Origin of the sequence: Yoonia maricola (genome assembly GCF_002797915.1) — a bacterium.
GTDB lineage: Bacteria > Pseudomonadota > Alphaproteobacteria > Rhodobacterales > Rhodobacteraceae > Yoonia > Yoonia maricola.
In genome coordinates this window covers 1,759,844-1,816,431 of the sequence record NZ_PGTY01000001.1, presented here as the reverse complement: position 1 = coordinate 1,816,431, position 56,588 = coordinate 1,759,844, and the positions used below count along the sequence as shown (strand labels likewise).

Below are 56,588 nucleotides of genomic sequence, written 5' to 3'. Positions count from 1 at the left end.
GGCTTGGTTGAAGAGCTTAGACCTCCTGCCAGTCCGTCTGCGCGTTAGCCTGCCACGTCTTGCGGTGCAGCAGTGGCGTGTCGTCATCTGACGCAGCCTTGCCCAAACACAGATAGCCGGTCAACTGCCAGTTCTTGGGGACATCCAAACTGCGGGCAACCGCCTGCGGATCAAGGATCGACACCCACCCAACCCCAAGGTTCTCTGCACGTGCGGCTAGCCAAAGCGTATGGATCGCTGCAACCGTGGAATAAGCGAGCATTTCTGGCATCGTTTGGCGGCCTAGCCCGTGGCCTGCCTCTGGTGCGATATCCGTGAAGATGGCAAGATGTACAGGCGCTTCGCGCAGGCCCGCAAGTTTCAGGGCGTTATAGGTGGCGCGCTGATCATCTTGATAGAGTTCAGCTGCTTTGGCATTGGCCGCTTCGAAGTTACGGGTGATTTTCGTGCGCAGCCCTTCTGATTTTACATGCAGCACCCGCCATGGCCGGGCATTGCCGACCGAAGGCGCGAAATCCATCGCTTTGCGCAGCCGGTCCAAAACGTCCCGCGGGACAGGATCAGGCAAGAAATGCCGCACGTCGCGGCGCCATAGCAAGATGTCCTGCAACGCATCGCGATGGGCCTGTGAGAGTTCCATTCAGCTCTGTACCCATTTGCCCACTTGGCTGGGCAAAAACGCCTCAACCGCCGCAGTTGCAACAACGGCAGTGTCGCCTGTCTCGGCATTCGGGATATTGAGCCCACCTTTCACAACCTGCACTTGCGCATGCCCGCGCGGCAGACCAGATTTCAGCGCTTCTGGGTCGATCTGGTCCGGTTCCTGTACGCCCACAGTCACCAGCACGCGCATCTCCGTATGAGGGATGTCGATGCTCTGGAAAATCGGTAGGGTCGAATGGCGGATCGCGTCTTCAATCGCGCGGCGCGCTGCCTTTTGATAATCCATCCCGTGCAGATCATTGCCCATGCCCATTTCGATGATGATACGCTGTTCCATTACGCGCGCTCCATTTCGAACGACACGTTGATCGCCACGTTAGCAATTACGGTGGGTTTGCCATCGGGGCGGGGGATATCAAGACCGCCGTGGTGGACGGTGATGGTGGGCTGGCCATAGGGGAAGATATCCATCAGGCTTGCGGTATCAACCTGATCGGGTTCTTGTACCCCTATCTCGACGTCAATCAGCATCGCATCTTTGGGAAAGCCAAAAAGCTCGGCCATATTGATCGAATTATGCCATAGCGCATCTTGCAAACCGCGCCGTGCCGCTTGGGTATAATCCTGTCGGCGCAGGCTGGTGCCCATGCCGAATTCGGTGAGGACGCGGTGTTTGGGCATGGCTGCCTCCATCTGGTTTATTGCTGAAATTGGCGGGTGCGCTGGTCCCACGTCAACCCGGTTTTTTGGGCCAGTCGTTTGCAGCTGTCATCAAGTCCGAACCGGTTGAAATGGCGGCTCCAAGAACGGATGGATATCGCGTGGATATCGCCGAACCCATCAACAAGTACACATTCGCGGGGGCCTTGATGACCTGCAATCTGCCGATGGCCAAAAACAAAGTTGCGTGCGGTCATATCCCCGGCACGAATATCATAGGTGTAAAGGCGACGGATAGTGTCATTGAGCAGCGCGAGATCGGGTGCGGATAATGCGTGCGCGCTTGTTTTTGCCTTCAAGGTTAAACCCAAAAGACCGCCCTCAAGAACGGCGTCACTCACGCATGCCAGACCAAGGTTTGTTTGCACAAACCCGTACATATGCGAGATCGGTGGCTTTATCGGATTGGCCCATGGCCCCAACATAAGACGCAGGTATTCTTGATATTCCTTACGCGCCCAGCGCGTGCGGATGCGGGGGAATAAGCGTTCAGTCGTGGTGGCAAGCCGCGCGCGCCCTTTGGTCAACGGCACGTCGCGCAGCACTTTGAGTACTTTCTCAGGATCAGTGGGGTGGCGGTAGATTTGGCGCTGCGTTCCGCTGGCGATGAGCTGCTCTGGTAAAAGCGTCAGTATAGGGGGCATCGTGGTGATCCTGTAGCGCGGGCTTCAGAACTCTACCCCGATTTGTGCTTTAACCCCGGACCGGAACGGGTGTTTGACCAGCTCCATTTCCGTCACAAGATCCGCCAGTTCGATCAGATCTTCGTGCGCGTTACGCCCGGTCAGGACCACATGGGTCATTTCGGGCTTGTGGTCACGCAGGAAGGTCACGACTTCGGCCGCGCTCACGTAATCATAGCGGATCGCGATGTTGATTTCGTCAAGCAGGACCATGTGGTTGGTTTCATCCAAAATCAGTTCCTTGGCCTTGGCCCAGGCCGCTTGTGCCATTTCGGTGTCACGGGATTTGTCTTGGGTTTCCCATGTGAAGCCTTCGCCCATTGTGTGGAAGGCGCAGGTATCATTGAACTTTGCAAGGATCAGGTCACGTTCGCCCGTCGACATACCACCTTTGATAAACTGCACGACCGCGCATTTCATATCATGTGCGATGCAACGGAAGATCATGCCGAAGGCGGCCGAGGATTTGCCTTTGCCCTTGCCGGTGTGCACGATGATCAGACCTTTTTTGTCTGTTTTTGTTGCCATGATTTTGTCGCGCGCGGCCTTCTTCTTGGCCATCTTCATGGCATGGCGGTCATCGGTATTCTGATCGGTCATGACGGGCTCCTTTCAGTGCAGGGTAGCGGGTTGGTGGGGCAGGGGCAAAGGGTAAGGTGGATCATGATCCACCTTACGTCAGCAACCCTGCGATACGTGCGCGGGCGGAGTTCGACTTGGGTTGCCAGAGGTCGCGGTCAATCGCCTCTTGCAAGCGCTGGGCGATTTCCTTGAGGGCGGGTGCGTTGGCGTCGGCGATGAAGTCGCGGGTCGCGTCGTCTTTGATGAACGCCTCTTCCACCAGATCGAAATGGTGGTTGCGCACGGCCCCTGTGGTGGCGGCGAAGGCGAAGAGGTAGTCAACCGTTGCCGCGATCTCAAAAGCACCTTTGTAGCCGTGGCGTTTGACACCATCAATCCATTTGGGGTTCACGACGCGTGATCGGACGACCCGCCCTATTTCATCGTCCAGCGTTCGGATCACGGGGCGTTCGGGGCGTGAGTGGTCGTTATGATAGATGGGCCTGTTTTGACCTTGTAGGTTACTGATGGCCGCTGCCGCCCCGCCTTCGAATTGATAGTAGTCGTCACTGTCGAGGATATCGTGTTCGCGGTTGTCCTGGTTCTGGACCACAGCCTCGGCTTGCGAGAGCCTTGCTTCAAAGGCTTTTCGAGCCTTACGGCCCTCTGCGCCTTTGCCGTAGGCGTAGCTGCCCCATTCCAGATAGGCCTCGGCAAAGTCGGATTTATCCGCCCAGATCCGTTCATCAATCAACGCTTGCAAGCCTGCCCCATAAGAACCGGGTTTTGAGCCGAAGACGCGGGTTTGGTCTTCGCCTGCTTTATGGCGTGCAGCGGCGGGGTTGATGTCTGCGGGTTCGTCCATGTCCTGGACCGCCCGTGCGGCGCTGTCTACCAGTGCGATCAATTGCGGGAAGGCGTCGCGGAAAAAGCCGGAGATACGCAGGGTGACATCAATCCGTGGTCGACCAAGAACGGATTGGGGGAGGACGTCGAAACCCGTCACCCGCCGGTTGGCACTGTCCCATGTAGGCTTGACCCCCATCAGCGCCAATGCTTGGGCGATATCATCGCCGCCGGTACGCATATTGGCCGTGCCCCAGGCTGTGACCAGCATGCTGCGGGGCCAATCGCCGTGATCTTGAAGGTGTTTTTCGATCAACAAATTCGCGGATTTCCATCCCAGCGCCCATGCAGTTGGGGTGGGCACGGCGCGGCTGTCGACGGAGTAAAAGTTGCGGCCTGTGGGCAAGACATCCATGCGTCCGCGCGTCGGTGCACCTGAGGGGCCAGGAGGGACGAAGCGGCCCGAGAGCGCTGTGAGTAACGCCTTGCCTTCGGCTGCACCGCAGGCTTGGACGGTGGACAGAATGTTAGTTTGAATTTCGGTCAGCACTGCCGCGCTCATCGGCCCCGGCGGTCGCTTTTCGCTATCGAGAAGCTGTTGGGATATTCGTTCGAGTTTTTCGATTGTATCGCCGTTTGTGCGCCACGTTGTGCCATCGGCTAACATGTCGGGCTTTTCAGGTGGTGTGCCTGTCATGTCGCAATCAAGCGGGTCGATGGTGAGGTGAAGGTCAGATGCCAATGCGCGCAAGAGTGATGCGTCGCCAGCTTTGCCATCGCTGCGGGGCACGCGCGCCAAAGCGATGGCAAGGTCGCGTTCTTGTTGGCCGGTGGGGGATTGGCCGAAGACATGCAACCCATCACGGATTTGCGCCTCTTTGAGTTCGCATAGGTAGGCGTCAAGTTTGCCCAGATCGCCATCTTGGTCGCCGGTAAAGCCCGCATCTTTGGCAAGGCCTGTGACTTCTGACAATGACAGGATTTCGCGGCGCAGATGGTCGATCCGGCGGGGATCGACCCCTGCGGCTTCATAGTATTCGTCGACCAGCGCTTCGAGATCACGCAGCGGCCCGTAGCTTTCAGCGCGGGTGAGCGGTGGCGTCAGGTGATCGATAATCACTGCCGATGTGCGTCTTTTGGCTTGGGTGCCTTCACCGGGATCGTTGACGATGAAAGGATAGATGTGGGGGGTGGGACCGAAGACGGCTTCGGGCCAACACGTCTCGGATAGGGCCACCGCTTTGCCCGGCAGCCACTCAAGATTGCCATGTTTGCCCATATGCACAATCGCGTCGGCGCCCCAGTGGTGCCGTAGCCAGAAATAGAAGGCCAGATAGTTGTGCGGCGGCACTAGGTCGGGGGAGTGGTAGGTGTCGGTCGGGTCGATGTTATAGCCGCGCGCGGGTTGTAGCCCAACGACAGCGTTTCCGAAGCGGTGTATGCTGAGGGCGAAACCTGTGATTGTTGTGTCTGTCGGAGCCTCCGGCGGAAGTTTGATTGGACGAAGAAAGGGGTCTTTCTCGGGTGTACCCCAGCGGGTCGTGATTTGTTCCTTGATGTCCCACGGGAGAGCTTCGAAGTATTGCGTGTAGAGGTCGAGAGGGAGGAATTCACCCCCTTCTTTGTCCGCCCGGTCGGTGAGCCAATTGGTTGGCCCGGCCATTATCTGTGCCATGAGAGCGGCGCTGTCGGTGGGTGGCGTGACGTCGTGTCCTTCTGCTTTGAGAAGGTTCAGGACGTGGACAGTTGCTGCGGGTGTGTCGAGCCCGACGCCGTTAGCGAGGCGGCCGTCTTTGTTGGGGTAGTTGGCGAGGATGAGGGCGGTTTTCTTGGCCTCTGCCAGGGTGCGTCGCAGGGTGGCCCAGTTTTTCGTGAGCTGCGTGACGAAGTCGATCCGGTCGCCGCGGGCCTGATAGGTGGCGATGGGGCATTCGGTCGCGTCGTCAAAGAAGGCCTCGCCTTTGAAGCTGACCGCGCGGGAGAGAATGCGTCCGTCGACTTCCGGTAAAGCCACATTCATCGCGATGTCGCGGGCGGTGAGGCCATGCAGGCCTTCGGCCCATGCCGCCTCTACCGCACCAGAGAGGATCACCTGAAAGATCGGTGCGTCGTTGTTCAAAAGGGGGTTTTGCGGGCTGTCATCGCCATCATGTGGGCTGCCGACGGCAAAGGCTGTGCAGTTCAGGATGACGTCGGGTGGCGCTTCGGCGAAGAGTTGCTGCAGGGTCGCGGTGCTGACGGGGTCTTTCAGGCTGGCCACAAAGATTGGCAGCGGGTTGAGGCCCGCGCGTGACAGGCTGCGGGTCAGCCGGTTGATGGGGTTCAGACCGCCGCCTTGGACAAGGGCGCGGTAGAAGATGATGGGAACGATGGGGGCGCCTTTGGTCCAGCCGGACTGGGCTGCCGTGAGGTCTGCGATCCCGGCACCCGGCCAATAGACACCTGCGCGCAGAAGGGGAGCGGGTGCGCTGGGTTTTTCGCCGCCACCCAGCATGGTTTTTGCGTACGCCAGCAAGTTGGTGCTGTTCTCTGGCCCGCCCTCGACGAGGTAGGACCAAAGAGTGTCGTAATCTTCGCCGCTGACGGTCGAGAGTTCGCGCAGTTCGGGGTCTGGTTTGTCGTCGCCGGGGAGTGCTGCGAAGGGAATGTTAGCCTCTCGGAGGCGTGCGGCATATTGGGTGAGACCGTATTTCCAATAGCCAGCACCGCCCAAGATCCGGGCGATGACCAGCCGGGACTTGGTCGCGCAATCGTCCAGATGCAGATCGACTGACATAGGGTGGGTCAGGTGCATCATGTTTGCGAGGCGGAGCGTGGGTGGGTCGCTCATTTCGGCGCGGGCGTCTGATAGGGCGGCCAGCTCGGTGTCCGCGGCCGAGATAATCACCACATCGGCAGGTGTTTGGCCTAGATCGACGGGTTCGGTGCCGTCGGAGATTGCTCCGGGTGTTGCGGCCAGTAGGTGCATCAGGTGAGAGGCTTTTCCATGAAGAGTGAGCTTTTGGCGGTCACATAGTCGCCAAATACACCGCAGTTTGTGAAGCCATGCCGTGCATAGAGCCGATGGGCGGCGTGCAGCAGGTTTCCGGTTTCAAGCTTAAGGATTGAGACGCCTTCTTCCCGTGCTGTATCTTCGATTTGGCGCAGGATCGCAGCGGCCACGCCTTTGCCGCGTGCCGCTTCGGAGACGAACATCGACTTTACTTCGCCATAGTCGGGTTTGATCATCAGCGCTCCGGTGCCCAGAATATCACCGCCTTCGCGGGCTGCGTAGAAGTGAATGCTGGGCGCGACCAGATCATCAATATCAAGGTAGAAGTTATCCTCGGGCGGGAACAGACTTTTCATTAAGGCATGGCTTTGCTTCAGCAATGCCGTCGCTTGCGGGTGATGCGGGTCTGTCCGTTCAACGATGATCATGCTTGCAGGGCGGTCGTGATGGCTGCGTGATCAAGCCCCGCTTCGCCGATGACGACCAGCCGGGTTTCGCGGGGGGCGTCACCAAAGGGCTGATCAAAATACGTGTCGACGCGGGGACCGACCGCTTGCAAGGTCAGGCGCATCGGCTTGCCTTCGATTGCTACGAAACCTTTCAGGCGTAGGATGCTGTTGGCACGGATGACGTCTGCGACCTGTTCGGCGAAGGCATTGACGTTTGCGATTTCGCCGCGCGTGACAATGAAGCTTTCAAATTCGTCATGGCCATGCCCGTGTTCATGATCATGGTGGTGACCGTCTTCGTCATCATCGTGATGGTGATGATGGTGGATTTCATGACGTGCGGCAAGGTCATCTTCGGCACTAATACCTTGGCCGAGAAGCACGTCGACAGGCAGCGCGCCCATGGTGGCTTTGACAACTTGAACACCGTCGCGAGACTCAGACTTCAGCTTGCTTGTCAGCGTTTCGGCTTCGGAAGCCGCCAAGAGGTCCGTTTTGTTTACCACGATCATATCGGCACAGGCCACCTGATCCTCGAAGAGTTCAGATAAGGGTGTTTCGTGATCAAGGTTTTCGTCCTGCGCACGCTGGGCATCTACAGCGGCGACGTTGTGGGCAAACTGGCCGTCGTGGACGGCGCGGCCATCCACAACGGTCACGACCCCGTCCACCGTCACTTTGGTGGAAATGCCCGGCCAGTTGAACGCACGGACAAGGGGTTGCGGCAAGGCAAGACCAGAGGTTTCGATGACGATGTGATCGGGCTTATCCTCGCGCGCCAGCAGCGCTTCCATCGTTGGGATGAAATCATCAGCGACGGTACAGCAGATGCAGCCGTTGGAAAGTTCAACGATATCGTCTTCGGTGCAGACTTCATCGCCGCAGCCTTTGAGGATATCGCCATCAACCCCAAGATCACCAAATTCATTTATGATCAGAGCGATCTTCTTGCCGTCGGCGTTTTGCAGCATGTGGCGGATGAGGGTGGTCTTCCCAGCGCCGAGAAAGCCGGTGACAACTGTAGCAGGGATTTTGGCAGGCATAAGTGAAATCCATTTCTGAATAGGCCGGAAACGACCAAGTTTGTCCGAACCCCTATGCAATGGCTGCTGTCTTTTCAAGCAAGGACCACGCATGGGATATGCGGCAAGGTGCCCTCAACCGACTGATCTGTGGGTGGAAGGCACCGCTCAAGTTAGATTGAATAGAGGCGTGGCGTGACCAATGCGCTGCCTTCCAGGTTGCGCATGCCTTTTGCGGCAGCTAGCACAGCCAGATCGGCAATTGGCTCAATCAAAAGGACCAGCATATAGGCAGCCCCGAAGCTCAGCACGGCAGAGATATTTTCGGCACCAAACCCGCTGCCATAGAACGCCCAGAACGCGACCCAAAGAACGATGCCGCCTTGATAGGTGGCCGACATGGCCAAGCATTGCTTGAAGCTCAGATCGACGTAAGCGGTGCCTTTGGTGATAACGTGTTTGGACAGCATATGCAGCCCAAAGAGCGGAACGAGTAGCGTTGTAACATTCATCGCATATTGCGGCAGGTCTGAGGGGGCAAAGAACGCACCTTGGATCAGCAGCCCCAAAGCAAGGCCAATGGCCGCTGGCGCTGTGCCAAGGATTAACAAGAGCGTTGTGCCAAGTATAAGGTGAACCTCTGACACGCCCACAGCCATATGCGGCAGTAGTTCAAAAAAGACAAAGACAGCGACTGTCGCGATAGCGGCCCTGACCCCAAGTGACGGGATGCCACGATTGCGCAACGCCTCCCAGATCAGTTTGGCTGAATAGACGGCGGCCCCTGCGGCTGTGGCATATGACAGCGCAATTTTAGCCCCGGTAACGATACCTGGTTCGATATGCATTTGATTTTCCTTCCTTCACCGTCATCCCCGACGGCTGGTTTCACGTTGCGCATGGCTGGTCTCCTGGCTTGCGGGTCTTGGTGTTTTGCGGCCTTCCCAGGGCGATCCCCAGTGGCGTTTTCGCAAAGCACTCTCCGCATACAGTCGCGGGGGCGGCTGTGGTTTGAGGCCTCTGGCAGAGATCGGCCCGTCCACATTCCCATTTGATCCCCTGACGCTTAAACGCCGTGCGGGGAACCATGCCCGTTGATGGTGCGTCCAACGGGCCTGTCGGGTCAAGTTGAAAACCGACGTTTACAGATAGTTTGACGTCGCATCGATCAGATCATGAGAGGATTACCCTGAAAAATGGGCTGCGAGCCGCAATATCTTGTGGATAACACGGCGGAACATGGCACATGCGGGGTTCAGGGCGTTGACAGGTGGTGCGACAGAGGGTGATGCTTTGCTACCTTGAGGAATCATACGGGCAAAACTCTTGCGTTTTAGCAAACTGCGACTGAACGGCTTCAAAAGCTTTGTGGACCCCACCGATCTGATCATCGCCGATGGTCTGACCGGCGTTGTGGGCCCCAATGGCTGTGGCAAGTCGAACCTGCTTGAGGCATTGCGCTGGGTCATGGGTGAAAACCGCCCCAAGGCGATGCGCGGCGGTGGCATGGAAGATGTGATCTTTGCGGGGGCTGCAACACGGCCTGCCCGGAATTTTGCTGAAGTGTCCTTGGTGATCGACAATGGCGAGCGGCTCGCGCCTGCCGCGTTTAACGATGACGATAACCTTGAGATTATTCGCCGGATCACACGAGATGCGGGGTCGGCCTATAAGGTCGGGGCTAAGGACGTACGCGCGCGTGATGTCCAGATGCTGTTTGCCGATGCCTCAACCGGGGCGCACTCGCCCGCGTTGGTGCGGCAGGGCCAGATTTCGGAACTGATCAACGCCAAGCCCAAGGCGCGTCGGCGTATCTTGGAAGAGGCCGCCGGTATCTCTGGTCTTTATCAGCGTCGTCATGAGGCGGAGTTGAAACTGAAGGGTGCTGAGACGAACCTGACCCGCGTTGACGACGTGATTGAGCAGTTGGCAGCACAGTTGGGTCAATTGGCCCGGCAAGCCAAGCAGGCTGCGCGGTATCGCGAGATCGGTGATAAGCTGCGCCGTGCCGAGGGCATGCTTTTGTTCCGCCGCTGGAAAGAGGCAGACGAGGCTTTGTTGGCTGCTGCTGATCAGCTGCGCGAACGCACAACAACCGCAGCACAAGCAGAGAAAGCCGCACGCGAGGCCGCCAAAGGGCGCGCCGTGGCTGAGGATGCTTTGCCGCCCTTGCGCGAAGAAGAGGCGATTGCGGCGGCTGTCTTGCAGCGGTTGCAGGTGCAGCGCGATACACTGAAGGATCAGGAACAGCGCGCGCTGGATATGATCGAAACCTTGCGTGGGCGTATCGAACAGCTGACCCACGACATGGAGCGTGAAAGCGGGCTGAACAAGGACGCGGGCGAAACGATTGAGCGGCTTGAATGGGAAGCGCGCGAGATCGGGAAAGCAGGCGAAGGCCACGACGCGCGGCTTGAAGAGGCGCAGGTGGCGGCGCGCGAAGCGGCAGGTGTGCTGCAACAGCGCGAGGCTGATCTGGCGCAGCTAACAGAGGATGTGGCGCGGTTAGCGGCACGGCATCAGTCCGCACGGCGGTTGTTGGATGATAACCGGACGACACTGACCAAAAGCGAAGAAGAGGCAGCGCGGGCCAAGGCTGCGATGGCGGAAGCTGAGACTGCGTTGAAGCAGGCTGAGGCTGATTTTGCTGCCGCCGGTGCGGCCGAGAAAGCGGCGGTCGCCGCTGCCGAGGCGGCCGATAAGGCACTGGTGGAGGCCGAAAGCGTGCGAGCCGATACACAGGCGCGCGAAAGCGATGCGCGCGCGTTGCGGTCAGAGGCCGAAGGTGAGGCGAATGCCTTGCGGGCGGAAGTCGCGGCCTTGGCTAAGCTGGTGGAGCGGGACACGGCCGAAGGCGGGCAGGTGCTTGATCTGCTGCGTGTGCAAGGGGGCTATGAAAAAGCGCTGGGCGCGGCTTTGGCCGACGACCTGCGTGCCCCAGCGGTTGAGGCCGATGCGAAATCTGGCTGGGCGCTGCTGCCAAGCTATGGCTCGGCACAGACCTTGCCCGAAGCTGTCTTGGCGCTGACCAATTATGTGACTGTGCCAGAAGTGCTGGCGCGCCGTATGAGCCAGGTTGGATTGGTTGATGCCGCTGATGGGCCACGTTTGCAGGCCGACTTGAAGCCCGGTCAACGGCTTGTGTCGATTGAGGGTGACCTTTGGCGCTGGGACGGGTTCCGTGCCGGGGCGGAAGATGCGCCATCTGCGGCGGCTTTGCGGTTGCAGCAGTTGAACCGTTTGACTGAGCTCAAGCGCGATCTGGAAGAGGCATCGGCCACGGCGTTGGGCGCCGCACAGGCGCATGAGGCGCTGACAGGGATGCTCAAAGAGCAGACCGAGGCAGATCATGCCGCCCGGCAAGCGCGCCGCGATGCGGATCGTGCGGTGGCGGACGCCAACCGTGCCGCCAGCCGTGCAGAAGCGGATCGCAACCTTTCGCAGGGAAAGATGGAAAGCCTTGGGCTTGCGGTGAAGCGCCATGAGGAAGAGGCGCTGACGGCGCGGCGTGCTTTGGCGGAGGCAGAGAAGGCGGCAAAGGATCTGGGTGATCTGGATACGGCGCGCGCGTCAGTCGAAGATGTAAAGATGACTGTTGAGGCGGCGCGGATCACGATGATGTCCCGCCGGTCCGCGCATGATGAGGTCCGCCGCGAAGGCGAAGCGCGTTTGAAGCGCAACCAGGAGATCACGAAGGAAATCAGTGGCTGGAAACACCGGTTGGAAACGGCCAACAAGCGGACGGCGGAACTGGCCGAGCGCAAGGCGGAGTCAGAGGAGGCTTTGGCTGAGGCGACGGCTGCGCCTGAAGAAATCGCTGCGAAGCGTGCCGAGCTCGCGGATGCGATAGATGAGGCCGAGATGCGTCGCAAAGCTTCAGCAGATAAGCTTGCTGAGGCCGATAACGTGTTGCGCGACGCTGGCCATCAAGAGCGCGAAGCGGAACGCGAAGCATCCGAAGCGCGCGAGGCGCGCGCGCGGTCCGAGGCGCGGTCTGACGCGGCCAAAGAGACTGTGGCTTATGCGGCTGAACGGATCATGGAAGCGCAGGAAGTCACGCCAGAGAAACTGCTTGAGACGCTTGAGACAGACGTAGATCAAATGCCCGCGGCGGAGGTGATCGAGGGGCAGGTGAATGCGTTGAAGCGTCAGCGCGATAGTTTGGGCGCCGTCAACCTGCGCGCTGAAGAAGACGCCAAGGAAGTACAGGTTGAGCATGATGCGCTCGTAAGCGAGAAAGCCGATCTTGAGGCGGCGATTGCGGCGCTGCGGTCCGGCATTGCCAGTCTGAACAAAGAGGGGCGTGAGCGGTTGTTGACAGCCTTTGAGCAGGTGAACGAGAACTTTGGCTTGCTGTTCACGCACCTCTTTGGTGGGGGTGAAGCGAAACTGGTACTGGTCGAATCCGATGACCCGCTTGAGGCTGGCTTGGAGATTATGTGCCAACCGCCCGGCAAGAAGCTCAGCACGTTGTCGCTGCTATCAGGGGGGGAGCAAACGCTGACCGCCCTTGCGCTGATCTTTGCAGTATTCCTTGCGAACCCGGCCCCGATCTGTGTGCTGGACGAGGTCGATGCGCCGCTTGATGATGCCAACGTCACCCGCTTCTGTGATCTGCTGGACGAGATGACCCGCCGGACCGAGACACGTTTTCTGATCATCACCCACCACGCAGTGACCATGAGCCGGATGGACCGGCTCTTTGGTGTGACGATGGGCGAACAGGGTGTGTCTCAACTGGTATCAGTCGACCTCAAAAAGGCGGCAGCGATGGTGGCCTAGCGCGGGAGCCTCCGGCGGGAGTTTTTGGGCCAAGATGAAGACAGGGGTCAGAGCCTGTTGAGCAGATCAACGGTTGGCCATGCATCGGCGGGCAACCCCAAGCGCACCTGCTCTTTCTGCACCGCGGCACGGGTCATTGCACCCAAGATACCGTCGATCCCGCCGACATCATGACCGCGCTGTGTGAGTTTTTGCTGAAGTTGCTGCATCTGCCCGCCGCTGAGCGCAGGCGTGGGATTGCCAGCATCATAGACGGCGGCACCGCTGAGGCGCGTGGCAAAATAGGCGGCGGTGGTCACGTAGACGAAGCTTTTGTTCCACTCGAAGTAGACTTCAAAGTTCGGATAGGCAAGGAAAGCAGGCCCTTCGCGCCCCATGGGCAGCAAGATGGATGCGGGCAGGTTCGATGGCCCCAGACTGCCTTCGCGGGCACGCACCCCACGGGCCGCCCAATCGCGCACGCTTGCCTTGTGGTTCAGCCCTGTCTGTGACCAATCAAGGTCCGCAGGCACGACGATTTCCTGCAACCAAGGTTCATTGGCGCGCCAGCCTAGTGAGGACAGCACATTCGCCCCGGTCATCAGCGCATCGGGTGATGATCCTCTCAGATCAACAACCCCGTCCCCATCGCCGTCCATGCCCTGACGTACAATTTCACGTGGCAGTTTCTGCAATTGCCCGATCTCTCCGGCCCACGCGCCTGTTGTTGTCGCCGGGTTCATGCCGCCGCGCCGGTAGAGTTCAATCGCGGCGATCAGTTGCGGGCGGAACAGTTCTGGTCGTCTACAATCATGTGCCAGCGTCAGCAGCGCATTGCGCGTATTAAAGCTGCCTTGCACCTGGCCAAAGTCGGTCTCAAACGCCCAAAACGCCAGAAGCACACCGCGCGGAATGCCAAAGCGCGCTTCGATCGTATCGAACGTACTGTCGAGCCGTTGCGCGTAGACCCCACCATTTTGAATTCGGTTTTGACTGATCAGCGCGCGTGAAAAGCTGATAAAGTCACGCTGAAAGACGCCTTGCGATCGGTCTGCGTTGATCACCGATTGGTCGATTTGTGCACCTTGAAAGAAGGCGTCAATTGTCTGGGCGGGTATCCCTTCGGCTCGCGCGTCGGCCTTGACCCCGTCAATGAAGGCACCAACCGGGCCGCCGCAGGTTTGCGCGGTGGCTGTGCTGGCGAAAAGCGAAAGGGCAATGGCTATGGCGCGCATGTGTGGTCTCCGGCATTTTTGGTTCGGCGGAGCGTAGCAGGGCTGAAACGCAGCGCAAGTCAGACTCTAGAGGATGCGCACAATGGTGGCCAAGACAAAGGCAAGGCCCAGAGTGAGCCTCCAAGTTTTCCAAAGCACCGCCACCGCCCGGTCAATGTCGTCCGGGCCCAGCGACCTTTCCCCGTCCTCATTCACGAAAGGATAATCCTTGATCTTTCCGTCATAGCTACGCGGCCCGCTCAGCGCGATATCAAGCCCATGTGCCATGGCTGCTTCTGGCCAGCCCGCATTTAGGGAACGATGCAGCGGAGCGTCTGCAATGATGGGTTTTGGATAGGGCCGTCCCGTGACCGTCCAGATCAAAACAGCGGTCAATCGTGCAGGGACGAGGTTAAGAAGATCATCGAGTTTGGCGGCCCCCCAACCGAAATCGGCGTGTTTTGGGGTGCGGTAGCCGATCATACTGTCGGCGGTATTAGTGATTTTATAGATCAGCAGCCCCGGTACACCGGCCAGTGCGAACCAAAATATCGGCGCGATGACCCCGTCTGACAGGTTTTCGGCAGCGCTTTCGATGGCAGAGCGGGCGACGGCTGTACCATCCATATCCTTGGTATCCCGCCCGACGATCATCGCCACACTACGGCGTCCGTCACCGAGTGATAGCCGCAAGGCGTCGCCTACCGCTTGCACATGATCGACCAGTGATTTCTGCGCGAGCAGTACGGCCAGAACGATGACGTCAAGCAGGTATCCCGGCGCAAGCTGGATGATCCATCCCAAGATCGCAGCTGCGATACAAAGCCCCGCAATCGTCAAGATACCCATCAGCCGCTTGCGGTCGCCTGTGTTGAAACTGTCGTCACACCACCCGATCAGACGCCCCATCAAAACTGCGGGATGCGGGATGCGCGACCAGAGCCATTTCGGCTCGCCCAAAAGCGCATCAAGTAGCATGCCGAATACAAGGGTCAAAATACAGCTTCCAACTGTGCCCAACGGTCTGGCGCGGGCAGACCAAGCCGTAACCAGTCCGGCGCATAGGGGAAGATGCGCGACCAGACATGGTGCTTGGCAAGCGTGTCTTGTGCAGCGGCAGCGTCTTCCACCTGATACAGGCGAAACAAGGACGTGCCGCCGATCAGCTTGGCGTTATTGGCGGTCAAGAGCGTATCGAGTCTGGCCGCATCGGCGACAAGCCGTCGGCGTGTCTCGTCGGCCCATGCCGGATCAGCCAGCGCCTCTGCCCCGATCGATAGGGCTGGACCAGAGATTTGCCACGGTCCCAGCAGGTCTGTCAGTTTGGCGATGATCGCCGGATCACCAATGGCAAAGCCAAGGCGCAGGCCAGCGAGACCCCAGAATTTGCCAAAGCTCTTCAGCACAATGGTGCCGGGGCGGGATGCAAGCTGGATCAGGGATTGGTCCGGCATGACATCACAAAAGCTTTCGTCGATGATCGTATAGGTCGCGTCAAAATCGCTGACCTGCCAGATATGGCCATCAGGATTATTGGGGTGCACCGCGACCAGCGCGTGGCTTGGGTCTTGACCCAAGCGCCACCCGGATGCGGCAAAAGCGGCCCCATGTTCATTGTAGGTTGGGCCGGGGATGCAAACCTCGCCTTCGGGAAGCACATGCGGCAGGGCTGCGATAATGGCGGATGCACCGGTGGCACCAATGATGGCCGCCCCATCGGGGACGTTCCAGAACCGGCGTGCCAATGCATAAAGACGTGTGAAGGCGGCTTCGTCAGGCAGCGCCGTCCATGTGTCGGCGGGGAACTGGGGCATCGGGTAAGCAACTGGGTTGATCCCCGTCGACAAATCCAGCCAATCCGCGCGGGTGCCGCCGTAATTCGCAATGGCGGCATCAATCCCGCCACCATGATCGCGCTTTTTGGTCATTCGTCTTGGGGCAGCGGCGGATGGCGGGTCACAAAATGGCCTTTCACGGCTTGCGGCCATTCACGGTAGGGCACCTGACCTGTTGGCGAGGCGGCATGCGCCATGGCATAGGCTACGATACCGCTGGCCGCATCTGTCGTTGGTTCAAAGTCACCCAAGGTATAGTTCAACTTGCCCGCGCCTTGGATCGCAACGTTGCAGGCTCTCGCACAGCCCATCAGGCAAGACACCCGTCGCGTTTTGACCTCTTGCAGCCCGGTTGCAGCAGCCTCGACCAGACTAGCGAATGCTTCGCCATCGGTTTCAGTCATATCACCTGCGTCCCACCCTTCTTGCTTGCAGGTGTCGCAAATCGTGATCCAGGTCGTCATGTCAGTCTGCCTTATTTTTACGCTCGTGTTTCAAGCGGATTCGTGCCGTAAACACAAGCCCATCGGCGATATCATGTCCTTTCGTATAAGCCGCGTCTCGCGTTAACCATTCGTTAACGATTTGGGCGCTCGCTGTTTAGCAGTTGGTCAAGAATCTATTTCGTGGCGCCCTGGCCAGCATCAGATTTACGGGGGTAATATGCGGGCTTTGATTGTACATCGGAATACTGATCTTGGCGGTTTGTGGCAGCGCCACCTTGCCCGTCTAGATGTGGATGTGACACTGGTTCACAGTGCGGCCTGCGCTCTGACGGCGATTGATGATGACCCGTTTGATGTCATCTTGCTTGATCTTGTTATGGCCGAAGGCAGTGCCTTTGCCGTGGCGGACCTTGCGCGTTTTCGCCAGCCGGATGCGAATGTTGTCTTTGTGACCGACACTACCTTCTTTTCTGACGGGTCGATTTTCAACCACGCGGCCAACGCCCGCGCCTTGATCGAAACCGCGACCCCGCCAAAGGACCTTGCGGCCATCGTCCATCACTACGGTATCAGCCGCCCCGCCCGTGCGGTGCGTCATAATCCAGTACCGGGTTGATCGGAATAATCCTGTGCGGGTTAATCGTTTCGTGGCTGTAATGATAATGCCGCACTATATGGTTCATATTTACCGTCTCGGCGATGCCCGGCATCTGATAAAGCTCACGCATGTAGCCTGACAGGTTGGGATAATCCGCAATCCGCTTGCGGTTACATTTGAAGTGCAAGTGATAGACGGGGTCAAACCGCACTAGCGTTGTCCAAAGCCGCCAGTCCGCCTCGGTCAGCCGCTCACCCATCAGATAGCGGTTCTCTGCCAGCAGCGCCTCTAACCAGTCCAGCGTCTCGAAAAGCGGGTGGATCGCTTTGTCATATGCCTCTTGTGATGTAGCGAAACCTGACTTGTAGACACCATTGTTAAGAGTGTCATAAATCCGGTCGTTCACGGGCGCGATGGCGTCGCGTAGCTCTTTAGGCCAGTAATCATCGCTATTCCCGGTGACCTCATCAAAGGCACTATTGAACATGCGTATGATCTCGGAGCTTTCGTTTGATACAATTGTGTCGCGCTTTTTATCCCAAAGGATCGGCACGGTTACCCGGCCCGTCATATCGGGCAGCGCTTTAAGATAGATGTCACGCGCGAAGTGCAGATCAAAGAGCGTATCCCCGGTGGCGCCGTGATCATCGGTTGCAAAGGTCCAGCCATCTGACAACATGTCGGGATGCACAGCCGAGATACTGATATGGTCCGTCAGGTCCTTCAACTGCCGAAAGATCAGTGCGCGATGTGCCCATGGGCAGGCATAGGAAATATAAAGGTGATAGCGTCCGCTCTGGGCCTTGAAACCGCCATCGCCGGACGGCCCGGCGGACCCATCCGCCGTAATCCAATTGCGAAACTGCGCGTCCTTGCGCACGAATGCGCCGCCTGTCTTTTTGGTGTCATACCAAAAGTCATGCCATATGCCGTCAACCAACTGGCCCATCTGAACTGTCCTTCAATTGCTTTAACAATGACCTAGCCGCTTTGCGTATGCGAACCAACCGTCGTCAGGGCGCACCCTGAGTGCGTTCATGCACAGATGACCTTAAAGTTCCGTTGCCGCCCCTTGGCATATTTGGGTCGTTTAAGCGTTTGCTCAGGCTGCTTGGGCCGACTATAAGTTGTCGTGACGAAGCCAAAGCAATGGCCAGAGAGGTTGGAGACGGCGCGGTTGACCCAATACGGGAACGGTGCATCTCGTCGTCACGCCCCGCGGGATCGGGTTCTCTGGCTGTGCAACAACAAGGGAGAGAACGCCCATGCGGTGGTTGCTAACAGTTATGCTTATCTGCGCCGGATCATCGGCGCTGGCGCACCCTGGCCACTGGGCTGATGTTGCAGGCCATGATCATTGGGCGGCCGGCATTGCCATCGGACTGGCTGGGCTTGCGGCGATCTGGGGTGCCCTGAAAGGCAAGAAAAACAAAGACGCCGAAGAAGCTGAGCCGGAAGAAGAGCTGGAAGAGGAAACTGCATGAAAACCGGGGTCATGATCTGCGGTCACGGATCGCGCAGCCAGTCAGCCGTTGATGAATTTGCAACTCTGGCAGACAAACTACCCGCCTATCTGCCGGACGATTGGATGACCGATTATGGTTATCTGGAGTTTGCGAATCCGGTTATCCGCGATGGCCTCGACAAATTGCGTGACGCCGGATGCGAGCGGATTTTGGCCGTGCCGGGGATGCTATTTGCGGCAATGCATGCCAAGAATGATATCCCGACAGTGCTCAATACCTATGCTGCCAAACATGGGATCGCCGTGCAATACGGGCGCGAATTGGGGGTAGACCCCAAGATGATCGCCGCCGCCGCTGGCCGCATTCAGGATGCCGTTGATAAGGCGAATGCCGCGCACGGCGAGATGCCTTTGACCGAAACCTGCCTTGTCGTGATCGGCCGCGGCGCCTCTGACCCTGATGCCAACGGGAATGTCTCCAAGATCGCGCGGATGCTGCAAGAGGGCATGGGATTTGGCTGGTGCGAAGTAGGGTATTCCGGTGTCACATTCCCACTGGTCGAACCTTGCCTGCAACATGTCGCACGGCTGCCATATAAGCGGGTCATCGTGTTCCCTTATTTCCTATTCTCAGGCATCCTGATCGACCGGATTTATGGCTTCACCGATCAGGTCGCAGCCGAACATCCTGATATCCAATTCGTCAAAGCCGGTTATCTGGGCGACCATCCCAAAGTGCTTGAAACCTTCGCTGAACGGATCATGGAACAGGTCAGCGATACGCCCCCCCCGAATTGCGGCATCTGCGGTTATCGCAGTCAGGTCTTGGCGCTGGAAGAAGGCAAACATCACCACATCAGCGCCGATAATCGGGCGCACCCCGCCTTTGGCGCTGTGCCGCCGCCGACCTGCGTGCTGTGCAAATACCGCACCGCCGTGCTGGGCTTTGAAGGCGAAGTGGGTGCTGTGCAGGAAAGCCATCACCACCATGTCGAAGGGCAGGGGGCCAATGCGCCGGGGTCCAACGTGGCTGACTGCACGCTTTGTGATACCTTCTGCACCGGCATGTGCCGGTTGGAAGCGATGGATCACCACCACCATCATCACCACCACCATGGTCACGATCATCATCATGACCACGTTCACGCACCTTACCCCCATGCCAAACATCCGCATGGCCCTGAAAGCGCGCGTAAGGTCAAATCGGGTTAGTCTTCATCTTGGCCCAAAAACTCCCGCCGGAGGCTCCGGCGCTTGCAACACCAAGCAAAGGCTTGCCCGTGCGTCCATACGAAACTGACCCTTCCACGATCTACGCCCAAAGCTTTGCGACCGTACGGTCCGAGGCGCGGTTAGAACGGTTTGCGCCTGCCATGCAGCCATTGATCACACGGTTGATCCATGCCTGCGGTATGGTCGAGGTCGCGGACCGTTTGGCCTTTTCAACCGCTGCCGCAGAGGCAGGTCATCACGCGCTTCAGGCTGGCGCGCCGATCCTGTGTGATTGCGAAATGGTAGGTGCGGGGATCATTCGGCGCTACCTTCCCGCACGAAACGACGTGGTTGTGACGTTGAATGATCCGTCAGTGCCTGCGCTGGCGCAAGAGATCGGCAATACCCGCTCTGCTGCTGCCGTTGAACTTTGGCGCAACCAGATCGCGGGTGCTGTCGTGGCTATCGGCAATGCGCCCACAGCCCTGTTTCATTTGCTGGAGTTGCTGGACGCCGGATGGCCGAAACCCGCTATCATTCTTGGCTTCCCGGTGGGGTTTGTCGGGGCAGCTGAAAGCAAGGCCGAGTTGGCCGCAAACCCCCGCGGTTGCGACTATGTTGCCTTGCGCGGGCGCCGTGGCGGGTCTGCGATGGCGTCGGCGGCTGTGAACGCGCTGGCAGCGGGGTTGCCGGAAGATGTTTGAGTGTGCGCTTGTCATGCCCTGCGGGCATTCCGCGCGAAGCCTCCGCAAGGAGACGACAAGCGATGGCTGATCCTTGGCTTCATATTGTCGGGATTGGCGAAGACGGCATGGCCGGTCTGGCCCCTGCAACGCGTGCCGTTGTCGAAGCCGCCGAGATTATCATCGGTGGTGAACGGCATCACACACTGACGGGCGATCTGCCCGCTGCCCGTATGGCGTGGCCAAGCCCCTTTGACGCGCTGATCTCCACGATTGAGGGGTTGCGCGGCAAGCGCGTGGTTATTCTGGCAACCGGTGATCCACTTTGGTTCTCTGTCGGTGCGCGGATTGGTCGTGCAATGGACCCCACGGAAATTGTTTATCACCCGCAGCTATCTGCCTTCCAATTGGCCGCGGCCCGCATGGGTTGGTCTTTGCCGGACGTTGAAACCTTGACGGTTCATGGCCGCCCCGTAGAGCAGATGATCGCCTTTATTCAACCGGATGCGCAGTTGCTGGTTCTGACCACCGGGGCAGAGACGCCCGCGCAAATTGCAACCTTCTTGACCGAACGTGGGTTTGGACAGTCCCGGATGACGGTTTTGGCAGCGATGGGTGGCAAGGATGAAACGCGCTTTGATGGGCGGGCTGAAAGTTGGGATCATGCGGTCCCTGCGTTCAATACGCTTGCTGTCCATTGTATCGCAGCACCTGACGCGGCCCTGCTGCCGCGTGTGCCGGGCTTGGCTGATACGCTGTTCCAGTCAGATGGCACCATGACGAAGCAAGAGGTGCGTGCGGCCACGGTGGCCAAGCTGATGCCGATGCGCGGTGCGCTTTTGTGGGATATCGGCTGTGGCTGCGGGTCTGTCGCGATCGAATGGATGCGCGCGGCACGCTATGCCCGTGCGGTAGGGATTGAACCGCGTGCCGACCGGCGGGCGATGGCGGCTGCCAATGCGCTCGCACTCGGTGTGCCGAAACTGGCCTTGGTTGAAGGCACGGTGCCAGAGGCGCTGGATGGGCTTGAAGCGCCGGATGCAATTTTCATTGGTGGGGGGTTGAGCCGCGGAACTTTTGACGCGGCTTGGGAGGCCCTACGTCCTTTGGGTCGTTTGGTCGCGAATGCTGTTACGCTCGAAAGCGAAGCTGAACTGATCGCCCTGCACAAGGACCATGGTGGCGATTTTGTAAAACTGTCGGTCCATCGTGCCGAACCTGTCGGGCGATTGACCGGGTGGCGACCGTTGATGCCCGTCACGCAGTGGAGCCTTGTGAAACGATGACTGGGGTTCTGTATGGTGTAGGTTTGGGACCAGGTGCACCCGATCTGATCACGCTGCGTGCAGCACGGTTGATCGAAGGTGCGTCTGTTGTGGCTTATCCCACCTTGGCGGGTGCAGCGAGTTTTGCGCGCGCAATTGCCGCGGATTTGATTGCGCCTGGTGTGCAGGAGATCGTGATGGATGTGCCGATGTCAGTGGAACGTGCGCCTGCTCAGCACGCCTATGACAAAGGTGCCAGAAAGATCGCTGCCGCCTTGGATACCGGGCAGGATGTGGTTTGCCTGTGTGAGGGTGATCCTTTCTTTTATGGCTCCTTTATGTATCTCTTTGCGCGGCTATCATCTGATTATCGGGTCGAGGTCGTGCCGGGTGTGACATCTGTGACCGCTTGTGCGGCGCGTGCAGGTATGCCCTTGGCGGCCCGCAATGAGCGTCTGACGGTATTGCCGGGGCCACTGCCGGAGGGTGAGTTACGCGCGCGCATTGAAGGTGCGGAAAGTGTTGTGATCATGAAGGTGGGCCGCCATTTGGCCAAGATACGTGGTGTGATTGACGCGCTTGGTTTGACGGCGGGTGCTGTCTATGTCGAACGGGCGACCTTGACTGAGGAAGTGGTTTTGCCGCTTGCGGATGCGCCTGAAAAAGCGCCGTATTTTTCGATGATCTTATTGACGAAAGGGGCCGATCCTTGGCTTTGAAACCCGTCGTGCCAGAGGCGCGCAAGCCCGTTGTGCCAGAGGCGCGCAAGCCCGTCGTGCCAGAGGGGCGCAAACCCGTTGTTCTGGCGCTGTCGCGCTCTGGTGAGGCGACGGCGCATCGCGTGGCCGCCGCCCTTGGTGTGCAGGTGCACGGCCGCAAGGGCCGTGTTAATCGGGCGGATGCGTTCTTTTCCAATGCTTTGGATCATGCGCGTGATTTGTTTGCGGCTGGTGTGCCGATTGTTGGGGTTTGTGCGTCAGGTATCTTGATCCGCGCCGTGGCTCCGCTGTTGGCCGATAAGACGACAGAGCCACCTGTGATTTCTGTGTCTGACGATGGTGCTGTCGTGGTTCCGCTTTTGGGTGGGCATCGTGGGGCGAACAAATTGTCTGCGCAGATCGCAGAGGCTTTGAATGCGGTATCGGCCGTCACGACGGCGGGTGACGTTGCGCTGGGTATTGCACTGGATGAACCACCTGCTGGCTGGCGCTTGGTCAATCGCGGTGATGCGAAATCGGCGATGGCGGGTTTGTTGGCCGGCGGTGGCGCTGAGGTGATTGGTGATGCGCCGTGGCTCGCAGATTTGCCGAAGGGCGATGCGCTGCGGCTGTCTTGTACGATGATGCAGCAGGACGATCTTGGTGCGGCTCATCTTCAGTTTGCGCCGCAGCGGCTGACTTTAGGTGTTGGATGCGCGCGGAATTGCCCGGTGGATGAATTGGCCGCATTGGTTGCAGAGGTCCTGCAAGAGGCAGGTGTTGCGCCAGAGGCTTTACATTCGGTCAACACGATTTCGTTGAAGGCGGACGAACCTGCTATCATTGCTTTGGCGGCTGATTTGGGCGTTCCTTTGCGGCTGTTTGAAGCAGATGTTTTGGAGACACAAACGCCGCGTTTGCAGAACCCGTCCGATGTGGTTTTTGCAGAGGTGGGTGCGCATGGGGTGTCCGAGGCGGCGGCGCTGGCGCAAGCAGGTGATGCCGGTGAATTTTTGGTGGCCAAACGTAAGACAGCGAATGCGACCTGTGCGCTGGTCGTGACGCCCGGGCCTTTGACAGAGTTTGAAGGCCGCGCGCGCGGGCGGTTGTCGATTGTTGGCATTGGGCCTGGTCAGGCCGCATGGCGCACACCTGAGGTTTCGCGTCTGGTGTCCGAGGCTGAGGAACTGGTCGGCTATGAGCTTTATATTGATTTGCTCGGGCCTTTGGCTGTTGGCAAGGAACGCTCGGATTTTCCGCTGGGTGGTGAGGAAGAGCGCTGTCGTTATGCGTTAGAGCAGGCAGGGCATGGCAAAAATGTTGCTTTGATCTGTTCGGGCGATGCAGGTATTTATGCGATGGCCGCGTTGGTGTTCGAGTTGCTGGATCGTGGACCGGACCAGATGGGTGTGACAGATGCCGCGCGCCGGGTTGATGTTGTCTGTTCGCCCGGTGTGAGTGCGCTGCAAGGGGCAGCGGCCCGTGCGGGTGCGCCTTTGGGGCACGATTTTTGTGCGATTTCGCTATCGGATTTGCTGACACCGCGTGAGGATATCGTAAAGCGGTTGCAGGCGGCGGCGGCGGGTGACTTTGTGATTGCCTTTTACAATCCGGTGTCGATGCGACGACGGACATTGCTGGCTGAAGCGCGGGATATTCTCTTGCAGCATCGTCCGGCGGATACGCCCGTGATGCTGGCGTCATCGCTGGGCAGACCAGAAGAGTACGTGCGGTATCGTCGCTTGGATGAACTTGAGGTTGATGAGGTGGATATGCTGACTGTCGTATTGGTGGGGTCGTCCCATTCGCGATTGGCTACTTTGGGTGAAGGCCCGCGGATGTATACGCCGCGGGGATATGCCCGCAAGATTGATGGTGATTTGGCGGGATGACGCTGTTTGGCTGGCGCCAAAACCGCCCCACCCGCCATCCCACAGCCTTCGGCGAAAGTTTGATTGGACGAAGAAAGAGCAGGGTTTGTGCATGACCGTTTACTTTATTGGTGCTGGTCCGGGTGATCCGGAGTTGCTGACGCTGAAGGCCGCGCGGCTTATTGGCGAATGCCCGGTGTGTCTTTATGCAGGGTCTTTGGTTCCCGCAGAGGTCGTTGCTTGCGCGCCGAAGGGGGCCTTGGTGATGGATACGGCGCCTATGACGCTGGATGATACGCATGGCGAGATTTTGAAGGCCCATGCAAAAGGTCAACATGTCGCCCGTGTGCATTCGGGTGATCCATCGCTTTATGGTGCAATTGCTGAACAAATCCGCCGTTTGAAAACGGATGGTATTGATTACCAGATCGTACCGGGCGTGCCTGCCTATGCCGCCGCTGCTGCGGCTTTGGGTACTGAACTGACGGTGCCGGAAGTGGCGCAATCTATCATATTGACCCGTATGTCGATGAAATCGACAGGAATGCCAGCGGGGGAAACCTTGGAGAATTTTGCGCGTACTGGTGCAACCTTGGCCATTCATCTGGGCATTCGCGCCCTGCGTGAGATTGAGCGGCAGTTGGCACCACATTATGGTGAGGACTGCCCAGTGGCGGTGATCTACCGCGTCGGATGGCCGGATCAGATGATCATTCGTGGTACGCTGATGGATGTGCGCGAAAAGGTGCGTGAGGCCAAGATCACGCGCACAGCGTTGATCCTTGTGGGGCCAGCGCTAGCCGATTCGCATGGATTTCCTGACTCGGCACTCTATGATGCGGCGAAACCGCATGTGCTGCGACCGCGCGTGAAGGCATAAAAACAAGGGTTTCTGCGCTGCGGCGGATTTTGTCATTTGAATTTTACCTTTATCGGGTCATGTTCTGCACAATCTGGAGGGGCTTGTTATGTATACGTTTTTGCCTGATGCCGTACGTCAGGGTCTCGAAGAAGCGCGCAAAGCTGCATTGAAGCGCAAGGATCGTCTGTCGGTCCATGATGGTGATGACACTTACCGCATTCGTCGGTTCTGGGATGGGGGCTTTGCCCTTGATCTGGAAGGGTCAGAGCGCTTGCGCGGCCATGTCGATATTTATGACGGGCCCAAGCATCTTTATACCTGCCTTGTCGTCTCTTCGATTGATGAAGATGACGAACGGGTTTTTGAGTTCAAATGGGCCACGCCTGTTGCCACAGCGCCTGCTGCGGATTTTGTGCGGCCCGATTTTGTGCCGGCCGGATTGATCAGCCGTTAGGCCCTTCTGACTACTGCAAGTCACCGAATGCGCTTTGCAGCCGTGCAACAGCGTCTTCGATCTGTGCCTTTGGTGCGCCAAGGTTGAACCGCAGGAAACTGTCACCGCCTTTGCCGAATGTCGGCCCGTGATTGGCTGCGATCTTGGCCTTGTCCTGCACTCGGTTCGTGAATTCGTTCCGCGTCATGCCAGTGCCGGCGAAATCGACCCACGCCAGATATGTGGCTTCGAGGTTCATTGAGGCCAATCCGGGGATGGCGTTAATACCGGCGTCAAAGATTTTGCGGTTTTCATTGAGATAGCCCCGCAGGTCATCCACCCAAGCGGCCCCTTCGGGCGAATAGGCGGCCGTTGCCATGAACAGCCCGAAACTATTGGCTGATAGTCCAAGCGCTGCCATGCGTTTGCCAAAGCGCGCGCGCAAGTCGGGATCTTCGACAATGACATTGCCCGAATGGCTGCCTGCGATGTTGAAGGTCTTGGTTGTCGCTGTCATCATCACCAACCTGTCGATGATGCCATCAATATGAGCCATGGGGATATGGGTTTGGCCGGGCATTGTCAGATCATGGTGGATTTCGTCAGAGACCAGGATGAGTTCGTGCCGCTTGGCAAAGGCTGCCACCGCTTGAAGTTCGGCTTTGGTCCAGACACGCCCGCCGGGGTTGTGGGGGGAGCAGAGAATAACCATCCGCTCGTTCCCGGTCATCTGAGCGTCATAGGCGGTGAAATCCATCTCGTAGCGGCCATTGTTATTGACCAACTCGCATTCCACGACCTGACGGTCAGCGGCGTCAATGACGCGGGCAAAGGCATGATAGACTGGGGTGAACAATACCACACCATCGCCGGGGTTGGTGAAGGCATCCACGCACATGGCGGTGCCGTTGACCAATCCGTGTGTTGTAAAAATCCATGACGGGTCAATCGCCCAGTTATGTCGCGTTTGCATCCACCACCCGATTGCAGCCTTATATTTGCTGTCATCGCCAAAATAACCATAGACGCCGTGATCGATCATATCCTGTACGGATTTTTGGATGCAGGGGGCTGCTGCGAATTCCATATCGGCGACCCACATCGAAATCCCCTCGTCCGGGTTCACGCCATAGAGCGTCTCCATGCTGTCCCATTTGACGCAGTGGGTGTTCCGGCGGTCGGGGGCGTGGTCGAATGTCATGGCGTACTCCTGTCTTAGCTGCGTCAGGCTAAGCGGCATGGCGGTGAGTGCAAGCGCTATTCTGGCAATGCGAAGAGATCGTGCACGCTGCAATTCAGCGCTTTGGCCAATGTCAGGGCAAGCGTTGTTGATGGTGTAAAGACGCCGTTTTCGATCGTATTGATGGTTTTGCGGGATACCCCAATCAGATTGGCCAATTCGGCCTGTGTCAGTTTGGCCTGTGCGCGATACACGCGCAGGTGGACAATCAGCTTGGTTGTCATTCCGCGCGGCCACGTAATACCGAAACGACGTAATGCGCGGGTGGTACTGCCCCCAGTACCGGGCCCAGCCAGTAAAACGCCATCGCCGGGTCCATCCGGCCTGTCAAGCTGAGTGCCAAAAATACCAGAAAGACCCAAAGCACGGCCCAAAATCCAAAGATCAGACTATCGCGATGTGCAACAGTGTTTTGTTCGTCCCACGCAGCCTCAGCAGCGTCGGGGTAACTTAGGTGAAGAACGAAAGAGAGTGCAGCATATCCAAGTGCTACAGCGCCGATGATGCCAGCCCAGACCAGCCCTGATGGTCCGATAGAGAGGACTGCCGCAATCAAAGCGGCAAGTGTTGTGATGACAATAGCTGCACTTCCAAAAAGGCGGGCGCGGCTGACGGGGTTAGCAGACATGACTTCTCCTTTTCTGCATGAGTAACCTAAGGGTTACATAACGAGGTCAGTTTGTAACGTCAAGGTTACATTCTCATGCCGTTTGCATTTCATTGGGTTGCGGCCTAAATCACCGGTATGGCTTTACGAAATATACTCATCCATCCTGATCCGCGTCTTAAGAAAGTTGCCGCACCTGTGGCAGCTGTCACCGATGATCTGCGCCGTTTGGCTGACGATATGTTGGAGACGATGTATGACGCCCCCGGTATTGGCCTCGCCGCCCCGCAGATTGCCGTGATGAGCCGGATGTTGGTGATGGATTGCTCAAAGGAAGATGATGCGACGCCGGAACCAATGGTTCTGATTAATCCAGAGGTTGTTTGGACGTCTGAAGACCGGAGTGTCTATGAGGAAGGGTGTTTGTCGATCCCTGAGCAATACGCGGAGGTCGAGCGACCGACCGAGGTTGAGGTGACGTGGACCGACCTTGATGGGCAGGCTAAGCGGGAAAGATTTGATGGGCTGTGGGCGACGTGCGTGCAGCATGAGATTGACCATTTGGACGGCAAGCTGTTCATCGACTACCTCAAGCCGCTGAAGCGCCAGATGATCACCCGCAAGATGCAAAAGCTGAAACGTGAAATGGCGCGGGGCTGAGCATTGGCTATCCATCCGCTGCGGTTTGAGGGTGATCCGGTTTTGCTGGCAACGGCGGCAACGGTTGAGTGTTTTGATGAAACATTGGCCAGCCTTGTCCGCGATATGTTTGAGACGATGTATGACGCGCCGGGGCGTGGGTTGGCAGCCCCACAAGTGGGCGTCAGCCGTCGCGTGTTTGTTGTCGATACACAATGGAAAGAAGGCGATCCTGATCCGATGATTTTTGTGAACCCGCAGATCACGGCATGTGCGGGCGAAGAGGTTCTTGGAGCCGAGGCTTGCCTCTCGATACCGGGCAAGAGCTTTGATGTCAGCCGTCCGGTTTGGGTAGACCTGACCTGGCAGGATTTGGATGGCGCGTCGCATCAAGGTCGGTTTGAGGGCATGCAAGCCATCTGCGTTTGTCATGAATACGACCATCTTGAGGGGCTGTTGATCTCGCAGACAGGGGTGCTGCAATGACACATCGTCCCTTTGTGATGTGGCCGCATCCCGCTCTGCGGACCCCGGCGACACCTGTTGCTGAAATTACCGATGAAACCTTAGCGGTCTGGGACGAGATGATCATCGCCATGGACCAGATGCCCGGCGTGGGGCTGGCTGCCCCGCAGTTAGGCATTGATGTGGCGCTGGCTGTCGTTGATGCTTCACAAGAGCGCGGGCAGGCCATTCGGATGGCAAACCCCTCTATCCTGCACAGTAGCGTTGAACCGCGCGATCATGAAGAAGGCTCGCCCAATTTACCGGGGGTTTGGGCGAAAGTAACCCGCCCGCGAGCCGTCACAGTGCGCTTTCTGAACGCGGATGGGCAGTGGGACCGGCAGGACTTTGTCGGGCTTTGGGCGACCTCAGTGCAGCATCAGATTGATCATTTGGCGGGCAAGATGTTCTTTGATCACCTGACGCGGGTGAAGCGGGATATGCTGATTAAGAAGTCGGCGAAGATGCGGCGTGAGTGATGTTGGCTGCGCGCGCTGCGCGGACGTTTGATTGGACAAAGAAAGACGAGGGCCATGCGTGTAATCTTTATGGGAACACCTGACTTTTCGGTGCCGGTTTTGGACGCTTTGATCGAAGCAGGTCATGAGGTAGTGGCTGTTTACTGCCAACCGCCCCGTCCGGCTGGCCGCGGCAAGAAGGATCGCCCATCGCCCGTGCAATTACGCGCAGAAGCGCTGGGGTTGGCAGTGCGCTATCCTGTGTCGCTGAAAGGTGAGGCAGAGCAGGCCGATTTTGCCGCGTTGGAGGCGGATGTTGCCGTTGTCGTGGCCTATGGGTTGATTTTGCCGCAGGCGATTTTGGATGCGCCCCGGCTGGGGTGTCTCAATATTCACGCATCCCTTTTGCCGCGTTGGCGCGGGGCAGCACCTATTCATCGCGCGATCATGGCGGGTGATGCGCAAACAGGTGTTTGCATTATGCAGATGGAGGCGGGTCTGGACACCGGACCTGTTCTGCAGCGTGAGGCGACCCCGATCGGAGCGGAAGAAACGACGGGGCAATTGCATGACAGGTTGTCGGCGATGGGCGCGCGGCTGGTTGTACAAACCTTGGGCGCACTGGCCTCACTGAAGCCTGAGCCGCAGCCGGATGAAGGTGTCACCTATGCTGCCAAGATCGACAAGGCAGAGGCCCGTGTTGATTGGACGAAGCCAGCCGCCGAGGTGAGCCGGTTGATCCGCGGCTTGTCGCCTTTTCCCGGTGCCTGGTGTGATGTGGCCGGTGAGCGGGTGAAACTGCTGGGCGCAAGGGTTGTGAATGGGACTGGTGCGCCGGGGCGAGTGTTGGCAGGTTTCACGATTGTTTGCGGGGATGGTGCTATCGAGGTGACGCAGGCACAGCGCGCTGGCAAGAAAGCGATGCCTGCATATGAGGTCCTCAAAGGGCTTGCGCTGGGCGCGACTGTTGGCTGATCGCCGTGATAGACACAGACAGCAATACGGGCTCAGCCTGACCTGCCCGATTGTTACGTTTTTGAAAATAATTGCGAAAATCCGCCGGATCGTCATTTTATCTATGTCGATCAGGATGCTATCAGGAGATTCGAAAATTCAGAGGTGCGCGATGTCGCCAGTTAATCAGATCTCTCGCCGTGCGTTTGCGGCAATGACTTTGGCCAGCACTGCAGCGGCCTGTGCGCCGCGTGTCCCGGCCACGGACATCAGCCCACCGCCTGCGCCGGTTTCATTCGTCGAAGGCTATGGTCCGCTAGAGGATGCAGGATATGTGCTACCCGGTATTCCGTCGGAGTATCTACAAGGCGTGAACCGCCGTGCGACGGGGATTTACAATGGCGAAGCACGGCCAAATACGCTTGATGTCGATCCTTATGCCAAGTTCCTGTACCATGTGCGCAAAGATGGCACGACCACCCGTTATCCTGTTGGCGTTGGCCGGGCAGGCCGATCGATCCGCGGCACGACAACCATGAAGTTCATGCGCCAATGGCCGGGGTGGACGCCGACGCAAAACATGCTTCGCACCGAGCCAGAGGTTTACGGCCCGTTCCGTGCAGGCATTCCCGGTGGTTTGCGCAGCCCATTGGGTGCCCGCGCGCTGTATCTGTTCCGGGGCAGCCGTGACACGCATTACCGCATTCACGGAACCAACGATCTTGAATCTATCGGAAATTCGGGATCTGCGGGCTGCATCCGCATGTTCAATCAAGACGTCATCCATCTGTATAATCAGATCGAGGCCCCGATGCAGGTGATCATCCGGTCGCCCGAAGAATCCATGCGTGTTGATCCTGAGAACTTTGGCCGGGGGGTTGAACTGCCGCCGAAAATCATTTCGGCAGAGGAGCTTTTGGGCGAAGAAGCCATCGCCAATGACCGTCCGCCGCAGTTCGACGACGTATAAACCCTTTTCTTTATGAGCCGACCCGGTCAAACTTCGGCCTGAGACGGCTTGCTTGCGCATGCCTGGCGTTGAAATTTAGGACAGCAGTACTTACGTACCTGTTACCAAAGAAAAAATGAGGGATGGTATATGGCGAATTTTGAGACACAGATTAAGGAAAGCCAGGCACAGGTGGCCGAGGCGCAAAGCAAAATCTCAGAGCTGACCAGCCGGATTGAAGTGGCGCGTACGAAAATGGCGGAAGGCACTGATATCGCTGTCGATATCGAGAATGCCAGCCTTGAGGATGTGCACGCCCATACCGAGCTGATGAACGCCAATATTGCTGAATTGATCATGGGTCTTGATGACGTCACATCCGCCTTTTCCAAAGATTTTGACGAGATGCGGACGAAGACGGGCATGGAAAGCCTGATCGGGTTTTTCAGCAAAGCCAAAGCCGACAGCATGCGGCAGGAACGCATGCGCACGGCCTCGATCGACGACAAATTGCAGGATTTGATCAGCAAGTCCGATGTGATCATGCAGTTGCTGGAAGGCCAGTTGGCGGTGCTGAATGAACAAAAGGTCAGTGTGGAAAAGAACCTTGGCGGGACGCTGGAAGAGCGTGAGGCGACCGTGGGTGAATTGGAAGCACTGCGCGCCGAGATTCTGGGCATGGACCCAAAGATCATTGAGCTTGAGAACAAGATTTCGGTCGAACAGGATGCCGCGGCCCGCACCAAACTGGAAACCGAATTGGCGGCCTTGAACGGCAAGTACAATGAGATGGTTCAGAATGAGCAGGTGCAGCTCGCCAAATCGCAAACGCTCGAGCGTTATATCGAGAAGGGCAAAACCTGGATCGACAGTTTGCAGAACCAAGCGGCGACGCAGATGGTGCTGATCAACAAACTGCAGACAGATACCAAGCAGCGTGTGGTCCTCTATGATGCTTTGTCGAAGTCTTTGAAGACAGCGCAGCAACAGGATGTGGCGCACCAGATCAACGAGATTGGTGTGAAGACGGACCAAGAGGCGCAGTCTGCCATGGCCGCGATTGGGTCTGCCACCAACGCGCGGATGGCGGATATGCTGGAGGCGCATGAGGACCATATGGTCTTTGCCCGCGAGGTGCTGGAGCAGAAGGCGAAGGCTGATGAACGCTTTGTGCGCCGGTTCCAGGAGATCGTGAAGAAGCACGACAGCAATCAGTATGGGGCTGAGTGATTAAGGTGAGTCTTTGGGGGAGACCTCATTCGTTCAAGGAGTGGGCCGCTCAGTGCGTCGTGGCTTCGCTAATCGTGTTGGTAATTATCGCCGTGAATCCCGACCGGTTTAAATCTTGGTTATTACTGCTAGCCGCGGTTTTGATATCATCGTTGCTTGGAATGCTGATACGCGGTGATAATTCTCGACCGAAAGAGTCTGATGACCGCACCTGACCTCCAAGCAGATCACATGAAACTGGAAGATACCCGTGTCACGCGCCGGTATTTTGACAAGTTTGCTCGCATCACCGGCTATCTGACTAAGGTGGCCGCCACGATGGAGGCAGAGGGCCGCTTTGATCGTAAAGAGATTGAGGTGATGGCACGCTATCTGATTGGTCTCAATTGGACCTTCACGGCGCTGGCGCATAAGTATCATTTCGCGGGGCGCTTTGCGCATTCCGGTAAGCTGACCTTTGATCGCCGGGAAAGCGGGTTTCCGGTCTATCAAGAACTTTTGGAGATGGCGAATGACGCCCAGCAGGCCGAGCGGCATCTGGACACGCAACCGAGTGCGGGTGATCTGAAGGATCAGATGGTGCGGGTAATCCTGAGCGAACAGGAAATCCCGACGAAGCTGCAATATGCGCTGTCGCAACGGCTTTATTATGAAGAGCTGTCGCGGGGCGATCAGTTTTGGGCGCGCAATGATCCGCAGTGCCTGTGGCTGGGCAATGACGCAGATCGCCGTCGGTTTTTGGTGCATTGGGCGGTCTATGACAGTCAGGTGAACCTGCCCACGATCTATCTGATGGAATTGGAAGATACCGCGCGCACCGGGTTGCCGAAGGATGAGCATCGCTGGCCGGAAGCGCAGGCGCATTTGATGGCGCAGTCGTTGGCGCATTTGAAGTTGCTGACCATCGCCAAAGGGTTCGATGAGGATTTCGACGATCTGCACCCGACCCGTCTGCGCCGCTTTCATATCGGGCCGATGTATAGCAACGCGTTCACCCGTCAAGTGGGGCCATTGCGCGATGTCTTGCGCGATGCGAATGCGCCTGTGGGTGAGGATTGGGCCTTGGTCTGGACCGAGGAAGAGCTGGTGTCGGACCGCGTGGAGAACGTGAAATCGGGGTGGTTTGGGTCGGTGGAGCGGCAAATCTTTGCGCTCGACCCTTTTGAGGGCGGTGGCGCTGAGACCGGGGCCACGCGGATGGAGCGGTGTTTGATTATGCCTGAACGCCCCTACCAAGCTTTGGCAGAGCGTAACCCGGTAGGTTTTCGCGATGTGCGCAAGTTTGTGGTGAGCGATACGGGCCGTGTGTTGAGTTATAAATAAGGTGGGTCAAGACCCACCTTACGGGATGGCGCTGTCGGGTGTTTGACAGCCAAATGGTGCATTAAGAGGCAAAATCAGGAGCCTCCGGCGGGAGTTTTCTGGCCAAGATGAAGAGGAAGCAATGAGTCAATCAAGCGATCAAATGGAGCTGCGTGAGGAAGATATTCGCAAGCACTATATTCCTGCCGCCGAGATGTTGATGCATCTGGATCATGCGCCGCGTTTGGCCAAAGCGCGCCTGTCGCTGGAGAGCCCGGAGAAGTCGCCGGATGTTATTGCGACCCGCCGTAGGTTTCGGTCGACCACGCCGGGGCTGTTGTCGCGTACCTCTGCCCCGTCAGGTGGGGTGCGGTTGTTGGACCGGATTGCAGAGACGGATGATGATGATCCGCTGACTTCACCTGCGCAGGCGGCTGTGGCCCATGCCTTGCGTCGCGCGTTGTCGATTGCTTTGACGGTGGCGGATGAATTTTCGGATCAGACAGCTTTGACGGAGTTGAAGCGGATCAATTTGGAAGGGCGATTGCCGCAGGACCGGTCCGTTGAGTTTAGCGAATATCTGACGGCTGAGTCTTTGGTGGCGCTTTATACCTTTGCCAATGCGACGTCGTTTTTGCTGGCGACACAGGCGGGTGAACAAAGTGTGGATGTGGGTTCTGTAGACGAGGTTCTGACGGACAATGCGCCGCTCGCTCTGCATGGTGCGATTTGGGAGTTGGATCAGAAGCTGGGACAGTTTGCCAAGGATGAGCAGACGCTGATTGCGACGATGCTGGCCTACGCAGAGCAGTTGATGGAGAAGGTGGCGCTACGCGCCTCGACCGCTGGGCGATTGGCGTCTTTCAATGCTGCATCCTGGCGTGTTGAGGCGGATGATTTTGTGGTGCAGGGCTTTACCCCGGCGCGCAAAGCCAAGGGCTCTGCCCTGACGATGACCTTTAAGAAACCCAATGAGGTCGTGGGTAACCACATTGCCAAATATCAGGCGATGAAGCTGTCCAAGATGCTGATGGCCTATGATTTTGACCGCAAGTTGAACCCCTTTGCGGAATTGGGTGGGTTTATCTTTACCTTTATGGGGGATGGTGCGCCTGGCACCGGTAAGACCACGCTTATTCAGATGATGGCTGGGCTGGTGAATGAATACTGCCAGACCGCTGGGTATCCGTTTCGCTATCAGAACCTGTCGACCGATAATATTGATAGCTATCAGGGTAAGTCGGGACAGAATGCGAAGGCTTTTATCAATAATGTGCTTGATCCCGGTGTGATCGGCTTTGGCACAATTGATGATATTGATCAGCTGGCAGGCAAGCGCGGGGATCGGCAGTCGTCGGCGGGGCAGTTGGAGATTACTGCTGTGCTGATGGAGAGTTTTGCAGGTGCAAATACCGTTGTTCGCGGGAACTGCACCTTTGGCATGTTTTCGAACTATCCGGAGAACGTAGATGATGCATTACGCCAGCGGGCCGGTGCGCGTTTCTTGGTCGATGGGCCGCAGACGCGCGAGGATTATATCGACATACTTTACCTGTTGATGGGCAAGAACCACGATATCCCTGTGGGTGCGCATGAGGTATTCAGCGCGCAAGAGATCAAAAAGGCAGTTGCGGCCAGCTTCGAGAGTCACGCGCGACCGCATGAAGAAGGGCTGCAAAGGGTCTTTGAGCAGATACATAGCCAAATCGGTGATCTGAATACGATTGCAAAGCTGGGAACCTATCTGAAAGGAATTCAGGAGGCAGATTCGCGCTTTACCGGCCGTGCTATCAAGAACATCACCGATGCGGTGAAAGTGCGGGCCATGGATTTCGAATTGCCTGATGAATGGATGGAAGAGCCGGACCTGTTCCTGTTCAAGGATTATGACACCAAAAAAGGTATGATATCTGAGCTGCGCCAGCCGATCACGGTCGAAATGGTGATCCAGGAAATCAATCGCTATGCCGATAGTGAATTCCGCTATGCGGATAAGTCGGATGAAGTGGCGATTGAGAATATGGTGCGCGATTTTGGCCGTCAGGAGATTGCCAAGAAGCGGTTTTTAGAGGGGAAAGGCGGATAGTGAGCGCGCTGTTTTCAGATGCGCTGTTCTTGCCGGCGCTTATGTTGGCCATCTTAGGCTTTGCTGTGCCGCGCTTTCTGGCACGCGTACTGCCGGAAGGGGTCGGCCCATTGATGTTGAATGCGTTTCTGTCGACCGTCCTCTTGTTTGCCTTATCTGCGTCTTTCTTCTTTGGCCTCTATTTGTGGCAAGGTCTCAGCGTCGCTGAAATCGTTGCGCCGGGTGCTGCCAGCAGCATTGCGTTTTTTGGGCGCTTGGGCCTGATTGCCGCAATCATCTGGGCACCGATCATGCTTTTGTCGGTCGCTGGCCTGCCGCGCAAATGGGTGAAGGAGACGTGGTAGAATGCATCGGTTGATCGAAAAAGGATTGATGTTTGGTAACTTGATCCGGGTGGACTCTCCGATTTTGGTGGAACGGTATAATCGTGCGTTGAAGCATCTTACAGGCAAAGAAACAGCGCAAAAAGTGTTTCATATTGATATTTCTGGATATTCCCCAGAGATTGGAGATGAGTTGGATGACGACCTTTATCTGAACCACAAGGGCGTGAACCGGCAGTTTATCTTGCTAACGACCGAGCAGGCAACGGCCCCGCTTTTGAATGCGAAGTTTTCAACCTCACGCGGTATTCTGCGTCAGTTCATTGAAGAAAACCGGACCGAGCTTTTTGCATTGACGGCCCGTGATGCGGTGGCGGGTGAACTGGTGAATTCGGTTTATGTCGCGGATACGCCCGCGAGGCTTTTTGATATGCGCAAAATCGCCATTGAGGCGGATACGACAAGCGGGACGGTCGCAACGGCCAAGAAGTTGGGCGAGATGATTGATCGCTTCAAGACCGAACCTGATGGGTGGTATGACGATGTGCTGATCGCGGATATGATCGGGATGGCAAAGAAAACAGGTGATGTGGTGCGTAACCCTGTGGCCTTGCGCCAGATGTCATTTGGACAAGAAAATTTTTGGACCGATCATTTTGGCGGCATGTATGTGTTTCGCGGCGTGGACCACCCTGCCGCGATTGTGGCACGTGACAAAAAGGACATTGGTGAACTACCCATTCCGTTTGTTTTCGATCTGAACGATCGTTCAGCCATTGCAAAGTTCCTGGCGCTGAATGATCTGGTTGAGCCGATCCTTGAAGCCCGCGGCGTGGACTCAGCGGCGATCCTGCATCAGAAAATGGATTTTATCGTGGCCTCGGTTGCTGCGGAGATGAAAGAAGACTTAGCCGGTGCGACGCGCCGTGATCTGCGGCGGTTGGGGCGTCAATATGCCGACCAGTTGCCAGAGGCCTGGCAAGGGCTGGCGGCTCTCGTGCGCTGGGCTGAAGAGGATGGCCCTTGGCCGTCGATCACGTCAGAGCATGCGGCCTATTTCTACACACTGCGGGCTAAGGACCATCCGGACGCAGACCTTGTGAATATGTTGTTGGCCGAGCTGACACCGTTGGATATCCGTCAGTTGTTTATCTGCCACAAGGAAGTTTTTTATCGGGCCTATGCCGATTGGCCGGATGAAAAGCGCACTTATGTCGTTGATTTTCTTGACCGTGAATACCAAGTCGATAAGGCAGGAACGCGCGCAACACTGTTCGGGCATGAGGCCCCGATGACTGCGGTGCCGCGGGTCAGGCAGCCTGATCTGATATCGCGTGTGGGGCCGTGGGGTGCAGTGACGAGGGGGAGACGTTGATGGCATTTATCAAACTTGTGATCTTTGGGTTCATCGCGCTGACGGTGATTTATTTCTCAATCGCCATCTATTCCCGGTCTGTGCGCAAGGAGCGGCTTGAGGATGAATTTGATGCCGAACATCCCGAAGGTGGTGCCGCAGGCGCGCGCGATACATTCATCGCGGAAGGCATGCAGGACTATAATAACTCTATCCGGCCCAAGCTGATCGGTTTGGTTTATGTGGTGCCGACCGTTGTGATCGCCGCAATTGTCTATACCATCAACGCGAATTGAGGTTTTCGATATGCAACGCTTAAAAACGATCGTCAGAGTGCTGGTGCTATTATTGGCAGGATCATTCCTGCACTATGTTTTGCCCCAGCATGACATCGTGCAGATCAGTCAGGCAGAGCCGCGCCGCACCGATTTCGGGTCTTTCAACCGCTGGTTCTATGCCCAGGCGGATAGTGGCAGCACCGAGATGGAAAACCGGGATATCTTTTATATTTTTACCGAGAAGAAAGAGACGTTCCTGCTTGGTTTTATCCCGCGCGACAGTACCGAAACAATGGTCTATCGTAATGAGGACACAGGTTGGATTTGGCCACCATATTTCAAGTTTGACAGCTCGAATCTGCATGGCCAGGCCACGGCGCAAGCCCGCAGATTCACCGATAGCGCGGACGGCAACTGGGCTGTGATTACGCATTATGGCTGGCGCATTCCGTTTTTGTCCATCTTCCCGAATGCGGTAAATATCACCCCGGTAGAGAACCCCGATGTGCGGATCATTCCGTGGTTCAACATCTTTTTCTTTGTCTTCCTGATAGTGGCGATTGTCTTTATCCGGGCCGCTTGGCGGCAATTTCGCGAACGCTCGGTTGATCCGCTGCTTGATGCCGCAGGTCATCAGATTGATGAGGTTCAAGCCGATGTCGCCGAGCGCAAAGGCCGGGTCGGCCGTTGGCTGGGGACGTGGCGCGACAAGAACAAGAACCGTCCGATAAAGTAAGCGCTGCCAAGGGGCTTTATCCCCACCGCTTTACCGTCCGAGTTTCGGGATGAGGATAACGGGTCCTATTCGCCGTAAGGGATCCAGATATTTTTGATCTCGGTGCTAGCAGTGAGGTAATCTGCCGTTGATGGCACCATGGCCTTGCCGTTGTTCACCCAGGTCCGTTTGAGGTTGCCGGCGCTTGCCTTTTCGATAACAGCGCTCAGATCGCTGCTGGAAAAGGACCAGACCGCATCGATATCGAGGTGTTTGGCTAGCGTCGGAGCCAGCTCTGTGTGGCTGCCTGTGATGATGTTGACGACACCGGCTGGTACATCAGAGGTTTCCAAGACCTGATAAAAATCTGTTGCTGCCAGTGGGAAGGGTTCGCTTGCGGCGAGTATCACGCGGTTGCCCATCGCGATGGCGGCTGCCATGGTGCCAACCAGTCCGGCGAGAGGGGCAGCATCGTCGCAAAGGATACCGATGTTGCCGACCGGTTCTTTCATCGCCAAGGCGACACCCCGGATCGGCACGCCATGCGCCTGCCCGTCGTATTTGTCGGCCCATGCGGCGTAGGTGAAGAGTGTACGGATTGCGGTTTCCACCTCATCCGCGCCACTGCGTCCACCAGTCATCTGGTTGATGCGTGTGCCAAATTCATCAGCGCGGGCTGAGAGGTTTTCGGCAATATAGTAGAGGATTTGTGCGCGCAGGTGGCCTGTGGTTTTAGACCAGCCTTTGGCGGCATTGCAGGCCTCAACGGCGTTGCGGATGTCTTTGCGATTGGCGATGGACGCATGGCCCAGCAGTTTCCCGCGCGGGCTGTAGACAGGTTGCGAATAGCCACCGTCGGGGCGTGCTTGTTTCCCGCCGATGTAGAGTTTTGCGGTCCGGTCCAACGGATCGGCTGGGTGGCCGTCTTCGGTGGTGAAAGGGTCAATTTTCTTCAGAGACTTGGCCGTGCCTTTGGGTTTGGTGTAGCCTGTCAGCCCCTCCCAACCGCCTTCGCGCCCAAAGCCGCTTTCGCGCACACCGCCGAACCCAGCGGCGGCGTCCATCATATTCGTGCCATTTACCCAGACGATCCCGGCGGCTAGTTTGGGCGCGATATCGAGGGCAAGATTGATGTTTTCCGACCAGACTGAGGCCGCGAGCCCGAAGCGCGTGTTATTGGCGATTTCGACCGCCTCAATTGGTGTGCGAAAGGTGGTTGCGGCAAGGACAGGGCCAAAGATTTCTTCCTGCATCAGTGTTGATGCAGGGGAAAGACCTGTAATCAGTGTGGGCGGATAGAAACAGCCATCGGGCGCGCTGGTTTGATAGGTTTCGCCTTCGGTGTTGGCGCTGACCATCTTTGTGATCTGGTTCAGCTGTATGGGGTCCACTATGGCACCCACATCGATGCATTTGTCGAGCGGATCACCAATGCGCAGCCTGTCCATGCGGGCTTTGAGCTTGGTATAGAACCGATCGGCGATGCCTTCCTGCACCAACAGGCGTGACCCGGCACAGCAGACCTGGCCTTGGTTGAACCAGATCGCATCGACGAGGCCTTCGACAGCGCTATCGATATCAGCGTCTTCAAATACGATGTAAGGTGACTTGCCGCCCAGTTCGAGAGACAGCGCTTTGCCTGATCCGGCCGTCGCTTCACGGATTTTGCGGCCCACTTCTGTGGAGCCAGTGAACGCGATTTTGTCTACATCAGCGTTTACGAGGGCTGCCCCTGTTTCGCCATCGCCCGTGACGATGTTCACGACGCCGGGTGGCACGCCTGCCTCGGTGCAGATTTCGGCGAAGATCATAGCAGTCAGCGATGTGTATTCTGCGGGTTTGAGGATCACTGTGTTGCCCATCGCCAGTGCTGGCGCAATTTTCCATGCCAGCATCAGTAGCGGAAAGTTCCATGGGATGATCTGCCCGCAAACACCCAATGCCTCGCGCTCGGGCAGTTCCGATTTCATCAGTTGGGCAAAGCCAGCGTGATGATAGAAATGACGGATCGCGAGGGGCACGTCGATATCGCGGCTTTCGCGAATAGGTTTCCCGTTGTCGAGCGTTTCCATCACGGCTAGCAGGCGGCTGTGTTTCTGCATCAGGCGTGCGATAGCGTAGAGGACGCGTGCGCGCTTGTGGCCTGACTTGGCCCATCCGGGTTGCGCTTTGCGTGCGGCTGCGACTGCCGCGGCGATTTCTTCGGCAGTACCTTTGGTGACACCTGCCAGTTTTCCGCCCGTTGCCGGGTTGTTGGAGGGGAAATCATCCCGCAACGGCCCCCAAGTGCCATTGATATAGTGGCCTGCGATGCCGCCGCGATCTGCCAGCCATTTCAGTGCTTCGGCGCTGCTTTCCGGGGCGGGGCCGTAGTTCATGGTTTCGAAGATGTCTTTGATGGTCATTGATGGGCCTCTGGTGGCAGTGATACGCCAAGGGCATCCTCAATTTCTGTGATGGGATGAGAGCCGCTGCGGCCGATCCCGATCAGCAGTGCATGGGCTAGAATGGCGCTATGTTCGCCTTTGAGATTGCGGAATGTTTTCGAGTGATCAGCGCCTTTGACCAGGAACGCGCTTAGCGCATCTTCTAGGATGTCCGGCGTTTTGGCATTGTGCCAGTAATCTGGCCACGCCTGCGATGCCCAGTCAGTTAGACACCGTAGGTCGAAACGGACCATTCCAGCATCTCTGGAACGTAGTTTGCTTTCGAATCCATGAGAAAACATTGTGCTATCCAATCGCGTGTCGCCACGAGGCAGAGTAGGCCCCGGTGACATGATGTTCGAGTTGCCGTTCGATGTCGCCTAGCAACGACGATGCGCCAAAACGGAAAAGGTCGGGTTGCAGCCAGCGGTCGCCAAGTTCATCCTTGATCATGCTCAGGTAGACCAGCGCGTCTTTGGCCTTGCTGATCCCGCCCGCAGGTTTGTAGCCGACTTTGACGCCCGTCCGGTCCTCAAAGTCCCGGATCGCGCGGATCATGGTCAACGTGACGGGAAGCGTCGCGTTGACTGGCTCTTTGCCCGTTGATGTCTTGATGAAATCTGCGCCAGCCATCATGCAGACCAGTGATGCGCGGGCGACATTGCGCAGGGTACCAAGTTCGCCGGTGGCCAGGATTGCTTTGACATGGGCATCGCCACAAGCGGCCCGCATTTCGCGCATTTCATCATAGAGCGCCTGCCAATTTCCGGTCAGCACATGGCGGCGACTAATCACGATATCGATCTCCGCCGCACCTGCCGCAACGCTCTCGCCGATTTCGGCGATGCGCAGGTGGAAGGGGGACAGCCCAGCCGGAAAGCCGGTGGAGACTGCCGCAACAGGTATATTCGTCCCTTGCAGCGCATCGACAGCCGTTGCCACCATGTCGTGATAAACGCAGATCGCACCTGTAGTCAGGCCTTCCATGCCTAAAGCCTCTAGGATTGGTTGGGCCACAGGTTGGCGCGCCTTGGCGCATAATCGGCGCACGCGCCCTTCGCTGTCGTCACCTGAAAGCGTGGTTAGATCCATCAGGCTGATCGCTTTGCACAACCATGCCGCTTGATAGTCTTTTTTGACGCTCCGCCTGCCGGGCAGCGTTTTGGCGCGCCGTTCAATGGCGGATGTGTTGGCCTGCACGGCCATTACCCAATCTAGGTCGAGCGGCATGCCGTCGTTGCGCGGAAAATGAACTTGCGGCAGCTGGGTCGCTGTCAAACTGGGGGATTGGGTGGTCTGCAAGGGGGCCTCCTGCGGTGCCGGTGAAGGGTGGCACTTTGGCGCAGTCTTGGCAAGTTTTGACTATTTGGTCAAATAAGATATGCTTTGCCGTTGCGTTGGGCTGACCCTAGGAGGGCTGCACCACCTGCCGCTGGAACTTTTGCCGATATTGAAGGGGGGTGATCCCATACGCTTTGCGAAAGAGCTTGTGGAAATGCGACATGTTCGGAATGCCGCAATCTGCAGCAATATCACTGATGGCTTCGTTGTCGGTGGTCAGGACACGGGCGGCGTGCTGCATGCGGATGTTGTTGACATAGTCTGAGGGTGTCTGCCCCAGATGCTTGCGCATCATCCGGCTGACATGGGGGTGTGCCTTGCCAGTGATCGCGACAAGCCCGGCCGAGCCATCGCGGAAAATGTCAGGCGATCTGGCGGCAGTGCAAGCGTTGGTAAGCCATTGGGGGACATCACGGGCAAAGGTCTCTGCCGTCAGCTCAGCACAGAGCGGCAGCAAAAACGCTTCGGCGGCCAGCGTATCACAGGGGCTGTTTTCCAGTTGAACAGCGGCATGGTTCAGGGCGGCCAGTTGCCGGATGTCCATGTGGATTTGCACAGGCGCGCCTGTTGACCAAAACAAATGCCCTTTGACGCTGGGGTGGCGTTTGGCAAGCGCCTTTACGGTTGCCGGGTGAATACAGAGCGAGACAACAAGCGCATGTTCGCCGCGTCCTTGAAGTGCGTGCTTATGGCCGGGACGCAGGAAAACCACGTTGCCTTCGTTCAAAGTCTTGGTCTTGTCGGGCAGGTGATGAACGACACGGCCGTTTTGCACCCAAAACAATTCGTAAAAGTCGTGATCATGCAGTGATTTTGGCCGTGTTGGTGCCAAGGTTGCGCGCGTCAGGCGCACCTGTGTGCCTTCTGTCAGAATGCCTGCATGGTGAAGTGTCTGCGCCATGGGATCAAAATAGCACAGTCGTTTCTGCGCTGCAGCACCTAAATTTTTGACGCTTCACGATCCTGCGTCTTGTGGCAATTTCCTGCCGTTAAACGCAACGTTGCATTGCTGCGTATGCGGCTTTTGCCAAGCATGACAGATCAACGTGACAATCCACCGCTCACAAGTTATGGCCTGCGCAAGCCAACCAAATGAGGTGTTCCATGGGTTTTGACCGCTCTATCAAGATTGCCCCCTCTATCCTCTCTGCTGATTTTGCCAATTTCGGCGCGGAATGCGAAGCGATTGAAGCGCAGGGTGCCGATTGGGTCCATGTCGATGTTATGGATGGGCATTTCGTGCCGAATATCACCTTTGGTCCTGCGACCTGTGCGGCGATACGACCGCATATCAAGGGTGTCATGGATGTCCATCTGATGATTGCCCCGGTTGATCCCTATATCGAAGGGTTTGCAAAGGCTGGTGCAGATATCATTACCGCCCACGTGGAGGCAGGCCCACATATTCATCGTACTTTACAAGCGATCCGCGGGGCAGGGGCAAAGGCCGGTGTCGCATTGAACCCCGGCACGCCCGCTACTGCAATAGACACACTGCTTGACATGGTTGATTTGGTCTGTGTGATGACGGTGAACCCCGGTTTTGGCGGGCAGAAGTTCATTCACAGTCAGGTAGACAAGGTGCGTGATCTGCGTGCGATGATCGGTGACCGTCCCATTCATATCGAAATCGACGGCGGTGTTGATCCGACGACAGCACCTTTGGTGGCTGCGGCGGGGGCTGATGTTCTTGTGGCGGGTTCTGCCGTGTTTCGCGGCGGTTCGGTGACCGATCCGACGCCATACGGTGAAAACATTCGCGCGATCCGGGCTGCTGCTGGCCGCTAGGCCTGTCTGCACAAAACCTGCACATTTGCCCAAGCGTCTTTGCACGGCACAGACTTAGACCCTTTCTCAACAAGAGTAGAAAGGGACAGATATGGTTGTGCGAGGTGTGCCGCATCGGATTGTGAAAGATGCGTGGTGGTTGGACGATGCTGATCCACCGAAAGGGGTTCGGGCGGGACCTGTATTGATCCTGGCGCTACTACTTGCTGATGTGCTGATCTGGGGGTTTCGTCCCGGCCTTGGCCTTGCTGTGTGGTTGTTTGCGGTAGCCACCGCGATTTTGTTGACCATTGTGCGGACGCTTACATTTGATCGCTTTCTCAAAGCGGTTGCAGTTTTGGTGGTCACAACACTTCCTTTAATAGAAGTCGTCCAGTTCGGCACCATCGTGATCGCTGTTCATGGATTGTTGATATTCGGTGTCATGGTCACTGTTGAGCGCTGGGAGGCGGTAAACCTATGGCGTGCCGCAATACGCATCCCCGGTTATGGGTTGGTTCAGACGATCCGCGATGGTTTGGCGATGCGCGTTTCGGTCCCGTCAAAGGGAAGTTTTCAAGAGGCTCTTTTTGACTGGGCTTTGCCAGTGGGGATCGGTGGTGTCTTCTTGGTTCTTTTTGCCGCCGCGAACCCGCTTGTTGACCAGTGGTTGCTGTCCTTTACCCAGATCGACACAAGTTTTCTGCCTCGTATAGAACGTGTGATGTTCTGGGGCTTCATCGCGTTGGCGATCTGGCCGCTGCTGCGGCTGACGACGATGATGCCTGCGTTGACCAAAGCCAAGTCAAACCGTCTGCGTGGTCTACGCTCAGGATTTTTAACCGAGCGGTCGGTGGGCCGCGCGCTTGTCGTCTTTAACCTGATCTTTCTTGTGCAAACGACCCTTGATCTTGGTTATCTTTGGGGTGGTTTCGCATTGCCCGAAGGCATGACATATGCGGAATATGCCCATCGGGGGGCCTATCCGTTGTTGGTGACGGCCTTGCTTGCCGGGGTATTTGCCTTGTTGGCCCAGCCGTATCTGGGGATAGGGTCCGGCGTGCGTCGGTTGCTCTACTTTTGGATCGCACAAAACGTGATCCTGGTCATCTCGTCCATTCTCCGTCTCGATCTTTATGTCGATGTCTATGGGCTGACGCGTTTGCGGTTTGCAGCCTTTGTCTGGATGGTCGTGGTCGCCCTGGGGCTGGTTTTGATCATCATGCAGTTGATCGGGCGGCACTCGGTTGGCTGGTTTTTGCAAAGGGCCTTTGGTCTTGGGGTGCTTGCGATTTACCTTTGCAATCTGGTCAACATCGACGGTTACATTGCCCGTCATAACCTCGCTGATGATCGCGACAATGACTACTACCTTTGTGGGCTAAGCGAAGGGGCTGCCCCCGCAATTCGCGCCCATCAGCTGACAATAGGCACGGAAATTTGCGACCCATATCGCGTTCAGGTGTCCCAGCGTGACGATTGGCGCGAATGGGGCTACCGTAATGCGCGCCTGCACCGTAGTTTGGCCACGATGGAGATTGAGCAATGATCCTTGTGGCTGAAGATGACGCGCAAATCCGCGATGTGGTGCGGATTGCGCTGACCCAAGCGGGGTTTGGTGTGGCGGAGGCCAGCGAAGGGCGTGAAGCGTTGGAGAAGGCAGAAAGCCTGCGGCCTGATCTGATCGTCCTCGATATCGGCATGCCAGAGATGGACGGGCTGGAGGTGTGCCGCACCCTGCGCAAAACATCCGAAGTCCCTATCCTGTTTCTGACCGCCCGCGCGGATGAGATTGACCGCGTTGTTGGGTTGGAATTGGGGGCGGATGACTATGTGTCCAAACCGTTTTCACCGCGTGAACTGGTGGCCCGCGTACGTGCGATCCTCAAGCGTAGCAATGGCGAAATATCCGAACAGGTGGTGTTGCGGCGCGGGATTGTCAGCGTCGATCCGGCGCGCCATCTATGTCATGTCAACGATGCGGCGGTCACCCTGACCTCGCGCGAGATGGATTTGTTGGAGCGTCTGATTGCCCGTCCGGACCATGTGATGTCACGCCCGCAACTTGTCGATGCGATCTATGGGACGAATGTGAACGTCAGCGACCGGACGATGGACAGCCATTTGCGCAATTTACGCAGCAAACTGTCCAAGGCAGGGTGTGGTGACGCAATTGAGACCGTTCATGGCGTCGGCATCAGGATGGGCGCATGTCGCGGCGCGTGACGGCCAAATGGCGGCCCCCTTTGGCATTGGTACTGGGGGGGACGCTGGCAGCGGTGTTCTGTCTGCCGCTGATCGGGATCGGGTATTTTCGGGTCGCGGGCGGCGTCCTGGGCTGGGCCGAAACGTCCTGGATGATTGGCTGGATGGCTTTCTTTGCAACGGTCATTCTTGGTGCGCTATTGTGGCGGTTGGTCTTGCGACCAGTGCGCGCGTTGACCGCTTATGCTGAGAATGAGGGTGAAACCGCAGAACCCACACATTTTGGTACACCAGAGTTTTCGCAATTGGGGCAGGCCGTATTGGAAATGACGTCGGCCCTGCGTGGGCGCGAGGCGGTTTTGCGGTCCTATGCGGATCATGTGACGCATGAATTGAAATCCCCGCTGACGGTGATCCAAGGGGCGGCGGAGCTGTTGGAAAACCCTGATCTAAGTGACGCGGATCGGTCAAAGCTGTTACAGGGGATCACCGACAATACCCGCCGGATGGAAGCACTTTTGGACAGCCAGCGTGCACTGGCCCAAGCGCAGGAGGTCATTCCGGCGGGAGATTGCCGTTTGTCGGATGTGTTGGCTGGTGTTGAGGGGGCAGTCGTCGTCACAGATGGCGATATTCCCTTGCCGCGCGAGGTGATGGATCTGGTTGTTACTCATCTTGCCGGGAATGCGCTGGCGCATGGTGCGACGGTGGTATCTTTTGATTTTCAGTGCGTGCGGTTGCTGATCTCTGACAATGGTTCGGGCATTAGTGACGGTAACCGAGAGCGGATATTTGATCCTTTCTTTACGACGCGTCGGGCAGAAGGTGGCACGGGCATGGGCCTGCCCATTGTGCGGCGCATGTTGCAAAGCCAAGGCGCTGATATCCAGCTGCTGGATGGCCCGACGGCTGTGTTCGAAATCCGGTTCTGAGCCATGAAAAAGCCCCCAACCCTTTCGGGTGGGGGCATGCGCGTTCGCGTGTGTGGTTTCAGAATTCCACGATTGTCGCGATCCCTTTTTCGACCGCGAGATCGACGATGGATGACGCGACGGCGAGGTCTTGCAAACCGACCCCCGTGCCATCAAAGAGCGTGATCTCATCATCCGATGTTCGGCCCGGATGTGTGCCGTTGATCACTGCGCCCAATTCATTCACATCACTTTGCTGGATCAACCCTGCGGCTATAGCGTGCTGCGCCTCGCCGATGCTGATGGATTGCGCAACTTCATCCGTGAAGACAGTGGTTTGCGCCAGCAGTGCGGCTTCAACCTCTTGCTTGCCTTTGGTGTCGGTGCCCATGCAGGCGATATGGGTGCCGGGTGCGATATGATTAGCCATGATCGTGGGCGCAAAGGTCGAAGTAATCGAAATCACGACATCAGCCTCAACTAGACCGTCCAGTTCCACGGCCTCAAACGGCACGCCAGCTTCATCTGCCACCTTTTCGATGTTGGGTAACATTTCAGGGTGGTAGTTCCATCCGATCACCTTTTCGAATTCACGCTGCTCAAGGGCAGCGCGCAATTGGAACGTCGCCTGATGGCCCGCGCCGACCATGCCCATAACCTTCGCATCCTTCCGAGCCAAATGCTTGATCGAAACCGAGGAGGCCGCCGCTGTGCGCAGTGCTGTCAGCAGGTTACCCCCCACCATCGCCTTGACCTTTCCTGTGTCGGGATCAAACAAAAACACCGTCGACTGATGGTTGATCTCACCATGTTTCTCAAGGTTATTGGGCCAGTATCCCCCCGCCTTGAGGCCGAGCGCCATGCCTGTATTGTCAAACCCTCCTTTGAAGCCATAAAGCGCGTCTTCATATCCAATGGCTTCACGGATCACAGGAAAGTTGTAGGCGCTGCCTTTGGACATTGAGGCAAACACTTTTTCGACGGCGTCAAATGCATCGGCGCGCGTCAAAAGGCCCGCGATTTCTTTTTCGGGTACGACAATCATGGTCTTGGACTTTCTTTTGCGGCCGCTCATCCAGCCCGTGCGGGCTGTCTTCGCGATAAGCGACCGTTAGGGAGGGAAGAACGCGTCAGTAAGCTTTGCCACGGGCAGATACTGGCCACAGTGTTTCCACCTTGCCACCCCGCACACCAACGTACCAGTCATGTACATTGCAAGTCGGGTCGCAGTGACCGGGGACCAATTTCAGCTTGTCATTGACCTTCAGCGCGCCGTGTGGGTCAGCGACAACACCATGCTCATCAGAACACTTCACATATTCTACGTCAGTGCGGCCAAATATGGTTGGCAAGCCACTATCGACTGACTGCGCTTTCAGCCCTGCATCTACGATAGCTTTGTCTGCTTTCGCATGGCTCATCACGGAGGTCAGGATAAACAGCGCATTTTCCCACTCACCGCGGTCGATGCGGTTGCCGTCCTTGTCAAGGATACGGCCATAATCCGCGTCCATGAAGGCATAAGATCCGCACTGCAATTCATTGAATACACCAGAAGCGCTTTCAAAATAGTAGGACCCTGTGCCGCCACCGCCAACGATGTCGCTTTCGATCCCTTCGGCCTTTAGCATCTCAAGCGTTTCAGCGACCTGATCGATGGCCACTTGTGTTTTGCCCTGACGTTCTTCGTATGAATCGAGGTGCTGCATAGCGCCCTGATAGGCCTGAATGCCAGCGTATTTCAGTCCATCTGCTGCGTCGATGGCTTTTGCCAGATCCACAACCGGTTGACCGTATTGCACACCACAACGGCCCGCACCCACGTCGATTTCGACGAGGCATTCGATCTGGGTGCCATGCTTCATCGCAGCCGCCGACAGATCAGCCACATTGTCGATATCATCCACACAGCAGATCGCGCGTGCGCCCAGCTTTGGCAGGCGAGCCAAACGATCAATCTTTTCTGGCTGACGCACTTGGTTGGATACCAACACGTCTTTGATGCCGCCACGGGCGAAAACTTCGGCCTCGGAAACCTTTTGGCAGCAAACGCCGACCGATCCGCCCAGCTTTTCCTGCAACAGGGCTACATCGACAGATTTGTGCATTTTGCCGTGCACACGGTGGCGCATGCCGTGCGACTTCGCGAAATCGCCCATCTTCTTGATGTTGCGTTCCAGTGCATCCAGATCCAGCACAAGGCAGGGTGTCTGGATATCTGCTTCATCCATACCCGGCAGGGCGGGGACGTCATAGCCGACTTCGAGGTTCTTGAGGTTGCTCATATCGTTCATGGTTTTTCTCCCTTAACCTTGCATCCAAGGTAGTTTGTCGAGATCTACGTTGCCGCCAGTGACAATGACACCAACGCGTTTGCCTTTGAAAAAGTCTTTGTTCTTGATGATGACAGCCAGCGGCACAGCGCAGCTGGGTTCCATCACGATCTTCATGCGTTGCCATGTCAGCTTCATCGCATCGATGATTTCTTGCTCGGTCGCAGTGAAAATCTCGGACACATGGTTGCTGACAAAATGCCATGTCAGGTCTTTGAGCGGCACTTTCAGACCATCGGCCACAGTGACAGGCGCATCATCCGCTATGATATGACCCGCTTTGAAGCTGCGATAGGCATCATCGGCCTGCTCGGGTTCTGCTGCAATGATCTGCACGTCTGGGGCGATGTTGGACAAAGTCAGGCAAGTGCCTGAAATCATCCCGCCGCCACCGATAGGTGCGACCACCATATCAAGGTCGCCCCCGTGGTCTTCTTTCATCTGTTCCATCAGTTCTTTGCTGCAAGTTCCCTGACCCGCGACAACCCGTGGGTCATTATAAGGGTGTACGAAGTCCCCCCCTGTTTCAGCCTGCACACCAGCAAAGACTGTTTCGCGGGACGTTGTTGAGGGTTCGCATTCTGTGATGATCCCGCCATAGCCTTTCACCGCATCTTTCTTCGCTTGCGGCGCAGTGCGCGGCATAACGACATTGCAGGGGATGCCCCTGCGGCCTGCTGCATAAGACAGCGATAGAGCGTGGTTTCCTGACGAATGTGTGCAGACACCGTTCTTTGCGGCGTCGTCTGACAATCCAAATACGGCATTTGAGGCGCCGCGAACCTTGAAAGCACCGGCCTTTTGAAAGTTCTCACACTTAAAGAAAAGTTTGGCTCCGGTGAGGTTGTCCAAATACTCAGATGTTAAAACCGGTGTGCGGTGGATGTGGGGCTTGATGCGCTCATGCGCGTCCAACATATCTTGGTAGGTTGGAATGTAAAAATCGCTGTGGTCTTTCATTACGCTGCATCCTTGAGGCTTAGGCCAGTTGTCCCACGATAGTATTCCTGTGCTGCGGCAACGCCTGAACCGAGTTTGATATCAAGGCCAAGGTCCACCATGCACATTTCGGCGGTGGCGATCCCGGACAGGGCCATAACATCTGTCATGCTGCCCAGATGGCCGATGCGGAACACCTGGCCAGCGACCTCACCAAGGCCGACACCGAACGCGACGCCATATTTGTCTGCGGCATGCGCAACGATGTCAGTCGCGTTGAAGCCTTCGGGCGTTTTGATCGCACTTACGGTGTCAGAATACACGTCTGGCGTTGCTGCGCAAAGCCCTAAACCCCAAGCATCAACCGCCGCACGTACACCGGATGCGATCCGATTGTGACGCGCAAACACGTTATCGAGCCCTTCTTTCAAAAGCGTTTCTGTCGCCAGCAACAGCCCATTCATCAGACCCACAGCTGGCGTGTAAGGATAAGCATTTGCCTCGTAACCCTTTGTCATATCTGCGATGTCGAAGAAGGTACGCGGCAACCCGGCTGTCTTGCTTGCGTCCATCGCCCTTTGGCTGAACCCAACAATGGCAAGGCCCGCCGGTAACATAAAACCTTTCTGCGAACCTGTTACGGCAACATCTACGCCCCACTCCTCAAAGCGGAAATCCATTGACCCGATGGAACTGACGCCATCCACAAACAGCATCGCAGGGTGATTGGCCGCATCAAGAGCTTTACGTACCGCCGCAATGTCGGACTTCACACCGGTCGCGGTTTCATTATGCGTCGCCAGCACCGCTTTGATCTTGTGCTCTGTGTCAGCCATCAGGATTTCGGCATACCGCCCGGCTGGCAGGCCGTGACCCCATGGTGTCTCGACGATTTTCACGTTCAATTCGTGGCGCAGGCACATGTCGATCCATTTGTGGCTGAACATGCCGTTACGGGCCGCAAGAACTGTATCACCTGCTGAAAGCGTGTTGGTCAGCGCTGTTTCCCAACCGCCAGTACCGGTGGAGGGGAAGATGAAGACTTCAGCCGTTTCGGACTTCAAAATCTTCTGAACACCGGCACGTGCCGGATGCAGGATTTGCCCAAACAAAGGCGACCGGTGGTCAATTGTCGGCATATCGCAAGCCTTGCGAATAGCTTCGGGCATGTTCGTCGGGCCGGGAATAAATACGGGGTTTTGAAAGCTCATCGTCCAATCCTCCATTGGGTTAAGTCTTTTTGCCAGAGTAGGTGCCATCTGCATATTTTTTTGAAATTATTTTTCAAAAGGTTTATGTGGGATAATTTTGTTTATTGTTATGGGCTTATATTTTTCATAATGTGAAATTGATTTTCAAAAGCGAGAAAAATAATGACAGAAGATGTCAAAAGAGGCCGCGGACGACCCAAAGCTTGGGACAACAAGGGCGCGCAGAACACCGTCAAATCGCTGGATCGTGCGCTAGAGGTTCTCGTCCAGTTGGGCGAAATGCAAGGCGGCACACTATCTGAGATCGCAGGTGCCTTGGATCAGTCTCCTGCCACGATCTATCGTGTCCTCACGACCTTTCAGGGCCGCGGTTTTGTTGACTTCGACGCACAGAACCAGACCTGGAACATCGGCCCTGCCGCCTTTTTGACCGGATCACATTTCCTGCGTCGCACATCTTTGGTCGAACGGGCCCGCCCCATCATGCGCAAGTTGATGGAGGCCACGGGCGAGACTGCCAACCTTGGGATTGAGCGTGATGGCAAGGTACTATTCCTCGGTCAGGTCGAAACCCATGCAACAATTCGTGCGTTCTTTCCACCTGGTACTGCGTCTTCCATGCATTCATCGGGCATTGGCAAGGCGCTCTTGTGCCGGATGGATAACAAACGACAACGCGAAATCCTCGCCGCAAGTCAGTTGGAGCAATATACACCTTTCACTCTGACAGACCCTGACGCGATGATCGCCGATTTGCACGCGACCAAGGCACGCGGCTATGCTATCGATGCCGAGGAACGCAACATCGGAATGCGCTGCATCGCCGCCCCGGTCTATAACGTGTTCGGTGAGGCGGTCGCGGGTATTTCCGTATCAGGCCCGACATCGCGGATCACAGAAGACAGGATCGCAGAGCTTGCGACGCCGGTAATGGAGGCCGCGGCTCAGTTGACCGGCGCGATTGGTGGCAATAACCGGCCCGCAGGCTAGCGTTTTGAAGACCGAATAGCGCTATCGCGATACGCGGGATCATCACGGTAGGGGGTGTCGCTGGTGGGCATGGTGTCTGATGGTTCGAACATGTCTGGTTCGAACCTGTCGGCTTCGACCGTTTGACGCGGCTGGGTTATCTGTTTCCAAATCCAACGCGCAGCAAATTGCGCGATGACAACCAGCACCATAAATGCGCCGAAGGCCATCAGGATCGAGGATGTACCGATCTCAATACAAGCATCACCTGCACCAAATACAATGGCGTACAAAATGCTAACCGTTTCAGTACACTCATCGAACATGCCTGTGTCCCCGTCTTGCGATGATGATTAATCTAGCGGCGTTAACGCGAAACGGCAAACTTTGGCCGTGTGTATGATGGTTCATAGGATGCGGGTCACAGTCCCGATGATCCCCGCCGAGTGCGCTCGCCCTCAGGCCCGCCCTGTCCCGATCTTGCGACATAGCAAAATCACCGGGATCAAACCGATAGCCGCAATCACGAGGCTGGGGACCGCGGCCCCCTCAAGTCGCTCATCCGATGCAAGGCGATACGCCTGCACCGCCAACGTGTCATAATTGAACGGCCGCATAATCAGGGTCGCGGGCAGTTCTTTCATCACATCGACAAAGACGATCAACCCTGCCGTCAGCAGGCTGGTGCGCAGCAAAGGCATATGGATGCGCCGTACCAGACCGGGCATATCCTGCCCCAAAGTGCGCGCCGCGGCGTCCATGTTGGGCGCGACCGAGGCGATACCGCCTTCATAGGCCCCGATAGCGGCAGCCAGAAACCGGATCAGATAGGCCGAGATCAACAGCCAGATCGACCCGGTGAACAAAAGCCCTGTCGAGATATCAAAAGTGCTGCGCATCCATGCATCCAGCGCGTTGTCAAAGGCGGCGAAAGGCACCAGTAGCCCCACCGCAATCACACCACCGGGGACGGCATAGCCGATCCGCGCCAGATAGAGCGACGTGCCGGTCAGCCGGCTGGTGCTGACCCTATGCAACGTCCCCAGAATGAGGGCTGCAAGAACGGTCAGAACAGCGGCGATGCCCGCCAGTGTCAGCGAATTGCGGATAAAGCCCAAATAGCGCGGGCTGAGCAGGTCTTGCTCTGACCCCAGCGCCATCACGCTGAGGGCGATCACTGGCAAGACAACGCCCAACAGGATAGGCGTCAGGCAAAAAACCATTGCGCCGAGCCTTTGGCTTTTGCTTAGGGTCAATCTTTGCAATGGCGCATTGCGCCGCCCGCTGGCGTAGCTCGCATTACCTCGGCTGTAGCGTTCCAACATGACCAACAAAAGCGCGAAACTGAGCAAACCAAGCGCCAATTGCGCCGCCGCTGCGCGGTCTGCGAGATTGAACCAGCTTTGGTAGATACCGACTGCAAAGGTCTGAACTCCAAAATAGGCGACCGTGCCGAAATCTGCGATCGTCTCCATCGCCACGAGCATGACACCCGATGCAATCGCGGGGCGCGCCATGGGCAGAGAGACATGCATAAATGCAATAAATGGTGAACGCCCCAAAACGCGCGCGGCCAGAAACGTGCTGGCACCTTGGGCTGCAAAGGCGGCGCGCGCCAAAAGATAGACATAAGGATAAAGCACCAGCGTCAGCATTGCCGCCGCCCCGCCCAGCGACCGGATTTCCGGGAACCAATAATCGCGTGGTCCCCATCCTGTCATATCCCGCAACAGCGTTTGTAAGATACCGGGATGGTCAAGGACATGGGTATAGCCATAGGCCAGCACGTAGGCCGGAAACGCCAGCGGTAGTGCGAGAGCGATCTCGATCCAGCGGCGTCCGGGGAAATCGGTCATTGTTACCAACCACGCCGCCCCGGCCCCGATAAAGGCGCTGCCCGCCATCACTAGTGTCACAAGGATCAAGGTCGTCATGGTGTAACGGCCCAGAACCGTATCGGCTAGGTGAGAAAGCGTTTCAAAAGAGCCTGAAAAAGCGGCCGCCAGCACCCCTAGATAAGGGACAACACAGACTGCCATCACAAAGATCGCAATCGCTTTGAACCCCATGCTCAGGGCTGGTCTGCGCGGCTTTTGCAATGAAAGGCGGTGTTCCATGACTTGCACCTAATCGAAACGGGGGCAGGGGGGCAAGCGGCTGGCGCGCGTGCAATCGCCGATGCGCCCTTGCCGCAGATAGATTACATAGATGTGTGTGGTCATTGGGTGATCAAAATGTTTTGTTACTGGCGAATTTGACCCGAACTCAATGGATATGGATTGAACATGCGCAGACTGCTTACCGCGGCCCTGATATCTTTGTTGCCTCTTATGGCGGTAGCGCAGGACCTATCTGAGGATGAGATCAAGGATCTCGCGCTTGAGGCGATCATCGAGAACCCACAGATCATCATCGAAGCCTTGTCAATCCTGCAAGAGCAGCGCAATGCGGCTGCGGCGGCAGCGCAGGCCGAGTTTCTGACCGAGCAGCGTGCGGTTTTGGAAAGCGATCCGAATGCGCCATTTATGGGCAACCCGGAGGGCGACGCTGTTGTGGTTGAGTTCTTTGACTACAACTGCCCGCATTGCAAACGTGCGGCGGTCAACGTGAAAGAGCTTATCGCTGCCGACAGCGACCTACGTGTTGTTTATCGAGAATGGCCGATTTTGGGCGCAGGCTCTGTCTTTGCGGCCCGTGCGGCCTTGGCCGCGCGCGCGCAGGGCAAATATGAAGAAATGCACGTAGGTCTAATGGAAATGCGTGGTCAGGCCGATGAAGCTTCGGTTCTGGCGCTGGCGCGGTCGGTGGGGCTGGATGTTGATCAACTGGTGACAGACATGCAAAGCGAAGAGGTGACAAGCCATCTTGCGACATCGGATCAGCTTGCGCAAAGCCTTGGTTTCACCGGGACACCGGCTTTCGTGATTGGCGACGCATTGGTGCCGGGTGTTGCATCGGTTTCTGACTTGCAAACTTATATCGCAGAGGCGCGTAGCGCGGTTGAGGGCGATTGAACCTTGACCTTCCAGTGAGTGGAAGGCCTATGTAGGGGGTGTCCCAAAGGTAACGCCCTCATGTCTGAGACCGCTCTTACACTTCATGTTGATAATCTATCTTGCGGATCATGCGTTGCGCGGGCCCAGACGGCTTTGCACCAGGTGAATGGGGTGAGCGACGTAACCGTGAACCTCGCCTCTGAAATGGCGAAAGTAACGTTTGATGCCCCCGCAACACTGGCGCAGATTACGCAAGCGCTGGTGAAAGCAGGTTATCCTGCCCTCACAGAACAGATCACCTTTGACATCAAAGGCATGCATTGCGGCTCTTGCATTGGCCGGGTGGAAAAGGCCTTATTGGCCGCACCGACAGTGACGGAGGTATCGGTCAATCTGGCGGCTGAAACAGCCAAAGTGACCTATCTGGTAGGTACCACAACGCCACAAGAACTTGCGCGCATGGCCACTACGGCAGGATATGTTGCGCAGCTACGTGAAAGTGCAGAGCCCGAACCAGACCAAGACGCCCGAATAGAGGCTTTGCGCCACCAGCTGGTGATCGCGGCGGTCTTGACGGCGCCCGTCTTCATTCTGGAAATGGGCAGCCACTTTGTGCCGGGCGTGCATGCGTGGGTGCATCAGAATATCGGTATGCAAACCAGCTGGTTGTTTCAGTTTGTGCTTGTCACTCTTGTGCTTGCTTGGCCGGGACGGAAGTTTTTTGTCCAAGGCCTGCCAGCCTTGTTCAAAGGCGCCCCTGACATGAATGCACTGGTGGCTCTTGGCACAGGTGCAGCCTGGATGTTCTCAACCATCGCCACGTTTTTGCCCGGGGTTCTGCCGCCCGGCACCCGCGCGGTCTATTTTGAGGCAACTGCAGTGATTGTCACCCTGATTCTGCTGGGGCGTTTTCTTGAAGCACGTGCCAAGGGCAAAACCGGAGAAGCGATCCACCGCCTGATAGGGTTACAACCGCAAACCGCAACGGTGATGCGTAGTGGGGTTGCGGTTGAGGTGCCGATATCGGAGATCGTTGTGGGGGACGTTGTGCGCGTCCGTCCTGGTGAAAAGATCGCGGTCGATGGGATGCTGCTGGACGGCGATACTTTCATTGATGAAAGCATGATCACCGGAGAGCCGCTGCCAGCGAAGAAATCAGGTGGTGATGTGGTGACGGGTGGCACGGTGAATGGCACTGGATCGTTTACTTTTCGTGTAACGCAAGTGGGCGCAGATACCATGCTCGCCCAGATTATTCGCATGGTCGAAGATGCACAAAGTACGAAACTACCTATTCAGGACTTGGTGAACAGGATCACGCTGTGGTTCGTGCCCTTTGTCTTGATAGTTGCAGCGCTCACAGTGGCGGCTTGGCTGGCTTTTGGCCCCGATCCTGCCCTTGGCTTTGCCTTGGTCGCTGGTGTCTCGGTCCTGATCGTGGCCTGTCCTTGCGCCATGGGCCTTGCGACGCCCACATCCATCATGGTGGGGACCGGGCGTGCGGCTGATCTGGGTGTTCTCTTTCGCAAGGGTGATGCGTTACAGGCGCTGCGGTCGGTCTCTGTCGTCGCC

The 56,588-nt window shown here is 57.1% G+C and carries 57 protein-coding genes and 1 riboswitch (2 of these 58 running past the window's edge); of the genes, 30 read left to right on the top strand and 27 right to left on the bottom strand.

Going from position 1 to position 56,588, the window contains the following annotated elements; translation table 11 throughout:
• On the top strand, positions 1–48 hold the 3' portion of the coding sequence (locus tag BC777_RS09175; protein ID WP_100367758.1) for an NUDIX hydrolase. The gene continues 420 nt to the left of window position 1, outside the view; 48 of the gene's 468 nt are visible here — the last part of the coding sequence; its start codon lies beyond the left edge, outside the window; the stop codon is at positions 46–48.
• Here the strand turns inward: BC777_RS09175 and bluB are convergent.
• The 9 genes from bluB to BC777_RS09130 all read right to left on the bottom strand — a co-directional run bounded on the left by bluB (position 17) and on the right by BC777_RS09130 (position 8,784).
• On the bottom strand, positions 17–640 hold the full coding sequence (gene bluB, locus BC777_RS09170) for a 5,6-dimethylbenzimidazole synthase (RefSeq protein WP_100367757.1): 624 nt from the start codon (positions 638–640) through the stop codon (positions 17–19). The two genes, BC777_RS09175 and bluB, sit on opposite strands and share 32 nt — an antisense overlap.
• Complete coding sequence (locus BC777_RS09165; RefSeq protein ID WP_100367756.1) at positions 641–1,000, bottom strand: Lin0512 family protein; 360 nt, start codon at positions 998–1,000, stop codon at positions 641–643.
• A complete protein-coding gene (locus BC777_RS09160) occupies positions 1,000–1,344 on the bottom strand; it encodes a Lin0512 family protein (RefSeq protein WP_100368081.1) in 345 nt (114 codons plus the stop codon). Before BC777_RS09160 ends, BC777_RS09165 begins: the two co-directional genes overlap by 1 nt.
• A 17-nt stretch (positions 1,345–1,361) precedes the next feature.
• On the bottom strand, positions 1,362–2,027 hold the full coding sequence (locus tag BC777_RS09155; RefSeq protein ID WP_100367755.1) for a YrbL family protein: 666 nt from the start codon (positions 2,025–2,027) through the stop codon (positions 1,362–1,364).
• Positions 2,028–2,051: 24 nt separating this feature from the next.
• Positions 2,052–2,666 carry a cob(I)yrinic acid a,c-diamide adenosyltransferase gene (gene cobO / locus BC777_RS09150; RefSeq protein WP_100367754.1) on the bottom strand — a complete coding sequence of 205 codons (615 nt, stop codon included), beginning with the start codon at positions 2,664–2,666 and terminating at the stop codon, positions 2,052–2,054.
• Between the two features lie 73 nt (positions 2,667–2,739).
• Positions 2,740–6,441, bottom strand: a complete 3,702-nt coding sequence (gene cobN, locus BC777_RS09145; protein WP_100367753.1) for a cobaltochelatase subunit CobN — start codon at positions 6,439–6,441, stop codon at positions 2,740–2,742.
• Positions 6,441–6,893 (bottom strand): GNAT family N-acetyltransferase, encoded by a 453-nt coding sequence (locus tag BC777_RS09140; protein ID WP_100367752.1) that lies wholly within the window; start codon positions 6,891–6,893, stop codon positions 6,441–6,443. The genes cobN and BC777_RS09140 overlap by 1 nt, the downstream gene beginning before the upstream one ends.
• On the bottom strand, positions 6,890–7,957 hold the full coding sequence (gene cobW, locus BC777_RS09135; protein ID WP_100367751.1) for a cobalamin biosynthesis protein CobW: 1,068 nt from the start codon (positions 7,955–7,957) through the stop codon (positions 6,890–6,892). Before cobW ends, BC777_RS09140 begins: the two co-directional genes overlap by 4 nt.
• A 152-nt stretch (positions 7,958–8,109) precedes the next feature.
• On the bottom strand, positions 8,110–8,784 hold the full coding sequence (locus BC777_RS09130) for an energy-coupling factor ABC transporter permease (protein WP_100367750.1): 675 nt from the start codon (positions 8,782–8,784) through the stop codon (positions 8,110–8,112).
• A gap of 36 nt (positions 8,785–8,820) precedes the next feature.
• A riboswitch (cobalamin riboswitch) is annotated at positions 8,821–9,041 on the bottom strand.
• A gap of 221 nt (positions 9,042–9,262) precedes the next feature.
• Here BC777_RS09130 and smc point away from each other — a divergent pair.
• Entirely contained in the window at positions 9,263–12,718 is a 3,456-nt protein-coding gene (gene smc / locus BC777_RS09125; RefSeq protein ID WP_100367749.1) for a chromosome segregation protein SMC, read from the top strand.
• Positions 12,719–12,765: 47 nt separating this feature from the next.
• Here smc and BC777_RS09120 read toward each other — a convergent pair whose 3' ends face one another.
• From BC777_RS09120 to BC777_RS09105, 4 genes are all read right to left on the bottom strand, one after another.
• Positions 12,766–13,932: a lytic murein transglycosylase gene (locus BC777_RS09120; protein WP_100367748.1), complete on the bottom strand. Its 1,167-nt coding sequence runs from the start codon at positions 13,930–13,932 to the stop codon at positions 12,766–12,768.
• A gap of 66 nt (positions 13,933–13,998) precedes the next feature.
• Entirely contained in the window at positions 13,999–14,907 is a 909-nt protein-coding gene (cbiB, locus tag BC777_RS09115; protein WP_100367747.1) for an adenosylcobinamide-phosphate synthase CbiB, read from the bottom strand.
• Positions 14,904–15,839 (bottom strand): threonine-phosphate decarboxylase, encoded by a 936-nt coding sequence (locus tag BC777_RS09110; protein WP_100367746.1) that lies wholly within the window; start codon positions 15,837–15,839, stop codon positions 14,904–14,906. The genes cbiB and BC777_RS09110 overlap by 4 nt, the downstream gene beginning before the upstream one ends.
• Positions 15,836–16,210, bottom strand: coding sequence for a DUF1636 family protein (locus BC777_RS09105; protein ID WP_100367745.1), 375 nt, complete (start codon positions 16,208–16,210; stop codon positions 15,836–15,838). Before BC777_RS09105 ends, BC777_RS09110 begins: the two co-directional genes overlap by 4 nt.
• A 199-nt stretch (positions 16,211–16,409) precedes the next feature.
• Between BC777_RS09105 and BC777_RS09100 the strand changes: the two genes are divergently transcribed.
• Positions 16,410–16,808, top strand: coding sequence for a response regulator (locus BC777_RS09100; RefSeq protein WP_100367744.1), 399 nt, complete (start codon positions 16,410–16,412; stop codon positions 16,806–16,808).
• On the opposite strand, the gene BC777_RS09095 is transcribed toward BC777_RS09100, so the two are convergent.
• Positions 16,762–17,739 (bottom strand): glutathione S-transferase family protein, encoded by a 978-nt coding sequence (locus BC777_RS09095; RefSeq protein WP_100367743.1) that lies wholly within the window; start codon positions 17,737–17,739, stop codon positions 16,762–16,764. The two genes, BC777_RS09100 and BC777_RS09095, sit on opposite strands and share 47 nt — an antisense overlap.
• Positions 17,740–18,055: 316 nt before the next feature.
• On the opposite strand from BC777_RS09095, the gene BC777_RS09090 reads away from it, so the two are divergent.
• The 8 genes from BC777_RS09090 (at position 18,056) to BC777_RS09055 (ending at position 25,300) form a co-directional block, all read left to right on the top strand.
• On the top strand, positions 18,056–18,274 hold the full coding sequence (locus BC777_RS09090) for a DUF6732 family protein (RefSeq protein WP_133122533.1): 219 nt from the start codon (positions 18,056–18,058) through the stop codon (positions 18,272–18,274).
• Entirely contained in the window at positions 18,271–19,467 is a 1,197-nt protein-coding gene (locus BC777_RS09085) for a sirohydrochlorin chelatase (RefSeq protein ID WP_100367741.1), read from the top strand. Before BC777_RS09090 ends, BC777_RS09085 begins: the two co-directional genes overlap by 4 nt.
• Positions 19,468–19,535: 68 nt before the next feature.
• Entirely contained in the window at positions 19,536–20,171 is a 636-nt protein-coding gene (locus BC777_RS09080; RefSeq protein ID WP_211095345.1) for a precorrin-8X methylmutase, read from the top strand.
• 62 nt (positions 20,172–20,233) lie between these two features.
• Positions 20,234–21,436: a precorrin-6y C5,15-methyltransferase (decarboxylating) subunit CbiE gene (gene cbiE / locus BC777_RS09075; protein ID WP_100367740.1), complete on the top strand. Its 1,203-nt coding sequence runs from the start codon at positions 20,234–20,236 to the stop codon at positions 21,434–21,436.
• Positions 21,433–22,134, top strand: a complete 702-nt coding sequence (gene cobI / locus BC777_RS09070) for a precorrin-2 C(20)-methyltransferase (RefSeq protein ID WP_100367739.1) — start codon at positions 21,433–21,435, stop codon at positions 22,132–22,134. Before cbiE ends, cobI begins: the two co-directional genes overlap by 4 nt.
• Positions 22,135–22,190: 56 nt before the next feature.
• Positions 22,191–24,005, top strand: a complete 1,815-nt coding sequence (gene cobJ / locus BC777_RS09065; RefSeq protein ID WP_100368079.1) for a precorrin-3B C(17)-methyltransferase — start codon at positions 22,191–22,193, stop codon at positions 24,003–24,005.
• Positions 24,006–24,096: 91 nt separating this feature from the next.
• A complete protein-coding gene (gene cobM / locus BC777_RS09060) occupies positions 24,097–24,864 on the top strand; it encodes a precorrin-4 C(11)-methyltransferase (RefSeq protein ID WP_100368078.1) in 768 nt (255 codons plus the stop codon).
• An 88-nt stretch (positions 24,865–24,952) separates the two neighbouring features.
• Positions 24,953–25,300 carry a hypothetical protein gene (locus BC777_RS09055; RefSeq protein ID WP_100367738.1) on the top strand — a complete coding sequence of 116 codons (348 nt, stop codon included), beginning with the start codon at positions 24,953–24,955 and terminating at the stop codon, positions 25,298–25,300.
• Positions 25,301–25,310: 10 nt separating this feature from the next.
• Here BC777_RS09055 and BC777_RS09050 read toward each other — a convergent pair whose 3' ends face one another.
• Genes BC777_RS09050 through BC777_RS09040 form a run of 3 tightly spaced genes read right to left on the bottom strand, consistent with a single transcriptional unit; the run spans position 25,311 to position 27,147 of the window.
• The gene (locus BC777_RS09050) at positions 25,311–26,480 is read right to left on the bottom strand and encodes a MalY/PatB family protein (RefSeq protein WP_100367737.1); all 1,170 of its coding nucleotides are present in this window, start codon (positions 26,478–26,480) and stop codon (positions 25,311–25,313) included.
• A 56-nt stretch (positions 26,481–26,536) separates the two neighbouring features.
• A complete protein-coding gene (locus BC777_RS09045) occupies positions 26,537–26,743 on the bottom strand; it encodes a helix-turn-helix transcriptional regulator (RefSeq protein ID WP_100367736.1) in 207 nt (68 codons plus the stop codon).
• Complete coding sequence (locus BC777_RS09040; protein ID WP_100367735.1) at positions 26,740–27,147, bottom strand: hypothetical protein; 408 nt, start codon at positions 27,145–27,147, stop codon at positions 26,740–26,742. Before BC777_RS09040 ends, BC777_RS09045 begins: the two co-directional genes overlap by 4 nt.
• 117 nt (positions 27,148–27,264) lie before the next feature.
• Between BC777_RS09040 and def (BC777_RS09035) the strand changes: the two genes are divergently transcribed.
• The 12 genes from def (BC777_RS09035) (at position 27,265) to BC777_RS08980 (ending at position 37,939) form a co-directional block, all read left to right on the top strand.
• Positions 27,265–27,786, top strand: a complete 522-nt coding sequence (gene def / locus BC777_RS09035; protein ID WP_100367734.1) for a peptide deformylase — start codon at positions 27,265–27,267, stop codon at positions 27,784–27,786.
• Between the two features lie 3 nt (positions 27,787–27,789).
• Complete coding sequence (def, locus tag BC777_RS09030) at positions 27,790–28,251, top strand: peptide deformylase (RefSeq protein ID WP_100367733.1); 462 nt, start codon at positions 27,790–27,792, stop codon at positions 28,249–28,251.
• Positions 28,248–28,748, top strand: coding sequence for a peptide deformylase (gene def / locus BC777_RS09025; protein WP_100367732.1), 501 nt, complete (start codon positions 28,248–28,250; stop codon positions 28,746–28,748). Before def (BC777_RS09030) ends, def (BC777_RS09025) begins: the two co-directional genes overlap by 4 nt.
• Before the next feature lie 54 nt (positions 28,749–28,802).
• Positions 28,803–29,702, top strand: a complete 900-nt coding sequence (gene fmt / locus BC777_RS09020) for a methionyl-tRNA formyltransferase (RefSeq protein ID WP_100367731.1) — start codon at positions 28,803–28,805, stop codon at positions 29,700–29,702.
• Positions 29,703–29,853: 151 nt separating this feature from the next.
• Positions 29,854–30,651, top strand: coding sequence for a L,D-transpeptidase (locus BC777_RS09015; RefSeq protein WP_168769116.1), 798 nt, complete (start codon positions 29,854–29,856; stop codon positions 30,649–30,651).
• Positions 30,652–30,780: 129 nt separating this feature from the next.
• Positions 30,781–31,860 carry a hypothetical protein gene (locus BC777_RS09010; protein WP_100367730.1) on the top strand — a complete coding sequence of 360 codons (1,080 nt, stop codon included), beginning with the start codon at positions 30,781–30,783 and terminating at the stop codon, positions 31,858–31,860.
• A gap of 201 nt (positions 31,861–32,061) precedes the next feature.
• Positions 32,062–33,183 carry a hypothetical protein gene (locus BC777_RS09005; RefSeq protein ID WP_100367729.1) on the top strand — a complete coding sequence of 374 codons (1,122 nt, stop codon included), beginning with the start codon at positions 32,062–32,064 and terminating at the stop codon, positions 33,181–33,183.
• A 121-nt stretch (positions 33,184–33,304) separates the two neighbouring features.
• Positions 33,305–35,248 carry an AAA family ATPase gene (locus BC777_RS09000; RefSeq protein WP_100367728.1) on the top strand — a complete coding sequence of 648 codons (1,944 nt, stop codon included), beginning with the start codon at positions 33,305–33,307 and terminating at the stop codon, positions 35,246–35,248.
• On the top strand, positions 35,248–35,592 hold the full coding sequence (locus BC777_RS08995; RefSeq protein ID WP_100367727.1) for a hypothetical protein: 345 nt from the start codon (positions 35,248–35,250) through the stop codon (positions 35,590–35,592). Before BC777_RS09000 ends, BC777_RS08995 begins: the two co-directional genes overlap by 1 nt.
• A gap of 1 nt (position 35,593) precedes the next feature.
• The gene (locus BC777_RS08990) at positions 35,594–36,946 is read left to right on the top strand and encodes a DUF6638 family protein (RefSeq protein WP_100367726.1); all 1,353 of its coding nucleotides are present in this window, start codon (positions 35,594–35,596) and stop codon (positions 36,944–36,946) included.
• Positions 36,946–37,221 carry a hypothetical protein gene (locus BC777_RS08985; protein ID WP_100367725.1) on the top strand — a complete coding sequence of 92 codons (276 nt, stop codon included), beginning with the start codon at positions 36,946–36,948 and terminating at the stop codon, positions 37,219–37,221. Before BC777_RS08990 ends, BC777_RS08985 begins: the two co-directional genes overlap by 1 nt.
• Before the next feature lie 10 nt (positions 37,222–37,231).
• Positions 37,232–37,939 (top strand): DUF1523 family protein, encoded by a 708-nt coding sequence (locus tag BC777_RS08980; protein ID WP_100367724.1) that lies wholly within the window; start codon positions 37,232–37,234, stop codon positions 37,937–37,939.
• A gap of 65 nt (positions 37,940–38,004) precedes the next feature.
• Here the strand turns inward: BC777_RS08980 and BC777_RS08975 are convergent, their stop codons facing one another.
• The 4 genes from BC777_RS08975 to BC777_RS08960 form a co-directional block, all read right to left on the bottom strand.
• Positions 38,005–40,323, bottom strand: coding sequence for an aldehyde dehydrogenase family protein (locus BC777_RS08975; protein WP_100367723.1), 2,319 nt, complete (start codon positions 40,321–40,323; stop codon positions 38,005–38,007).
• Positions 40,320–40,598: a hypothetical protein gene (locus tag BC777_RS08970; RefSeq protein ID WP_100367722.1), complete on the bottom strand. Its 279-nt coding sequence runs from the start codon at positions 40,596–40,598 to the stop codon at positions 40,320–40,322. The genes BC777_RS08975 and BC777_RS08970 overlap by 4 nt, the downstream gene beginning before the upstream one ends.
• Before the next feature lie 52 nt (positions 40,599–40,650).
• Complete coding sequence (gene deoC, locus BC777_RS08965; protein WP_211095344.1) at positions 40,651–41,646, bottom strand: deoxyribose-phosphate aldolase; 996 nt, start codon at positions 41,644–41,646, stop codon at positions 40,651–40,653.
• A 106-nt stretch (positions 41,647–41,752) separates the two neighbouring features.
• The gene (locus tag BC777_RS08960; RefSeq protein ID WP_100367721.1) at positions 41,753–42,586 is read right to left on the bottom strand and encodes a helix-turn-helix transcriptional regulator; all 834 of its coding nucleotides are present in this window, start codon (positions 42,584–42,586) and stop codon (positions 41,753–41,755) included.
• A 203-nt stretch (positions 42,587–42,789) separates the two neighbouring features.
• Here BC777_RS08960 and rpe point away from each other — a divergent pair, with 203 nt between their 5' ends.
• The 4 genes from rpe (at position 42,790) to BC777_RS08940 (ending at position 46,589) form a co-directional block, all read left to right on the top strand.
• A complete protein-coding gene (gene rpe, locus BC777_RS08955) occupies positions 42,790–43,473 on the top strand; it encodes a ribulose-phosphate 3-epimerase (RefSeq protein ID WP_100367720.1) in 684 nt (227 codons plus the stop codon).
• A 91-nt stretch (positions 43,474–43,564) separates the two neighbouring features.
• Entirely contained in the window at positions 43,565–45,001 is a 1,437-nt protein-coding gene (locus BC777_RS08950) for a DUF4153 domain-containing protein (RefSeq protein ID WP_100367719.1), read from the top strand.
• A complete protein-coding gene (locus BC777_RS08945; RefSeq protein WP_100367718.1) occupies positions 44,998–45,678 on the top strand; it encodes a response regulator transcription factor in 681 nt (226 codons plus the stop codon). Before BC777_RS08950 ends, BC777_RS08945 begins: the two co-directional genes overlap by 4 nt.
• Positions 45,663–46,589: an ATP-binding protein gene (locus BC777_RS08940; protein WP_100367717.1), complete on the top strand. Its 927-nt coding sequence runs from the start codon at positions 45,663–45,665 to the stop codon at positions 46,587–46,589. The genes BC777_RS08945 and BC777_RS08940 overlap by 16 nt, the downstream gene beginning before the upstream one ends.
• A 58-nt stretch (positions 46,590–46,647) precedes the next feature.
• Here BC777_RS08940 and bhcD read toward each other — a convergent pair whose 3' ends face one another.
• The 4 genes from bhcD to bhcA all read right to left on the bottom strand — a co-directional run bounded on the left by bhcD (position 46,648) and on the right by bhcA (position 51,051).
• Positions 46,648–47,613 (bottom strand): iminosuccinate reductase BhcD, encoded by a 966-nt coding sequence (gene bhcD, locus BC777_RS08935; RefSeq protein WP_100367716.1) that lies wholly within the window; start codon positions 47,611–47,613, stop codon positions 46,648–46,650.
• An 85-nt stretch (positions 47,614–47,698) separates the two neighbouring features.
• Positions 47,699–48,862 carry a 3-hydroxy-D-aspartate aldolase BhcC gene (bhcC, locus tag BC777_RS08930; protein WP_100367715.1) on the bottom strand — a complete coding sequence of 388 codons (1,164 nt, stop codon included), beginning with the start codon at positions 48,860–48,862 and terminating at the stop codon, positions 47,699–47,701.
• Positions 48,863–48,874: 12 nt separating this feature from the next.
• A complete protein-coding gene (bhcB, locus tag BC777_RS08925; RefSeq protein ID WP_100367714.1) occupies positions 48,875–49,861 on the bottom strand; it encodes a beta-hydroxyaspartate dehydratase BhcB in 987 nt (328 codons plus the stop codon).
• Positions 49,861–51,051, bottom strand: coding sequence for an L-aspartate--glyoxylate aminotransferase BhcA (gene bhcA, locus BC777_RS08920; protein ID WP_100368075.1), 1,191 nt, complete (start codon positions 51,049–51,051; stop codon positions 49,861–49,863). Before bhcA ends, bhcB begins: the two co-directional genes overlap by 1 nt.
• A 162-nt stretch (positions 51,052–51,213) precedes the next feature.
• On the opposite strand from bhcA, the gene bhcR reads away from it, so the two are divergent.
• Complete coding sequence (bhcR, locus tag BC777_RS08915; RefSeq protein ID WP_100367713.1) at positions 51,214–52,041, top strand: HTH-type transcriptional regulator BhcR; 828 nt, start codon at positions 51,214–51,216, stop codon at positions 52,039–52,041.
• On the opposite strand, the gene BC777_RS08910 is transcribed toward bhcR, so the two are convergent.
• Both BC777_RS08910 and BC777_RS08905 read right to left on the bottom strand, forming a co-directional pair.
• A complete protein-coding gene (locus BC777_RS08910) occupies positions 52,038–52,346 on the bottom strand; it encodes a hypothetical protein (RefSeq protein WP_100367712.1) in 309 nt (102 codons plus the stop codon). The genes bhcR and BC777_RS08910 overlap by 4 nt on opposite strands.
• Positions 52,347–52,478: 132 nt before the next feature.
• Positions 52,479–54,089, bottom strand: a complete 1,611-nt coding sequence (locus BC777_RS08905; RefSeq protein ID WP_245834274.1) for an ABC transporter permease — start codon at positions 54,087–54,089, stop codon at positions 52,479–52,481.
• 216 nt (positions 54,090–54,305) lie between these two features.
• Between BC777_RS08905 and BC777_RS08900 the strand changes: the two genes are divergently transcribed.
• Entirely contained in the window at positions 54,306–55,034 is a 729-nt protein-coding gene (locus tag BC777_RS08900) for a DsbA family protein (RefSeq protein ID WP_100367711.1), read from the top strand.
• Between the two features lie 60 nt (positions 55,035–55,094).
• Positions 55,095–56,588 carry the 5' portion of a heavy metal translocating P-type ATPase gene (locus BC777_RS08895; RefSeq protein ID WP_100367710.1) on the top strand. The gene runs 993 nt beyond the window's last position, so 1,494 of the gene's 2,487 nt are visible here — the first part of the coding sequence; it begins with the start codon at positions 55,095–55,097; the stop codon falls past the right edge of the window.

Coding starts and splice junctions, on each gene's coding strand:
- bluB (WP_100367757.1), bottom strand. CDS start 640: ATGGAACTCTCACAGGCCCATCGCGATGCGTTGCAGGACATCTTGCTA.
- BC777_RS09165 (WP_100367756.1), bottom strand. CDS start 1,000: ATGGAACAGCGTATCATCATCGAAATGGGCATGGGCAATGATCTGCAC.
- BC777_RS09160 (WP_100368081.1), bottom strand. CDS start 1,344: ATGCCCAAACACCGCGTCCTCACCGAATTCGGCATGGGCACCAGCCTG.
- BC777_RS09155 (WP_100367755.1), bottom strand. CDS start 2,027: ATGCCCCCTATACTGACGCTTTTACCAGAGCAGCTCATCGCCAGCGGA.
- cobO (WP_100367754.1), bottom strand. CDS start 2,666: ATGACCGATCAGAATACCGATGACCGCCATGCCATGAAGATGGCCAAG.
- cobN (WP_100367753.1), bottom strand. CDS start 6,441: ATGCACCTACTGGCCGCAACACCCGGAGCAATCTCCGACGGCACCGAA.
- BC777_RS09140 (WP_100367752.1), bottom strand. CDS start 6,893: ATGATCATCGTTGAACGGACAGACCCGCATCACCCGCAAGCGACGGCA.
- cobW (WP_100367751.1), bottom strand. CDS start 7,957: ATGCCTGCCAAAATCCCTGCTACAGTTGTCACCGGCTTTCTCGGCGCT.
- BC777_RS09130 (WP_100367750.1), bottom strand. CDS start 8,784: ATGCATATCGAACCAGGTATCGTTACCGGGGCTAAAATTGCGCTGTCA.
- BC777_RS09120 (WP_100367748.1), bottom strand. CDS start 13,932: ATGCGCGCCATAGCCATTGCCCTTTCGCTTTTCGCCAGCACAGCCACC.
- BC777_RS09110 (WP_100367746.1), bottom strand. CDS start 15,839: ATGACCAAAAAGCGCGATCATGGTGGCGGGATTGATGCCGCCATTGCG.
- BC777_RS09105 (WP_100367745.1), bottom strand. CDS start 16,210: ATGACGACCTGGATCACGATTTGCGACACCTGCAAGCAAGAAGGGTGG.
- BC777_RS09100 (WP_100367744.1), top strand. CDS start 16,410: ATGCGGGCTTTGATTGTACATCGGAATACTGATCTTGGCGGTTTGTGG.
- BC777_RS09095 (WP_100367743.1), bottom strand. CDS start 17,739: ATGGGCCAGTTGGTTGACGGCATATGGCATGACTTTTGGTATGACACC.
- BC777_RS09090 (WP_133122533.1), top strand. CDS start 18,056: ATGCGGTGGTTGCTAACAGTTATGCTTATCTGCGCCGGATCATCGGCG.
- BC777_RS09085 (WP_100367741.1), top strand. CDS start 18,271: ATGAAAACCGGGGTCATGATCTGCGGTCACGGATCGCGCAGCCAGTCA.
- cbiE (WP_100367740.1), top strand. CDS start 20,234: ATGGCTGATCCTTGGCTTCATATTGTCGGGATTGGCGAAGACGGCATG.
- cobI (WP_100367739.1), top strand. CDS start 21,433: ATGACTGGGGTTCTGTATGGTGTAGGTTTGGGACCAGGTGCACCCGAT.
- cobM (WP_100368078.1), top strand. CDS start 24,097: ATGACCGTTTACTTTATTGGTGCTGGTCCGGGTGATCCGGAGTTGCTG.
- BC777_RS09055 (WP_100367738.1), top strand. CDS start 24,953: ATGTATACGTTTTTGCCTGATGCCGTACGTCAGGGTCTCGAAGAAGCG.
- BC777_RS09050 (WP_100367737.1), bottom strand. CDS start 26,480: ATGACATTCGACCACGCCCCCGACCGCCGGAACACCCACTGCGTCAAA.
- BC777_RS09045 (WP_100367736.1), bottom strand. CDS start 26,743: ATGACAACCAAGCTGATTGTCCACCTGCGCGTGTATCGCGCACAGGCC.
- BC777_RS09040 (WP_100367735.1), bottom strand. CDS start 27,147: ATGTCTGCTAACCCCGTCAGCCGCGCCCGCCTTTTTGGAAGTGCAGCT.
- def (WP_100367734.1), top strand. CDS start 27,265: ATGGCTTTACGAAATATACTCATCCATCCTGATCCGCGTCTTAAGAAA.
- def (WP_100367732.1), top strand. CDS start 28,248: ATGACACATCGTCCCTTTGTGATGTGGCCGCATCCCGCTCTGCGGACC.
- fmt (WP_100367731.1), top strand. CDS start 28,803: ATGCGTGTAATCTTTATGGGAACACCTGACTTTTCGGTGCCGGTTTTG.
- BC777_RS09015 (WP_168769116.1), top strand. CDS start 29,854: ATGTCGCCAGTTAATCAGATCTCTCGCCGTGCGTTTGCGGCAATGACT.
- BC777_RS09010 (WP_100367730.1), top strand. CDS start 30,781: ATGGCGAATTTTGAGACACAGATTAAGGAAAGCCAGGCACAGGTGGCC.
- BC777_RS09005 (WP_100367729.1), top strand. CDS start 32,062: ATGACCGCACCTGACCTCCAAGCAGATCACATGAAACTGGAAGATACC.
- BC777_RS09000 (WP_100367728.1), top strand. CDS start 33,305: ATGAGTCAATCAAGCGATCAAATGGAGCTGCGTGAGGAAGATATTCGC.
- BC777_RS08990 (WP_100367726.1), top strand. CDS start 35,594: ATGCATCGGTTGATCGAAAAAGGATTGATGTTTGGTAACTTGATCCGG.
- BC777_RS08985 (WP_100367725.1), top strand. CDS start 36,946: ATGGCATTTATCAAACTTGTGATCTTTGGGTTCATCGCGCTGACGGTG.
- BC777_RS08980 (WP_100367724.1), top strand. CDS start 37,232: ATGCAACGCTTAAAAACGATCGTCAGAGTGCTGGTGCTATTATTGGCA.
- BC777_RS08975 (WP_100367723.1), bottom strand. CDS start 40,323: ATGACCATCAAAGACATCTTCGAAACCATGAACTACGGCCCCGCCCCG.
- BC777_RS08970 (WP_100367722.1), bottom strand. CDS start 40,598: ATGGTCCGTTTCGACCTACGGTGTCTAACTGACTGGGCATCGCAGGCG.
- BC777_RS08960 (WP_100367721.1), bottom strand. CDS start 42,586: ATGGCGCAGACACTTCACCATGCAGGCATTCTGACAGAAGGCACACAG.
- rpe (WP_100367720.1), top strand. CDS start 42,790: ATGGGTTTTGACCGCTCTATCAAGATTGCCCCCTCTATCCTCTCTGCT.
- BC777_RS08950 (WP_100367719.1), top strand. CDS start 43,565: ATGGTTGTGCGAGGTGTGCCGCATCGGATTGTGAAAGATGCGTGGTGG.
- BC777_RS08945 (WP_100367718.1), top strand. CDS start 44,998: ATGATCCTTGTGGCTGAAGATGACGCGCAAATCCGCGATGTGGTGCGG.
- BC777_RS08940 (WP_100367717.1), top strand. CDS start 45,663: ATGTCGCGGCGCGTGACGGCCAAATGGCGGCCCCCTTTGGCATTGGTA.
- bhcD (WP_100367716.1), bottom strand. CDS start 47,613: ATGATTGTCGTACCCGAAAAAGAAATCGCGGGCCTTTTGACGCGCGCC.
- bhcC (WP_100367715.1), bottom strand. CDS start 48,862: ATGAACGATATGAGCAACCTCAAGAACCTCGAAGTCGGCTATGACGTC.
- bhcB (WP_100367714.1), bottom strand. CDS start 49,861: ATGAAAGACCACAGCGATTTTTACATTCCAACCTACCAAGATATGTTG.
- bhcA (WP_100368075.1), bottom strand. CDS start 51,051: ATGAGCTTTCAAAACCCCGTATTTATTCCCGGCCCGACGAACATGCCC.
- bhcR (WP_100367713.1), top strand. CDS start 51,214: ATGACAGAAGATGTCAAAAGAGGCCGCGGACGACCCAAAGCTTGGGAC.
- BC777_RS08910 (WP_100367712.1), bottom strand. CDS start 52,346: ATGTTCGATGAGTGTACTGAAACGGTTAGCATTTTGTACGCCATTGTA.
- BC777_RS08905 (WP_245834274.1), bottom strand. CDS start 54,089: ATGGGGTTCAAAGCGATTGCGATCTTTGTGATGGCAGTCTGTGTTGTC.
- BC777_RS08900 (WP_100367711.1), top strand. CDS start 54,306: ATGCGCAGACTGCTTACCGCGGCCCTGATATCTTTGTTGCCTCTTATG.